General features: G+C 68.8%; 61 protein-coding genes and 2 pseudogenes (1 of these 63 running past the window's edge). 32 read left to right on the top strand and 31 right to left on the bottom strand.

All coding sequences use genetic code 11. The annotated features are described in order from the left end of the window. From argH to ASE95_RS06445, 5 genes are all read left to right on the top strand, one after another. Positions 1-168, top strand: the 3' portion of a protein-coding gene (gene argH / locus ASE95_RS06465) for an argininosuccinate lyase (RefSeq protein WP_056635765.1). The gene continues 1191 nt to the left of window position 1, outside the view; 168 of the gene's 1359 nt are visible here — the last part of the coding sequence; its start codon lies off the left edge, out of view; the stop codon is at positions 166-168. After that, positions 165-398, top strand: a complete 234-nt coding sequence (locus ASE95_RS06460) for a hypothetical protein (protein ID WP_056633518.1) — start codon at positions 165-167, stop codon at positions 396-398. The genes argH and ASE95_RS06460 overlap by 4 nt, the downstream gene beginning before the upstream one ends. A gap of 22 nt (positions 399-420) precedes the next feature. Further along, the gene (gene lysA / locus ASE95_RS06455) at positions 421-1677 is read left to right on the top strand and encodes a diaminopimelate decarboxylase (RefSeq protein ID WP_056635762.1); all 1257 of its coding nucleotides are present in this window, start codon (positions 421-423) and stop codon (positions 1675-1677) included. A gap of 83 nt (positions 1678-1760) precedes the next feature. Continuing rightward, positions 1761-2516 (top strand): precorrin-2 dehydrogenase/sirohydrochlorin ferrochelatase family protein, encoded by a 756-nt coding sequence (locus tag ASE95_RS06450; protein ID WP_056633515.1) that lies wholly within the window; start codon positions 1761-1763, stop codon positions 2514-2516. Next, positions 2513-3469, top strand: coding sequence for a zinc transporter ZntB (locus tag ASE95_RS06445; protein WP_056633512.1), 957 nt, complete (start codon positions 2513-2515; stop codon positions 3467-3469). Before ASE95_RS06450 ends, ASE95_RS06445 begins: the two co-directional genes overlap by 4 nt. An 85-nt stretch (positions 3470-3554) precedes the next feature. On the opposite strand, the gene ASE95_RS06440 is transcribed toward ASE95_RS06445, so the two are convergent. The 18 genes from ASE95_RS06440 to ASE95_RS06355 form a co-directional block, all read right to left on the bottom strand. Further along, positions 3555-3953, bottom strand: coding sequence for a flagellar export chaperone FliS (locus ASE95_RS06440; RefSeq protein WP_056633510.1), 399 nt, complete (start codon positions 3951-3953; stop codon positions 3555-3557). A 19-nt stretch (positions 3954-3972) separates the two neighbouring features. Beyond that, on the bottom strand, positions 3973-5493 hold the full coding sequence (gene fliD / locus ASE95_RS06435; protein ID WP_056633506.1) for a flagellar filament capping protein FliD: 1521 nt from the start codon (positions 5491-5493) through the stop codon (positions 3973-3975). A 34-nt stretch (positions 5494-5527) separates the two neighbouring features. Beyond that, positions 5528-6652: an EscU/YscU/HrcU family type III secretion system export apparatus switch protein gene (locus ASE95_RS06430; protein WP_056633504.1), complete on the bottom strand. Its 1125-nt coding sequence runs from the start codon at positions 6650-6652 to the stop codon at positions 5528-5530. Next, positions 6652-7425, bottom strand: a complete 774-nt coding sequence (gene fliR / locus ASE95_RS06425) for a flagellar biosynthetic protein FliR (RefSeq protein ID WP_056633500.1) — start codon at positions 7423-7425, stop codon at positions 6652-6654. Before fliR ends, ASE95_RS06430 begins: the two co-directional genes overlap by 1 nt. Positions 7426-7507: 82 nt before the next feature. Next, positions 7508-7789 (bottom strand): flagellar biosynthesis protein FliQ, encoded by a 282-nt coding sequence (gene fliQ / locus ASE95_RS06420; protein WP_056633497.1) that lies wholly within the window; start codon positions 7787-7789, stop codon positions 7508-7510. A gap of 91 nt (positions 7790-7880) precedes the next feature. Further along, positions 7881-8777, bottom strand: coding sequence for a flagellar type III secretion system pore protein FliP (fliP, locus tag ASE95_RS06415; RefSeq protein WP_056633495.1), 897 nt, complete (start codon positions 8775-8777; stop codon positions 7881-7883). Further along, the gene (locus tag ASE95_RS06410; RefSeq protein WP_056633492.1) at positions 8774-9052 is read right to left on the bottom strand and encodes a flagellar biosynthetic protein FliO; all 279 of its coding nucleotides are present in this window, start codon (positions 9050-9052) and stop codon (positions 8774-8776) included. The genes fliP and ASE95_RS06410 overlap by 4 nt, the downstream gene beginning before the upstream one ends. 14 nt (positions 9053-9066) lie before the next feature. Further along, the gene (gene fliN, locus ASE95_RS06405; protein WP_056633490.1) at positions 9067-9357 is read right to left on the bottom strand and encodes a flagellar motor switch protein FliN; all 291 of its coding nucleotides are present in this window, start codon (positions 9355-9357) and stop codon (positions 9067-9069) included. Next, on the bottom strand, positions 9354-10292 hold the full coding sequence (locus ASE95_RS06400) for a flagellar motor switch protein FliM (RefSeq protein WP_056633488.1): 939 nt from the start codon (positions 10290-10292) through the stop codon (positions 9354-9356). The genes fliN and ASE95_RS06400 overlap by 4 nt, the downstream gene beginning before the upstream one ends. A 6-nt stretch (positions 10293-10298) precedes the next feature. After that, positions 10299-10979, bottom strand: coding sequence for a flagellar basal body-associated FliL family protein (locus ASE95_RS06395; RefSeq protein ID WP_056633485.1), 681 nt, complete (start codon positions 10977-10979; stop codon positions 10299-10301). 16 nt (positions 10980-10995) lie between these two features. Then, a complete protein-coding gene (locus tag ASE95_RS06390) occupies positions 10996-13437 on the bottom strand; it encodes a flagellar hook-length control protein FliK (RefSeq protein WP_156347920.1) in 2442 nt (813 codons plus the stop codon). Positions 13438-13495: 58 nt separating this feature from the next. Beyond that, on the bottom strand, positions 13496-13903 hold the full coding sequence (locus tag ASE95_RS06385; protein WP_056633479.1) for a hypothetical protein: 408 nt from the start codon (positions 13901-13903) through the stop codon (positions 13496-13498). Further along, positions 13896-15227: a FliI/YscN family ATPase gene (locus ASE95_RS06380; protein ID WP_056633476.1), complete on the bottom strand. Its 1332-nt coding sequence runs from the start codon at positions 15225-15227 to the stop codon at positions 13896-13898. Before ASE95_RS06380 ends, ASE95_RS06385 begins: the two co-directional genes overlap by 8 nt. Further along, entirely contained in the window at positions 15221-15985 is a 765-nt protein-coding gene (locus ASE95_RS06375; RefSeq protein ID WP_056633473.1) for a FliH/SctL family protein, read from the bottom strand. The genes ASE95_RS06380 and ASE95_RS06375 overlap by 7 nt, the downstream gene beginning before the upstream one ends. After that, positions 15978-17009 carry a flagellar motor switch protein FliG gene (gene fliG, locus ASE95_RS06370; protein ID WP_082449986.1) on the bottom strand — a complete coding sequence of 344 codons (1032 nt, stop codon included), beginning with the start codon at positions 17007-17009 and terminating at the stop codon, positions 15978-15980. Before fliG ends, ASE95_RS06375 begins: the two co-directional genes overlap by 8 nt. After that, complete coding sequence (fliF, locus tag ASE95_RS06365) at positions 17006-18751, bottom strand: flagellar basal-body MS-ring/collar protein FliF (RefSeq protein WP_056633470.1); 1746 nt, start codon at positions 18749-18751, stop codon at positions 17006-17008. Before fliF ends, fliG begins: the two co-directional genes overlap by 4 nt. Before the next feature lies 1 nt (position 18752). Beyond that, positions 18753-19115: a flagellar hook-basal body complex protein FliE gene (gene fliE / locus ASE95_RS06360; protein ID WP_056633468.1), complete on the bottom strand. Its 363-nt coding sequence runs from the start codon at positions 19113-19115 to the stop codon at positions 18753-18755. Next, on the bottom strand, positions 19112-20383 hold the full coding sequence (locus ASE95_RS06355) for a sigma-54 interaction domain-containing protein (protein WP_056633465.1): 1272 nt from the start codon (positions 20381-20383) through the stop codon (positions 19112-19114). The genes fliE and ASE95_RS06355 overlap by 4 nt, the downstream gene beginning before the upstream one ends. A gap of 269 nt (positions 20384-20652) precedes the next feature. On the opposite strand from ASE95_RS06355, the pseudogene ASE95_RS18560 reads away from it, so the two are divergent. Beyond that, positions 20653-21060 (top strand): annotated as a pseudogene (locus tag ASE95_RS18560) (flagellin N-terminal helical domain-containing protein); the annotation flags it as partial. 729 nt (positions 21061-21789) lie between these two features. Beyond that, positions 21790-22044 (top strand): annotated as a pseudogene (locus ASE95_RS18555) (flagellin); the annotation flags it as partial. 578 nt (positions 22045-22622) lie between these two features. Here ASE95_RS18555 and ASE95_RS18425 read toward each other — a convergent pair. The 9 genes from ASE95_RS18425 to ASE95_RS06305 all read right to left on the bottom strand — a co-directional run bounded on the left by ASE95_RS18425 (position 22623) and on the right by ASE95_RS06305 (position 29060). Then, positions 22623-22757 (bottom strand): hypothetical protein, encoded by a 135-nt coding sequence (locus tag ASE95_RS18425; protein WP_268795811.1) that lies wholly within the window; start codon positions 22755-22757, stop codon positions 22623-22625. 52 nt (positions 22758-22809) lie between these two features. Next, positions 22810-23583, bottom strand: a complete 774-nt coding sequence (locus tag ASE95_RS06340; protein ID WP_056633456.1) for a sigma-70 family RNA polymerase sigma factor — start codon at positions 23581-23583, stop codon at positions 22810-22812. After that, positions 23580-25643: a flagellar biosynthesis protein FlhA gene (gene flhA, locus ASE95_RS06335; RefSeq protein WP_056633453.1), complete on the bottom strand. Its 2064-nt coding sequence runs from the start codon at positions 25641-25643 to the stop codon at positions 23580-23582. Before flhA ends, ASE95_RS06340 begins: the two co-directional genes overlap by 4 nt. Before the next feature lie 4 nt (positions 25644-25647). Continuing rightward, a complete protein-coding gene (locus ASE95_RS06330; RefSeq protein WP_082450062.1) occupies positions 25648-26511 on the bottom strand; it encodes a transglycosylase SLT domain-containing protein in 864 nt (287 codons plus the stop codon). A 160-nt stretch (positions 26512-26671) separates the two neighbouring features. Then, complete coding sequence (locus tag ASE95_RS06325) at positions 26672-26983, bottom strand: flagellar protein FlgN (RefSeq protein ID WP_056633447.1); 312 nt, start codon at positions 26981-26983, stop codon at positions 26672-26674. Further along, complete coding sequence (gene flgM / locus ASE95_RS06320) at positions 26970-27260, bottom strand: flagellar biosynthesis anti-sigma factor FlgM (RefSeq protein WP_162234671.1); 291 nt, start codon at positions 27258-27260, stop codon at positions 26970-26972. Before flgM ends, ASE95_RS06325 begins: the two co-directional genes overlap by 14 nt. Before the next feature lie 77 nt (positions 27261-27337). Beyond that, positions 27338-27850 (bottom strand): flagella basal body P-ring formation protein FlgA, encoded by a 513-nt coding sequence (locus ASE95_RS06315; RefSeq protein ID WP_056633442.1) that lies wholly within the window; start codon positions 27848-27850, stop codon positions 27338-27340. Next, on the bottom strand, positions 27847-28377 hold the full coding sequence (locus ASE95_RS06310) for an OmpA family protein (RefSeq protein WP_235528221.1): 531 nt from the start codon (positions 28375-28377) through the stop codon (positions 27847-27849). The genes ASE95_RS06315 and ASE95_RS06310 overlap by 4 nt, the downstream gene beginning before the upstream one ends. Next, positions 28374-29060 (bottom strand): motility protein A, encoded by a 687-nt coding sequence (locus ASE95_RS06305; protein ID WP_056633439.1) that lies wholly within the window; start codon positions 29058-29060, stop codon positions 28374-28376. Before ASE95_RS06305 ends, ASE95_RS06310 begins: the two co-directional genes overlap by 4 nt. A gap of 215 nt (positions 29061-29275) precedes the next feature. On the opposite strand from ASE95_RS06305, the gene ASE95_RS06300 reads away from it, so the two are divergent. From ASE95_RS06300 to ASE95_RS06240, 13 genes are all read left to right on the top strand, one after another. Then, positions 29276-29617, top strand: coding sequence for a flagellar basal body rod protein FlgB (locus ASE95_RS06300; RefSeq protein WP_056633436.1), 342 nt, complete (start codon positions 29276-29278; stop codon positions 29615-29617). Between the two features lie 3 nt (positions 29618-29620). Beyond that, positions 29621-30031 (top strand): flagellar basal body rod protein FlgC, encoded by a 411-nt coding sequence (gene flgC / locus ASE95_RS06295; RefSeq protein ID WP_056633433.1) that lies wholly within the window; start codon positions 29621-29623, stop codon positions 30029-30031. A 2-nt stretch (positions 30032-30033) separates the two neighbouring features. Continuing rightward, complete coding sequence (locus ASE95_RS06290; protein ID WP_056633430.1) at positions 30034-30750, top strand: flagellar hook assembly protein FlgD; 717 nt, start codon at positions 30034-30036, stop codon at positions 30748-30750. A 24-nt stretch (positions 30751-30774) separates the two neighbouring features. Further along, entirely contained in the window at positions 30775-32064 is a 1290-nt protein-coding gene (locus tag ASE95_RS06285; RefSeq protein WP_056633427.1) for a flagellar hook protein FlgE, read from the top strand. Between the two features lie 32 nt (positions 32065-32096). Next, positions 32097-32849: a flagellar basal body rod protein FlgF gene (locus ASE95_RS06280; protein WP_056633424.1), complete on the top strand. Its 753-nt coding sequence runs from the start codon at positions 32097-32099 to the stop codon at positions 32847-32849. 14 nt (positions 32850-32863) lie between these two features. After that, the gene (gene flgG / locus ASE95_RS06275) at positions 32864-33655 is read left to right on the top strand and encodes a flagellar basal-body rod protein FlgG (RefSeq protein WP_056633421.1); all 792 of its coding nucleotides are present in this window, start codon (positions 32864-32866) and stop codon (positions 33653-33655) included. Positions 33656-33663: 8 nt separating this feature from the next. After that, positions 33664-34422: a flagellar basal body L-ring protein FlgH gene (locus ASE95_RS06270; protein WP_082449985.1), complete on the top strand. Its 759-nt coding sequence runs from the start codon at positions 33664-33666 to the stop codon at positions 34420-34422. Then, the gene (locus ASE95_RS06265) at positions 34422-35516 is read left to right on the top strand and encodes a flagellar basal body P-ring protein FlgI (protein WP_056633418.1); all 1095 of its coding nucleotides are present in this window, start codon (positions 34422-34424) and stop codon (positions 35514-35516) included. The genes ASE95_RS06270 and ASE95_RS06265 overlap by 1 nt, the downstream gene beginning before the upstream one ends. Continuing rightward, positions 35516-35893, top strand: a complete 378-nt coding sequence (locus ASE95_RS06260; RefSeq protein WP_082449984.1) for a rod-binding protein — start codon at positions 35516-35518, stop codon at positions 35891-35893. The genes ASE95_RS06265 and ASE95_RS06260 overlap by 1 nt, the downstream gene beginning before the upstream one ends. A gap of 338 nt (positions 35894-36231) precedes the next feature. Continuing rightward, entirely contained in the window at positions 36232-37572 is a 1341-nt protein-coding gene (gene flgK / locus ASE95_RS06255) for a flagellar hook-associated protein FlgK (RefSeq protein WP_056633415.1), read from the top strand. A 63-nt stretch (positions 37573-37635) separates the two neighbouring features. Beyond that, positions 37636-38475 carry a flagellin N-terminal helical domain-containing protein gene (locus ASE95_RS06250; RefSeq protein WP_162234670.1) on the top strand — a complete coding sequence of 280 codons (840 nt, stop codon included), beginning with the start codon at positions 37636-37638 and terminating at the stop codon, positions 38473-38475. 218 nt (positions 38476-38693) lie between these two features. Further along, positions 38694-39557, top strand: coding sequence for a flagellar motor stator protein MotA (gene motA, locus ASE95_RS06245; RefSeq protein WP_056633408.1), 864 nt, complete (start codon positions 38694-38696; stop codon positions 39555-39557). Between the two features lie 5 nt (positions 39558-39562). Continuing rightward, positions 39563-40465: a flagellar motor protein MotB gene (locus tag ASE95_RS06240; protein WP_056633405.1), complete on the top strand. Its 903-nt coding sequence runs from the start codon at positions 39563-39565 to the stop codon at positions 40463-40465. Between the two features lie 18 nt (positions 40466-40483). Here ASE95_RS06240 and ASE95_RS06235 read toward each other — a convergent pair whose 3' ends face one another. After that, the gene (locus ASE95_RS06235; protein WP_056633402.1) at positions 40484-41650 is read right to left on the bottom strand and encodes an acyltransferase family protein; all 1167 of its coding nucleotides are present in this window, start codon (positions 41648-41650) and stop codon (positions 40484-40486) included. Positions 41651-41739: 89 nt separating this feature from the next. Here ASE95_RS06235 and ispG point away from each other — a divergent pair, with 89 nt between their 5' ends. From ispG to ASE95_RS06205, 7 genes are all read left to right on the top strand, one after another. After that, positions 41740-42864: a flavodoxin-dependent (E)-4-hydroxy-3-methylbut-2-enyl-diphosphate synthase gene (ispG, locus tag ASE95_RS06230; RefSeq protein ID WP_056633399.1), complete on the top strand. Its 1125-nt coding sequence runs from the start codon at positions 41740-41742 to the stop codon at positions 42862-42864. A 20-nt stretch (positions 42865-42884) separates the two neighbouring features. Further along, positions 42885-43391, top strand: coding sequence for a hypothetical protein (locus ASE95_RS06225; protein ID WP_056633395.1), 507 nt, complete (start codon positions 42885-42887; stop codon positions 43389-43391). Beyond that, on the top strand, positions 43391-43558 hold the full coding sequence (locus ASE95_RS17575) for a hypothetical protein (protein ID WP_156347918.1): 168 nt from the start codon (positions 43391-43393) through the stop codon (positions 43556-43558). Before ASE95_RS06225 ends, ASE95_RS17575 begins: the two co-directional genes overlap by 1 nt. Positions 43559-43561: 3 nt before the next feature. Next, the gene (locus ASE95_RS06220; protein ID WP_056633392.1) at positions 43562-44464 is read left to right on the top strand and encodes a DMT family transporter; all 903 of its coding nucleotides are present in this window, start codon (positions 43562-43564) and stop codon (positions 44462-44464) included. A gap of 210 nt (positions 44465-44674) precedes the next feature. Then, positions 44675-45157 carry a GNAT family N-acetyltransferase gene (locus ASE95_RS06215; protein WP_056633389.1) on the top strand — a complete coding sequence of 161 codons (483 nt, stop codon included), beginning with the start codon at positions 44675-44677 and terminating at the stop codon, positions 45155-45157. Beyond that, a complete protein-coding gene (locus ASE95_RS06210; protein ID WP_056633386.1) occupies positions 45157-45480 on the top strand; it encodes a DMT family transporter in 324 nt (107 codons plus the stop codon). Before ASE95_RS06215 ends, ASE95_RS06210 begins: the two co-directional genes overlap by 1 nt. After that, positions 45477-45824 carry a TfoX/Sxy family protein gene (locus tag ASE95_RS06205; RefSeq protein WP_056633382.1) on the top strand — a complete coding sequence of 116 codons (348 nt, stop codon included), beginning with the start codon at positions 45477-45479 and terminating at the stop codon, positions 45822-45824. Before ASE95_RS06210 ends, ASE95_RS06205 begins: the two co-directional genes overlap by 4 nt. A gap of 72 nt (positions 45825-45896) precedes the next feature. Here ASE95_RS06205 and ppa read toward each other — a convergent pair whose 3' ends face one another. The 3 genes from ppa to ASE95_RS06190 all read right to left on the bottom strand — a co-directional run bounded on the left by ppa (position 45897) and on the right by ASE95_RS06190 (position 49201). Beyond that, the gene (ppa, locus tag ASE95_RS06200) at positions 45897-46475 is read right to left on the bottom strand and encodes an inorganic diphosphatase (protein ID WP_056633379.1); all 579 of its coding nucleotides are present in this window, start codon (positions 46473-46475) and stop codon (positions 45897-45899) included. 34 nt (positions 46476-46509) lie between these two features. Beyond that, entirely contained in the window at positions 46510-48432 is a 1923-nt protein-coding gene (locus ASE95_RS06195) for a M61 family metallopeptidase (protein WP_056633376.1), read from the bottom strand. Positions 48433-48520: 88 nt separating this feature from the next. After that, positions 48521-49201: a DUF1345 domain-containing protein gene (locus tag ASE95_RS06190; RefSeq protein WP_056633373.1), complete on the bottom strand. Its 681-nt coding sequence runs from the start codon at positions 49199-49201 to the stop codon at positions 48521-48523. Positions 49202-49253: 52 nt separating this feature from the next. Between ASE95_RS06190 and hisS the strand changes: the two genes are divergently transcribed. The 5 genes from hisS to ASE95_RS06165 all read left to right on the top strand — a co-directional run bounded on the left by hisS (position 49254) and on the right by ASE95_RS06165 (position 54704). After that, on the top strand, positions 49254-50477 hold the full coding sequence (hisS, locus tag ASE95_RS06185; RefSeq protein WP_056633369.1) for a histidine--tRNA ligase: 1224 nt from the start codon (positions 49254-49256) through the stop codon (positions 50475-50477). A 106-nt stretch (positions 50478-50583) separates the two neighbouring features. After that, on the top strand, positions 50584-51660 hold the full coding sequence (gene prfA / locus ASE95_RS06180; RefSeq protein ID WP_056633367.1) for a peptide chain release factor 1: 1077 nt from the start codon (positions 50584-50586) through the stop codon (positions 51658-51660). A 512-nt stretch (positions 51661-52172) separates the two neighbouring features. Next, positions 52173-52994: a peptide chain release factor N(5)-glutamine methyltransferase gene (gene prmC, locus ASE95_RS06175; RefSeq protein ID WP_056633364.1), complete on the top strand. Its 822-nt coding sequence runs from the start codon at positions 52173-52175 to the stop codon at positions 52992-52994. A gap of 91 nt (positions 52995-53085) precedes the next feature. Beyond that, positions 53086-54141: a DUF4167 domain-containing protein gene (locus tag ASE95_RS06170; RefSeq protein ID WP_327196702.1), complete on the top strand. Its 1056-nt coding sequence runs from the start codon at positions 53086-53088 to the stop codon at positions 54139-54141. A gap of 125 nt (positions 54142-54266) precedes the next feature. Beyond that, positions 54267-54704, top strand: coding sequence for a CBS domain-containing protein (locus ASE95_RS06165; protein WP_056633362.1), 438 nt, complete (start codon positions 54267-54269; stop codon positions 54702-54704). Positions 54705-55004: the final 300 nt, after the last annotated feature.

The following is a 55004-nucleotide window of genomic DNA, read 5'->3' as shown; positions in this document are numbered from 1 at the left end:
TGCACGCTCGACAAGGTGCCGCTCACCGATCTGCAGGCGATCGACCCGCGGATCACCAAGGGCGTTTACGACGTACTGTCGGTGGACGCGTCGGTGGCGAGCCGCAGGAGCTTCGGCGGGACCGCGCCCGACAACGTCCGCGCCGCGATCCGGGCGGCGCGCGCATGAGGGCGCTGTGGCTGCTCGCCGCGCTGCCGCTGGCGGCGTGCGGATCGACGCAGGCGTTGAAGCCCGCGCCGGGACAGGCATTGCCGGTGGCCCCGTACGGCGCGCCGCAACGGCCCGCCGTCTCCGGCCTGCTGACGCCATCGGTGCAGGCGCGCCCGCAGCGAACCGGCGAGGTGTTGCGCAATTCGCAGAAACGCGAGCCCGATCCGTTCGATCTGCCGCCGCGCTGACCCTTTTTTCCGACGAGTGACCATGGACCATTTTCATTACCGCGACGGCGCCTTGTGGTGCGAGGGCGTGCCGCTGACGCGCATCGCCGACGAGGTGGGCACGCCCGTCTACGTTTATTCCGCCGCCGCCTTCCGTGCGCAGGCGCGCGCGTTCCGCGACGCGCTGTCGGGGGTGCCCGACGTCCATCTCGCCTATGCGATCAAGGCCAATCCCAACCTTGCGGTGCTGCGCGTCGTCGCGGCCGAAGGCTATGGCGCGGACGTGGTGTCCGGGGGCGAGATGGCGCGCGCGCTGGCGGCGGGCATCCCGGCGAGCGGGATCGTCTTTTCCGGCGTCGGCAAGACCCGCGCCGAGTTGCTCCGCGGGCTGGAGGCCGGGATCGGCCAGTTCAACCTGGAGCTGGAGGAAGAGGGCGTCGTGCTAGCGCAGCTGGCGCACGAACGCGGGCTGACCGCGCGGGCGGTGCTGCGCGTCAACCCGGACGTGGATGCCGGCACGCACGCCAAGATCTCGACCGGGCGCAAGGAGAACAAGTTCGGCGTGCCGATCGATCGCGCGTCGGGGATGTACGCGCGGCTCGCCGCGTTGCCCGGCCTGTCGATGCAGGGCGTGGCGATCCATATCGGCAGCCAGTTGTTCGATCTCGCCCCGCTGGAGGCCGCCTATGTCCGCGTGAAGGCGCTGGTCGACGAGTTGCGCGCGGCGGGCCATGCGGTGGCGCGGGTCGACCTGGGCGGCGGGCTGGGGGTCCGCTACAAGGCGGGCGACGACCCGCGCACCCCGGCCGAATATGGCGCGATGGTGGAACGGGTGACGAAGGGCTGGGGCGTCCAGTTGATGTTCGAGCCCGGTCGCGTGATCTCGGGCAATGCCGGCGTGCTGCTGACGCGCGTGATCTGGGTGAAGCCGGGGGTGGTGCATCCCTATGTGATCGTCGACGCGGCGATGAACGACCTGGCGCGTCCGGCGCTGTACGATGCGTGGCACGATGTCGACGCCGTGGTGCCGACCGGCGAGCGGATGACCGCGAACGTCGCCGGGCCGGTGTGCGAGACCGGCGACACCTTCGCGATGGCGCGCGAGATGGACGCGGTGAAGGGCGGCGATCTGGCGGTGTTGCGGACCGCGGGCGCTTACGGTGCGACGATGGCATCGACCTACAACAGCCGCCCGCTGGTGCCCGAGGTGCTGGTCGACGGCGATCGCTATGCGGTGGTCGCGGACCGGATCGCGGCGGAGACGATCCTGGCGGCGGAGCGCGTGCCGGAGTGGTTGTAGAAAATAGATCCTTCTGCCGTCGGCCGGATGCCGCTTGTGGCGCGGCAGGACGCTTCCCCCTTGACGGTGCGGGGACGTAACACATGACCCTGCATAGCCTTCCGTTGTTCGTGCGGTTGAACGGGCGTCCGGTCATCCTCGTCGGTGAGGGCGAGGCGGCCGAGCCGAAGCGGCGCTTGCTGGAGCGCGCCGGTGCGGTGGTGGTGGGCGAGGGCGACCCGCGCGCGCGGCTGGCGATCGTCGCCGACGACGATGCTGCGGTGGCGCGGCTGAAGGCGCGGGGCGTGCTGGTCAATGCGGTCGACCGGCCCGAATTGTGCGATTTCACGCTGCCCGCGATCGTCGATCGTGCGCCGGTGCTGATCGCGATCGGCACGGGGGGCGTATCGGCCGGGCTGGCGGCGGCGGTGCGGCAGCGGCTGGAGGCGGTGCTGCCGGCGTCGCTGGGGCGGCTGGCGGAGGCCTTGCACGGTGCGCGCGCGGCGTTGCGCGCCGCGCTGCCCGATGGCGGCGCGCGACGGCGGGCGATCGGTGCGGCGCTGGCACCGGGTGCGGCGCTCGATCCGCTCGCCGGTTATGACGGACGCGATGCGGCGGCGGCGGTATTGGCGAGCGTGGCGGCCGGCGGCGTGGTGCATCTGGTGCTGGCATCCGGCGACCCCGACGAGCTGACGTTGCGGCAGGCGCGCTGGCTGGCGGCGGCGGACCGGGTCACGCACCGTGCCGACGTGCCGCCGGCGATCCTCGACCGCGCGCGCGCCGATGCCGCGCGGATGGTGTGCGACGCTGCGCCATCGGCGGGCGAAGGGTTGACGGTGGACGTGGCGATGGCGCGATGATCGGCTTCGCATGGCGGATCGGCGCGGACGGCGCGGCGGAGCGCGTCGCGGCGGAGGCGACGCCGAGCGGGGATGCCGCGTTCCTGTGGGTGCATCTGGCCACCAATGCCGATCGGGCGCAGGCGTGGCTGCGCGACGAGGCGAAGCTGGAGCCGTTCACGATCGACCAGCTGACCGCCGCCGAGACGCGCCCGCGTGCCGACAAGATCGGGCAGGGTGCGTTCGTCAACCTGCGCGGGCGCACCGACGAGGAACTCGATTCGTCGGACATGCTCGCCTCGATCCGTATCTGGGCGACGAAGGGGCGTGTCATCACGGTGTCGCGCAAGGAGCTGGTGGTGCTGACGACGGTCGCGGAGCAGGTGTCGCACGGCACGATCCGCGACCCCGGCGACCTGATCGCCGCCTTCGCGACCGCGATCACCGAGGATCTCGACCCGGTCGTCGCCGATCTGGGCGACGGGCTGGACGATTGCGAGCAGCGGCTGAGCGCGCATCGCGTGTTCGAGCTGCGCCGCGAAGTGACGCGCGTGCGATCGGAGGCGATCAACTATCGCCGCTTCCTCAGCCCGCAACGCGCGGCGCTGGAACGGTTGGCGACGCTGCCGGGCGACTGGCTGGCGGAGGACGATCGCGCGCATCTGTCCGCCGCGGCCGATCGCGCCGCACGGATGGCCGAGGAGGTGGAGGCGATCCGCGAGCGCGCCGCGCTGATGCACGAGGCGCTGACCGACCTGCGCGCCGAACAGCTCGACCAGCGCAGCCTGGTGATCGCGATGGTGGCGATGATCTTCCTGCCGCTGACGTTCCTGACCGGCCTGTACGGGATGAACGTGAAGGGGCTGCCCTATGCCGAGGAGCCATGGGCGTTCGATGCGATCGCCGGCATGTGCGCGGTGATCGCGGCGGGGATCGTCATCTGGTTCCTGCAGCGGCACTGGTTCCGGGGATAGGCTCCGGCGGTCGTCACCCCGGATCGGGTCCGGGATGGCGGGTCGGCAGCGCCGAAGGTCGGTCCTGCGTCGTTGCGGAAATGCCTTACGCCGCGCGCGCCTGCCGCCATGCGCCGGCGATTTCCTCCAGCTCCGCCGCCACCGCGCGGAACGGCGCACCGTCCGTGCCGACGCTGGCGTCGATCACCTGCCGGCGACATCCGGTGTAGAAACGCGCGAGGATCCGCGACACGTCGCCGCCCTTCTCGAAATCGAGATTGGCCTCCAGCGCGAACAGGATCGCGGTGGCGCGGGTCACCCGCTCGCTGCGGGTGGCGAATTGCTTGCGCTCCGCCGCCCAGGCAGCGACGCGCAGCGCCTGCATCAGTTCCTCGTACAGCAATTGCACCAGCGCCGGGCCATCCGCCGCCGCGGTGCGGCCGGCGAGGTCGATCTCGCGGTAGGTGCGCGCCGGATCGCGCAGCAGGGAAGAGGCATAGGCCATGATCTGTCGTCCCTCCCGATCAGTTCGACTTGTACCAGCCGTCGATCTGCTGCGTCATGAACGACTGCGTCGCCTTATAGGCCGAAACGCGCGAATTCATGCTGGCGTATTGCTGCGTCAGTCGTGCCGAGAAGCGCGTCGCCTGTTCGTCGATCTTGGCGGTCTGCTTCGTCAGATCCTTCTGCGCCTCGCGCAGCCGCGTGTCGGTGGCGGTCAGGCCGTATAGCGAGCTTCCCGAGGTCGACTTGAGCGACTGCATCGCGGCGTTGATTCCGGTCGCGCCGAAGTTGTTGGGCGTGAACATCGCCTGGATCGCGTCGGGCGTGTCCTTCATCGCCTTGGTCAGCGCGGCCTCGTCGATCTCCAGCGCACCGGTGGTCTTGTTCGTCTTCACGCCGATCCCGGCCAGCGTGGAGGGTGCGCCGGCGGCAGCGTCAGGCAACAGCGTCCTGCTCGCGAAGCCCTGCAGATTGCGCAGCAATTGCTTGGCCGCCGGATCGCTGCGCAGATCGCCGTCGATCGCGCTGGTCTGCTTCTTCACCTCGGTCAGCAGGTCGTTGAAGGTTTCGACGAAATCCTTCACCGCATTGCCAAGCGCCGCATCGGGGCGCGTACCGGTCAGCGTCATCGTGCCGGTGCCCGCCAGCGCCAGCTTCACGCCCGGCACCAGATCGCTGATCTCGTTGCTGGGCCGCTCGACGGTGACGCCGTCCACCGACAGCTTCGCATTGCCCGACTGGCCGACGACCGCCATCTTCGATGCGGCGCCCGCATCCTTGCCGACGCTCAGCGTGTCGAGCGTGCCGCCGGTGCCGGTCAGCGAGAACGCCTGCGCATCCCCGCTCTTGCCCTTCAGCGACAGGAACGCGCCGCCATCGGCATCGGTGATGACGGAGGCGGTGACGCCGGTGTTCTTCGCGTTGATCGCCGCTGCGACCGCCGCCGGGGTATCGTTGGGCGGCGCGATCTCGATGTCGAACGACAGGTCGCTGCCGTCGTCGGCCTTGCCCGGCGTCAGGTCGGTCATCTTGCCGCCCGCGTCATAGGTCGCGGTGCCGATCTTCAACGTCAGCGTGCCGGTGCCGAACTGGTCGGTCTTGCCCAGCTTCGTGCTGGTGACGGTCTGGACGGTGGCCAGCTTGTCGACCTTCACCGTGGCCGAGGCGCTGGCCGACATCGCCGCGCCGGAAATCGCGGTCGCGCCGGCGACCTTGGTATCGCTGCTGTTCGGCTGGGTCGCCAGCGTGCCGCCGGTCACCAGCGTGTTCACCGCCTTGGCGAAGTCGCTGACGAAGTTCTTGAGCGTCGCGGCACCCGAAATCTGTGCGGTCAGCTTGTCGGTCTTGGTGGTAATCTGCGCGCGCTTGGCGGCGAATTGGGCGTCGACCAGCTTGCCGACCAGCGTGTCGGTGTCGACCCCGGAGCCGGAGCCCAGCGAGGTGAGGATCGAATTGGCGGCCGATTTGGTCGTCGCCGCCGTGCTGGCCGGCTTGGACGTGGTGGGCGCTGGTGTCGCCGTGCTGCTGGTGATCGTCGCCATGATGCTCTCCTAAACGGCCGCACGCGGCAGATCTTTATGATGGTTGGACGCCATTTTCGTCGAAACGCGCGGTCGTCGGCACCTCGATCGGCGGCTGGGTGCCGCCTGCTTCCGCATTCAGGCCGAAGACGAAGGCCAGCACGGTGGCGATCGCCATGTACAGGTCGTCGCGCACCTCCTGCCCTTCGCGGCTGGTGTAATATACTGCACGCGCGAGGGCGGGATATTCCAGGATCGGCAGCGCGCGCGCACCGGCCGCCTCGCGGATCGCCAGCGCCATCGCGCCGCGCCCCTTGGCGACCACCACCGGCACCTCGTCGCGCCCGCGATCGTAGCGCAGCGCGACCGCGAAGTGCGTCGGGTTGGTCAGCACCACATGCGCCTGGTCGAGCGCCTTGGTCATGCCCCCGGACAGCAGCTCGCGCTGCTTCATGCGCATGTGGCCCTTCATCTCCGGGTTGCCGTCGCTTTCCTTGTGCTCGTCCTTCACTTCCTGCTTGGTCATGCGCAGCTTGCGCAGCAGCTGCATGATCTGCGTCGGCACATCGACCATCGCGATCGCCATCAGCCCCATCGCCATCACCATCAGCACATGGGTCAGCGTGGAGCCGAGCCCCGCCAGCGCGACGGGCAGGTTGGAGGAGGCGAGGCCGAAGCTGAAATGCGCGGTTTGCCACAACATCCACGCGCCGATCGTGCCCAGCAGCGTGACCTTCAGCAGCGACTTGCCCAGCTCGATCCAGCCCTGCATGCCGATGATCCGCTTCAGCCCCGAACCGGGATTGATCCGCGACGCCTTGGGCGCGAGCAGCCCGGCGTTGAAGCCGAGCGACCCCAGCCCGGCCTGGCTGGCGACCGCCGCGCCGATCGTGATCGCGAACAGCGTGGCGAGCGGGGGGGCGAGCTTCCATCCCGCCTGGATCAGCGGACGCCACGGCTGGAAATCCTCCACGTCGGCGCGCCCGAAGCTGAAACTGGCCGCCATCACTTCGCGGCAGGCGGCGAGCAGTTCGGGACCGAAGAACGTCATCCACGAAATGCCGGCCAGCACCACCAGGGCGGTGCCGAGGTCGCGGCTCTTGAGGACGTCGCCCTTCTCCCTGGCGTCGTCACGACGCTTCTGGGTCGGGGCTTCTGTCTTGTCGCCACCCTCCGACATCAGCCGAGCACCAGGCTTTGCGCCGCGGCGAGGCCTTCACGGACGATTACCTGCATGTAATCGCCCATCGCGGGCAGCGCGATGGCAAGGCTGATGACGCCGACCGCGAGGCTGGCGGGCAGACCGATCGAGAACAGGTTGAGCGCCGGTGCAGAGCGCGACAGCATCCCCATGACCAGGTTGAGGCACAGCAGCAGAAAGCCGACCGGCAGCGCGAGCAGCAGGCCGGCGAGGAACGCGTAGCCGCCGAACAGCGCGATGTCGCGCAACTGGCCGGTCGCCAGCCATGCCGCGCCGGGCGGCAGGGCGGTGTAGCTCTTCACCACCATATCGACGAGGACGAGGTGGCCATCGAGCGATAGGAACAGCAGCGTCAGCAGGATCGACAGGAACTGGCCGACCGCCGGGCTGGAGCGCCCCGAATTGGGATCGATCATGTTGGCGAAACCGATGCCCATCGACCCGCCGATGATCTCGCCCGCGACCAGCGGCGCGGCGAAGGCGATCTGGATGACGAAGCCGATCGCGAGGCCGACCAGCGCCTCCGCCGCCACTGCGACGAACGTGGCAAGTGCGAAGATCGTCGGCGGCGTCTGGATCGTCGTGCTGCCCAGCACCAGCACGCCGACCGCACCCGACAGCGTGATGCGCACCGGCAGCGGCACCGACATGTTGCCGAACACCGGCGCGGCGATGAACGCCGCGCCGACGCGCACCATCACGAACAGCAGTGCCCAGATCTGGGTCTCGATGGCGAGCCCGAACCCTAGCATCGCGCGATGCCCGCGCGGTCGCGGAGCGCCTGTCCGCCGCCGCCGTCATGCGCGGTGGTGACGGAAAGGACGGCGTTCACGATCAGCGCACCAGATCGGGGATGCGCGAGAAGATCTCGGCAGTGAAGTCGCTGAGCAGCCCCAGGATCATCGCGCCGAACACCATGATCGACACCGCCACGACGATCAGTTTCGGCACGAAGCTGAGCGTCTGTTCGTTGATCGATGTGGCGGCCTGCACCATGCCGAGGATCAGGCCCGACAGCAGCGCCGGGATCAGGATCGGTGCGCAGGCCAGCGCCAGCACCCACATGGTCTGGTTGGCGATGGTCAGGAAGTAATCGGCGTCGACGAGCGGTTGCATTGTCACCCTCTCATTCCGGTACACGCTCGTCATGGCGAGCGGGGCGCGGCGATTGCGGGGCGGCGCGTGGCAGTGCGCCGCCTATGACGGTCTAGGTGGCGAAGCTGTTGGCCAGACTGCCCATCGTCAGCGCCCAGCCGTCGACCAGCACGAACAGCAGCAGCTTGAACGGCAGCGAGATGATCGTCGGGCTGAGCATCGCCATGCCCAGCGCCATCAGCACGGTGGCGACCACCAGATCGATGACGATGAACGGCAGGAACAGCAGGAAGCCGATCTGGAACGCGGTCTTCAGCTCCGACGTCACGAACGCGGGCAGCAGCACCGAATAGGGGATGTCGTTGGGCGTGGCATACGGACCGGATTTCGCCATTTCGGCGAACATCGTGACGTCCTTGATGCGGGTCTGCTTGGCCATGAAGGCGTGCAGCGGCGCGCCGGCGGTCTGGATCAGCTCGGTGCCGCCGATGCGGCCCTGCGAATAGGGCTGGATCGCGGTGGCGTTGATCTGGTTGATCGCGGGCGCCATGATGAAGAAGCTGAGGAACATCGACAGCCCGACCAGCACCTGGTTCGGCGGGGTCTGTTGCAGGCCCATCGCCTGGCGCAGGATCGACAGCACGATGATGATACGGGTGAAACTGGTCATCATCAGCACGATGCCGGGCAGCACCGTGAGCAGGCCCATGATGATGAGGACCTGCAGCGACAGCGACAGCGATCCGGTGCCCGGCGTCGCGCCGGCATCGCCGCGCGACAGCTGGCCCAGCGCGCGGTCGACCGCGTCGCCGACGCCCGGTGCGGGGGCCGCCGGTGCGCCCTGCACCGCGGGCTGCGCGGGCGCGGGGAAGTTCTGCGCCAGCGCGGGCATCGCGACGCACAGGGCGACGAAGATCGCGAGCAGCGCGAGGATCAGGTGCGATCGCCGGCCGGCGGCGCGCGCGCGGGGACGGATCGGCGCTCCGGCGCGGATCACCGACACGCTCACTGGCCGAAGTCCGTCGGCACGCGCGCATCGGACTTGTCGACCAGGGTCACCCCCGCGCGGTTGACCGATACCAGCAGCCGGCGACCCTCGAAATCGACCACCGCCAGCTTGACGCCCGGCGAGATCATCATCGTCTCGCGCACCGCGATCGTGCGCGCGGTCGGCTTGCCCGGCATCCGCGATTCAAGGCGACGCCACAGGTACAGGCACCCGATCATCAACCCGCAAACCAGCGGCAGCATGATGACCAGTTTCAGGATGTAGGTCCACATCATCGGTCGCGTGCCCCTCAGCCGCGCTTTTCGGGCGAGACCAGTTCGGTCATCTTCACGCCGTAACGCTCGCCGACCGTCACGATCTCGCCGCGGCCGATCAGCGTGCCGTTGACCAGTACGTCCAGCAATTCGCCCGCCTGCCGGTCCAGCTCGATCACGCTCGATTCGCCCAGCGCCAGCAATTCGCGCAGCGACAGCGTGGTGGAGCCGATCTCGACGGTCAGCTTCACGTCCACCCCCTGCAACAGGCGCAGGTTGCTGGCGACGGCGGCGTCGATGCCGAAACCGCCCGACATGTCGTTCATTGCAAGGGTCCTTCGAACTTGGAGATGCGGATGGCCGCGCGGCCGTTGGACGTGCCGACGGTGCCCAGCCCCAGGGCCACGCCGCCGATCACGATCGGCACGTCGGCGCCGAAGCTGATCGGGATGACGTCGCCTTCCTTGAGGTCGAGCAGGCGCGAGAGCGGGATCGACGGCTCGGCCAGCACCGAGCGTACCGGGAGCCGCACCGCCATCGCCGCACGCGTCAGCTGCGTGCGCCATTCGGCATCGACCTCGGCGGGCTTGGCGACGACCTTGCCGGTCAGCGCCACGGTGTGCGGCTTCAGCGTCGCGACCGGATAGAGGATGTCGACGAACGACGGGCGGGCGGTGCCGCGCGCGATCGCGAAGCGGGTGGCGACGACCACCTCGTCGGCCTCGACGCCGGGGATCATGCTGGAGCCGAGTTCGAACGGTTCGGCGGTGAAGCGCGCACGGGCCAGCGGTTCCCACGCGATCTCCAGCGCGCGCGCCATTCCCGCCGCGATCCGTGCGACCAGCACGTCGGCGGCCGGGGTGAATTCCAGCGCGAGCGTCGGCGACACATCGCCGGTGCCGCCGAAGAACAGGTCGATCACCTCGACGACGAACTGGCTGTCCAGCACGCACAACGCGGTGCGTCCGTCCATCGACAGCGGCACCCAGGCGGTCAGCTTGTCGCCGCGCGCCGCGCGGTAATCGGCCAGCCGCAGCACTTCCAGCGGCTCCGCCCAGGCGCGTGTCTCGGCGCGCCAATAGCCTTCGAATGCCTGCCGCACGCCGCGCGCGGCACGCGCCGACAGGTGCTGCAGCGTGTGCAGATCGCCGAACGGATGCAGTTTCGCGGGCGCGCCCACCCCCCCGCCCAACGCGGCGGCGGCGCCGATCGGCGTGCCGGTATCGAATCCGGCATCGGAGGAAGTGAGCGTGTTAACCATCTGAGTTCACTGAACCACAAAATTGGTAAAGTAGACGTTACTGATGCCGCCAAAGCCCTCCTTTTCGCGCAGGATCTGGTTGATCGTCGCGACGAGCCGCTTCTGGAGCTGCACCTTGCCGGCGCTGGTGAACACCTGATCCTCGGGCGTATCGCCCAGCGCCAGCAGGATCGCGGAGCGAATCGCGATGTCGTTGGTCTTCAGGTTGGTGATGACCTTGTCGTCATAGGGCGTCGACACGGCCAGCCCGACCTGGACGAAGTGCACCGAATCCTGAAGGTTGGAGGTGAACTCCTTTTCCATCGCGAAATAGTTCGAGGCATAGGGATCACCGCCGTGACCGGCGGGCGTCGGCTCGCCATGCGCCTCGCCGCTGGCCTCCCCACCTTCGCCGCCGCCGTGCTCGCCACCCTCGGCGCTGGCCTCGCCGCCGCCATGCTCGCCACCTTCGGCGGCGTCGCCGGCATGCTTCTGCTCGCTCTTGGGCACCAGCTTGGGCTTGTTCGGATCCTCGTGCGCGGCGGCTTTTTCACCGCCGCCGCCGACCATGCCGGAACCGGCGGCGTACAGCCCCGCGCCGACCCCGCCGCCCAACAGGACGACGACGCCCACGACGCCGATCACGATCATCTTCATCTTGCCCTTCTTCTTGGGCGCGGCCGCTGCCGCCTCGGGTGCGTCACTCATCGTCGTGGTTCCTCAATCAAGCGAGTCGCTGTTCGTTGTCGTCGGTCTCGGTCGCGCCGCCACGGCGGGCCGGGGCGGGAGCGGCGGGAAGGGGGGTGCTGCGCTGCTGCTGCTGTTGCTGCGGCGGCTGACGGTCGCCTTGCGGGTTGGCTGTGCCGCCGGGGGTGTTGCCGTGCTGCAGCTTCAGGCCGCGCGCCTCGGCCATCTCGGTCAGCCGGGATTGTGCATCGGCGAGCAGCGCGCGGGTCTGCGGCTGTTCGGCGGTCAGCTGGACCTGCACGGTGTCGCCCTCGCGGTGCAGCGCGATGTCGATCGAGCCCAGCGCGTCGGGGACCACCCGGACGCGCATGTCGTTGGCATCGGCCATGTCGCGCAGCTTCTCGATATGCTGGATCATCACGCCCGGCCAATTCGGCTGACGCATGTCGAGCGTCTGCTGCTGCGCCTGCCCGGTCGACGTGACCGCGGCGGAGATCGCCGCGGTCGCCTGCGGCTGACCGGCGGGCTCGGCGGGGCGCGTGCGATCGTCGGCGGTGACCGCGCGGTGGATCGCCTCGGCAAAGGTGCGCGCCGCGCTGGCGATCACCGGCCCGGCCGGCGCGGCAGGCGGCTCGTTCGGGGCGGGCGGCACCGCGACGGCGGCGCGCGACGGCTCGCGGGCGACCGACGTCTCCGGCACGGCGGCGGGTGTTACCGGTGTGGAAAGCGTAACGGCGTCGGACCCGGGTGGCGCCACCGGCGGCGGGGCGGCGGATGGCGCGGGCGCGATCGCCGCCGGTACATCGACGCGCAGCGCCGCCGCTGCCGCGATGACCGGGGTGGTGGCGCTGGCCGCCGCCGGAGCGATGACGGGCGATGGCATGGGCACCAGCGTGGACGGTGAAGCCGCTACGCGCGCTGGCGTGACTGTTGCACCCGGCGGCGTGTCGACGCGGAGCGGAGCCGCCGGTGTCGCGAGGGAAGCGGCCTGTGGCGGCACGATCGTCGTCGGCACGGCGACGCGGAGCGCGGCCTCCGAGATGCCAATGGCGGTGGGCTGCGTCGGTGCGATCGTCGGATTGATGTCGACGCGGGCTCCGGCTGGCGTTGCGGTCGTCGTCGCCGCGGGCGCGAGAGTCGGGATGGGAGCCGCATTGGCCAAGGTGTCGTCAGCCGCGATCGGTGGGGTCACGTCTGCCGCCGGTCGCGGCGCGATCGTGCCGACGTCGGACCGCTCGATCGCGGCAACCGCCGATGGCGTCGTCGATGGCGTCGTCGATGGCGGGGCGGTGGGGCGCGCCGACGCAAGCGGTGCCGCCGACCGCGCGACCGCTGGAGCGGCGGCAACGCTCGCCGCGCGGGCAGCGAGCGGGGCCGCTGCCGGTGTGAGCGGCGCTGCCGGTTCGGCGGGCGGCGTGACCGGCGGCGTCTGTGCAGCAGGTGCCGCCTGATCAACCGCCCGTGCGGCGGCGGGTGCCGGGGCGGCGGATGTCGCGGCGGCGGGCGGCGCTGCGCCGGGCAGCGTCACGGCCGGATCTTTCGCGTCGACGGGCGCGGCGCGGGGCGGGGCAGCGGAGAGCATCGGCTCGCCAGCAGGCGCAGGTGCGTTTGCGACGAGCGCGGGCCGCACGGCGTCCGACTGCGGCGGGGCGGGCGCTGCTTCCGGCGCGGACGTGGGGCGTGCTTCGACCGGGGTGTCCGCTGCGCGCGGCGGTCCGTCGATCGTCGCGGGTGCGGTGAGGTCCGCTGTCGGTCGCGGCGGGGTGGCGGCGGCGGCGGCGGTGGTGGTGGCCGGTGGTGAGAGGGGCGATGGCGCGGCCATGCCCTCGGCGGAGGCCTCGCGCGTCGTCCCGCCCCGTGGCTTCGGCGCGCCTGTCGGCACGGGTGCGACGTTACGGGTCGTGATCGGCGGGGTCACCGTCCAAACGTCGGGGGTGGTCTCGTCTGGCAGCTCCGGCGCCGGGGGCAGCACGGCGACCGATAGCGACGGGGCGGGAACGGGCGGCGCACCGTCGACCGGGACGGCAGCGACCACGCCCGGTTCCCCATCCTTCTCGACCGTGACCGACACATCCGGGCCGGATGTGGCCGGTGCCGTGACCTCGGCGGTAACAGGCGCTTGCGGCGGCACGATCCGCAGTCGCGGCGCGGCCGCGGGCGCTGGTGCGGGCGCGTCGGGAACGATCGCCGGGGTCGGGGCGGGCGGGACGGTGACGCCGGTCGCGTCGGCCAGCCACGCCAGCGCGGCGTCGCCGCTCGACAGTTCGCCGTCGACCAGCGGCAGCCCGGTGCCGGATCCGGCAAGATCCTGCCGCGCCGGATCGCCGGTCGGACCGACGGCGATTCCGTCGCCGCAGCCGGGCAGCAGCAGCTTCAGGAAGTCGCCCGTCGGCGCGGCCACGCCGGGCGACACGATCCCGCCGCCCGGCAACATCGCGCCGGGCGCCGTCGTCAACAGAAGGCTAGCGATCGTGGTCAAGGGTGGACGCTTCCGTGCTCGAGTAGGTCTGCGAGCATCGATGCAAGGAGCGTGCCGTTTATTTCCTGGGGCGGGAGGGCACGTCTTCCAGTGCCTTCATTTCGGCTTGCAGGTCGGCGGTGCGCCGCCGTTCGAGCAGCTTTTCGACCGCGCTTTGATCGCGGCGTGCACCGCGCGTCGCCTCCGCGCTGCGTTCCACCTGCGCCTCGGCCATGCGGACGCGGTTCAGCGCCGCCTCGGCCGAGCGGTGGAGGCGGTCGCGGAAATGCGCGGCGGCGGCCATGTTGACCGCACCGGCGGTGGTGGCGGGGGCGGGGGCGACTGCGCTGGCGAGCTGCGCGATGCGCTCCGCCAGCTGCGTCTCGCTGGTCAGCTGGGCCTGCGTGCGCGATTCCTCGGCGCGCGCCAGCCCCAGCTGAAGCGTGCGGACACGGTGCAGGCGCTTCAGCCGTTTGGCGTCAGGCATCGCCGAACACGCCGGTCAGCTCCATCTCGGCATCGGCGAGCGACACCATCTGGTGCGTGTCCTGACGCACGAATTCCATGATCGCGGGCTGATAGGCGATGGCGGCGTCGATCGCCGGGTCGCTGCCGCTGCGATACGCGCCCATCAGCACGAGATCGCGGTTCTCCTCGTACGTCGCCAGGTGGCGGCGCAGGACACGCGCGGCCTGCTGGTGCTCGCGCGGCACGATGTCGTTCATCACGCGGCTGATCGATTTCGAGATGTCGATCGCCGGATAGACCGCGCGCTCGGCCATGGCGCGGCTGAGCACGATATGTCCGTCGAGGATCGAGCGCGCCGAATCGACCACCGGATCGTTACCGTCGTCGCCATCGGCGAGGACGGTGTAGATGCCCGTGATCGACCCGCCGGTGTTCACGTCCGATCCGGCGCGCTCCAGCAGGTTGGGCAGCATCGCGATCGCCGACGGCGGATAGCCGCGCGCCGACGCGGGCTCGCCCAGCGCCAGCCCGATCTCGCGCCCGGCGTGCGCGACACGCGTCAGCGAATCGATGATGAGCAGCACTTTCTTGCCCTCGGCGCGAAACGCCTCGGCGATGGCGGTGGCGCGCAGCGCACCACGGATGCGCAGCACCGGGGAGTGGTTGGCGGGGACCGCGACCACCACCGAGCGCAGGCGCGCCGCGCCCGCCACCTTGGTTTCCAGGAAGTCGGCGACCTCGCGGCTGCGCTCGCCGATCAATCCGATGACCACCACGTCGGCCTGCGCCGCGCGCACCATCATGCCGAGCAGGACCGACTTGCCGACGCCCGACCCGGCCATGATGCCGACGCGCTGTCCCTGCCCGACCGTCAGCAGGCCGTTGATCGCGCGCACGCCGACATCCATCGGCGCCAGCACGCGGCCACGGTCGAGCGGCGACTGGATGTGCCCGGCGAGCGGCCAGCGTCCCGCGCCACGGATCGGTCCCAGCCCGTCGATCGGGTGGCCCGCGCCGTCGACGACGCGCCCCAGCAACGCCGCGCCGACCTCCGCCTCGCCCGGCGCGCCCAGCGGGCGCACGGGGGCATTCGGCAGCAGCGCGGCGGGGCCGCCCAGGTTCATCATCAGCGTGCGGCCGTTGCGGAAACCGATCACCTCGGCCTCGACCTGCCCGCCGCCCTCCGCGCCGACCCGGCACACGGTGCCGACCGGCAGCGACAGCCCGATCGCCTCCATCAACAGCCCGTCATAGGACGACAGCCGGCCCGACACGCGGGCCTTCGGGCGCGCGCCCGACAATGCGATCGTGCCGAGGTAATCCTCGGCGAAGCTGTTCAGCACGCCGGCACCGCCGCGCGCTCGATCGCCGTCGTCAGTTGCTCCAGCCACATCGCCGGCCCGTCCTCGACGATCGTCGAGGCGGCCTCCAGCACGAAGCTGCCCCGCGCGACGCTTTCGTCGCCGACCGGGAAGACGGTCCCGGGCAGGCGACCCTCCAGCAGCGGCATGTCCTCGGGATGGACGCGGAGCATCGCCGATTCGCTGGCGTCGGCGAGCAGCTCGGTCGCGGCCTCGACGCGGGCGGCGAGCAACGGCGCGGAAACGCCGATCTCGCCGACCAGCTGCGTCACCAGCATCGTGACGGTGCGGCGCAATGCATCGGCAAGCGCCACGCGGTCGATCGCGCCGCCCGCCTTCATCGACTCCGCGACCGCCTCCAGCAATTCGCGTTCGCGCGCCACCACCGCGTCGGCGGCGTTCGCGGCATCGGCCAGCCCGTCCTGATAACCGGCGATGCGCGCCGCCTCGATCTGTTCGACGCACGCCGGGATCGGCGCATCGGCGTCGAGCATGTCCCAGCCGGCGGTCGGATCGGCATCCCGATCGGCAGGCGAGAAGTGCCGCGGCTGGTCGCCGGTCGGCTCCGCACCGGCCTGCGGCTCCGGCATGGGCGAGCGTGCGCCGAACGCCTGTTCGATCCGCGCGATCAGGTCTGCGGGCGTGAAGCCGGGTGCGACTTCCGATTGCGCGCGCGAGCGCGTGAGCGCCGCGGCATTGGCGCGCGAGGGCATGCCGATGACGAAATCCGCCTCAAACATAATCGTCGTCGCCCGCCCCTAGGTTGATCGTACCGTCCTTGGCCAGGTTGCGCGCGATCTGGATGATCGCCTTCTGCGCTTCCAGCACCTCGCTCAGCTTCATCGGCCCGCGCGCTTCCATGTCGTCGCGGATGCCCGCCGCCGCACGTGCCGACATGCAGCCAAGCATGCGGTTGCGCGCCGCCTCGTCCACGCCCTTCAGCGCACGCGCCAACGTGTCGCCGTCGATGTTGCGGATCAGCGTGCCCAGACCCTTGTCGTCCAGTTCCAGCAGGTTGTCGAAGACGAACATCGCCTCCTCGATCTGCCGCGCGATGTCGCGGTCCATCTTGAGCAGCTTGGGCATGACGCGCTGCTCGGTCGACTTGCGCGCGCCCTGCAGGATCTTCGCCGCCTCGCGCGCGCCGCCCAGTTGCAGCGAGGTCGACGACCCGCCGCCGCTGCTGCCGCTGCCGCCGCCGGTGCGGCTGGCGATCAGCGTGCGCAATGTGTCGACCGCGTCCGGCGTGATCGGACCCAGCCGTGCGATGCGATGCAGGATGTCGGGCTGCGTGATTTCGGGCAGCAGCTCCAGCACCTGGCTGCCGATCGCGGGATCGAGGTTGGCGATCATCACCGCGCAGATCTGCGGATGCTCCTTGTCGAGCATCGCCGCGATTTCGCTGGCGTCGAGCCAGTCGAGCAGGTCGATCTCGCACACCGCCTCCGGCGGCGTGATCTGCGCCAGCACGCTCTCGGCCTTTTCGCGGCCCAGCGCGCGCGTCATCACCGCCTCCACCTTGGGGCCGGGGTTGAAGGTGATGCCGGTCCGCTCGCGCGCGCAAGAGACGAAATTGTCGAGCACCAGCGCGACCTCGTCCTCGCTGACGTCGGCGACGGCGAACATCGCGCTGCCCAGCTTGCGGACCTCTTCCGGATCCAGCTTCTGCAGGATCGCGGCGGCTTCCTCCTCGCCGAACAGCATCATCAGCACGGCGGCGCGCTCCACGCCGGTGAAGGTGCGGGGGGCAGCGGCGACCGTCACGATTTGGCGTCCGCGACCAGCATGTCACGCACCGCCAGCGCGGCGCGCGCCGGATTGTCGCGCGTGAAGCCGCGCACCGCGTCGATCCGTTCCTCGTAGCTCTGGCTCGTCTCGATCTGGTCGAGGCTGACCGGTGCCTGCACCGCGATCCGCTCGCCGTCGGCACCATCTGCACCGCCCGCTCCGGTATTCGCGCCACCGGCGGATGCGGTGCCGTCCGGCGCGGTGCCATCGGCCAGCGCGGCGTTCTTGCCCGCCGGGGCGGCCGCGTCCTCGCGCTTCTTCATCAGCGCCTTGGCGATCGGACGTACGCCGAGCAGCAGCACCAGCAGCGCGATGACCACCGCGGTCAGGTTGCGCGCGATCATCGGCACCAGCGCATTGTCGTACCATTTCGGTCCGGCAGCGGCGTCGGTGGCGGTGTCGGCGAACTTGCGGCTGATGACGGTGACATTGTCGTTGCGCGCCTGATCGAAGCCGACCGCGCTCTTCACCAGATCGTTGATCTGCTGGATCTCCATCGCGGTGCGCTTGCCCTTTTCGGGATCGCGCAGCAGCACCGCGACCGACAGCCGTTTGATGTTGCCGGGTGCGGCGCGCGTGACGGAGACCTCCTTGTTGAGGTCGTAGGCGCGCTGGAACGCGTCGGTCTGCTTGGCCGCGTCGGGCGCGGGGCCGCCGGCGGTGGGCTGGGGCGTGCCGGGGTTGCCGGTCGCGGGCTGCGGCGTCGACAGCTGCGACGCCGGCGGCGGCGTGTTGCTGAGCGCGCCGGGAATGCCGGCCGGCGTCTGGCCGGTTGCCAAATTGCCGGTCCAGTTGCCGGTTTCGGCGCGCAGTCGGCCTTCCTTGTCGTAGCTTTCGCGCGTCGCGCTGGTTTCGTCCAGATTGACGTCGGCCTGCACCTCCGCGGTGAAATTGCCCGCGCCGACCAGCGGCGTCAGCAGCTGGAGCAATTGCTGGCGATATTTGTCCTCGACGCGGCGCTGGAACTCGATGCGCTTGTCGTTGGCGCTGTCCGCGCCGTCGCCGTGCTTGGTCAGCAACCCGCCCATCTGGTCGACGACGGTCACCGCATCGGGCTTCAGCCCGGGCACCGACGAGGCGACGAGGTTGACGATCGACTGCACCTGCGCGTCGGCCAGCGAGCGTCCGCCCTGCAATTTCAGCACCACCGACGCAGAGGGCGCGGCATTGTCGCGCACGAACACGCTCGCCTCGGGCGTGGCGAGATGGACGCGCGCTTCCGCGACGGCATCGATCTCCTGGATCGAACGCGCCAGTTCGGTTTCGCGTGCCTGGCGCAGGCGCTCACCCTCCACCGCGCGGCTGACCCCCATCGGCAATTCGTCGAGGATCGCATAGCCGCCCGGCGCAGCCTTCGGCAGTCCCTGCCCGGCGAGCAGCAGCCGCGCCTTGCTGAAATCCTCCTCGTTGACGGTCAGCGTGCCCGCCGAATCGTCGATGTGGCTGGGGATGTTGGCGGCCGACAGCGCGGTGGTGACTGCGGCCTTGTCCGAATCGGGCAGGCCGGAGAACAAGGTCTTCTGCGGCGGCGTGGACAGCGCCGACCAGGCGAGGCCCGCAGCGCCGATCAGGCCGACCATCAACGCCATCGGGCCGGCGCGGCGCACCGCGGGCTGCGCCATGACGCCCTGGATCTGGCGCAGCGGATTGGCGAACCGCTCCGGCACCAGCGTGACGGGAACGGGGTTCTGCGGCGTGGGGGCGAGAGCGTTGCTCATATCAGACCGGCATGCTCATGATGTCCTTGTAGGCGGACAGGATCTTGTTGCGGACCTGCAGCGTGGCCTCGAAGCCGACCGAGGCTTCCTGGCGCGCCAGCATCACCTTGGCGATGTCGACGGTTTCGCCACGCTCGTATTGCTCGGACAGCGCGGACGCCTTTTGCTGGCCGTCGTTCACCTTGGCGATCGCCGACTGCATCGTGTCGGCGAAGCTGGTGGCGGCCGACGCTCCCCCGGTCGGCGAAGCCGGCGCACCGGGTGCGGCATTGCCGACGCGGTTCAGCGCGGCGTTGCGCTCCAGGATCTGCGCACGCAGCGCCATCACGCGGTCGATGCCGCCGACGCCTCCGATCGCGCTCATGCCGACAGCATCCGGCTGGTGCCGGCGGCGAGGTCGTCACCGTTCTCGCGCGCCTTGGCGAGGCGATAGCGCAGCGTCCGCTCGGAAATGCCGAGGCGCCTCGCGGTTTCGATCCGGCTGCCGCCACACGCCGCCAGCGTCTCGCGGATCGCCGCGAATTCGGAAAATTGCACGACCTGGCCCAGCGTGGCGTCGTCGCCGCCGCCGGTAACGGGTGCAGGCTTCGGTGCGGCGGGACGATCGAAGACGATGTGGCCCGCCTCGATCGTGTCGCCGCCGGCGAACAGCAGCGCGCGCTGGATCACGTTTTCCAGTTCGCGGACGTTGCCGGGCCAGTCGTGCGCGACCAGCGTGGCGATCGCCTCGTCGCTGGGCCACGGCACGACGGCGCGGTTGCCGGCGTGGCGCAGGATCATCGTCGCGGCCAGCGCCGGAATGTCCTGCGGCCGGTCGGCAAGCGAACGTGTCGCCAGCGGGAATACCGACAGGCGATAGTAGAGATCGGCGCGGAACCGCCCCGCGGCCACTTCGGCCTGCAAGTCGCGGTTGGCGCAGGCGACGACGCGGACGTTTACCGGCTGCGGCATGGTCGCGCCGATCGGCACCACCTCGCGCTCCTGCAACACGCGCAGCAGCTTTGCCTGCAGGTTCAGCGGCATCTCCGCGACTTCGTCCAGCAACAGGGTGCCGCCGTCCGCCGCGCGGAAGAAGCCTTCGCCCCCGGACGATGCGCCGGTGAACGCGCCCTTCTGATGGCCGAACAGCATCGCCTCCAGCATCGTCTCGGGAAGCGCGGCGCAGTTGATCGCGATGAACGGCCCGTCGCGACGTTCCGAGTTCAGGTGGATCGTGCGCGCCAGCACTTCCTTGCCGGTGCCGGTCGGTCCGTTGATGAGGACGGTGATGTCGGCCTGCGCTACCCGCTCGGCCAGCGCCAGCAGCGCCAGCGATTCGGGATCGGCGGCGGTCGGCAGGGTCGGCCCGCCGACCAGCGCGCGGGCGAAAGCGTTGCCGATCGCGGCATCCTCGTGCCCGTAGGCGATGCGCGCCGGCTGACCGTCGCGATGCGGGATCACCTGCCGCCCGTTGTTGCCCAGGATCACGGTGCGGGCCGGGGCCGGCACCGGCTCGCCATCGGCGACCAGATAGGTGACGTTCGGCTGCGGGCGGGCGGCGGGCGCCTGCACGGCGAAGCCCTGCGCGCGCAACGAGGAGACGAGCGTCAGGTGCGCTTGCTCCACGGTGGCAGTCGGCATGATCGAACGCATGGCGAGAATTTCCCTCGAATCAGTGCGATCGTGATGCGGCCCAACTGGTTAACGCGCGGTATATTGCCGCCGTTGCCGGCAGGTTTTTTCCGGGCGCACGGGGGCACGCGCGCGCGTGTACGGATGGGAGGGGGTGGGGGGACGCGGTCGAAAAAATCACGTGCGAAAAGCGCTAAAGGTCCGGCGCGGGCAGCCGTTTGATGCGGTGACGGCACGGCCACCTGCTCATCGGGGGCGGCGGGACGGGCCGGGCAGATGGAGCTTTCCCCATGACCGTGATCAACACCAACACCGCAGCGATGCGCGCCACCAACGCTTCGACCAGCGCCAACAAGATGCTGTCGACCTCGATGGAGCGCCTGTCGACCGGCAAGCGCATCAACTCGGCCAAGGACGACGCCGCCGGCCTCGCGATCGCCAACCGCATGACCAGCCAGACCAAGAGCATGGCCGTCGCCGTGCGCAACGCCAACGACGGCATCAGCCTGGCGCAGACCGCCGAAGGCGCGCTCGGCGAAGTCACCAACATGCTGACCCGCATGAAGGAACTGGCCACGCAGTCGGCCAACGGCACGCTGAAGGACTCGGACCGCAGCGCGCTCCAGGCCGAGATGAGCCAGCTGACCGCCGAGATCGGCAACGTCTCCAAGACCACCTCGTTCAACGGCGTGAACCTGCTCGATGGCGGCCAGTCCTCGGTAAAGCTGCAGACCGGCATCAATGCCCAGCAGACCATCGACATGAAGCTGATCGACGCCCGCGCGTCGACGCTGGGCCTGTCGGCGCAGGTGAAGGGCGGCGCGGTCAACGACACCGCCATCGCGGCGAACTCGATCACGATCAACGGTGCGACCGTCCCGGCCGTCGTCGCCGGCGACAAGGACGCCAAGAAGGTTGCCGACGCGATCAACACGACGACGCTGAACTCGGGTGTGGTGGCAACGGCCAAGAACGCCGTGACGGCGACGGTCGACGCCACCAAGCTGACCGTGGGCAATTCGCTGGTGGTCGACGGCAAGACGGTGACGCTGACGGCAGCCGAAAAGGACGTGACCTCGCTGGCCGCCAAGATCAACAGCTCGCTGAACGGCACCGGCAGCCAGATCACCGCCAGTGCCGACAAGGACGGCAAGCTGGTGCTGACCAGCAAGGACGGCAGCAACATCGGGCTGACCAACACCAGCGCCATCCTGTCGGACGCGGCGACGGCCGAAGGCACGGCGGTCATCACCGCTGCGGCCGTCGGTGCTGCGGTGGCACGCGGCGCGGTGACGCTGGAGGACACTTCGGGCAGCGGCATCACGATCGCCGGCGCTGGCGTTGCCAACGCGGGTCTGACCGCGGCGAAGACCGACGGTACGATGTCGATCGCCACGCAGACGGGTGCATCGGCGGCGATGGCGGTGATCGATGGCGCGCTGGACAAGGTGTCTTCGGCTCGCGGCGATCTCGGTGCGGCGCAGAACCGCCTGGAATCGACGGTCAATAACCTGACCACCACCGTGACCAACCTGTCGGACGCCAAGAGCCGTATCGAGGACGCGGACTTCTCGACCGAGACGACCGCGCTCGCCAAGGCGCAGATCCTGAACCAGGCGTCGACCGCGATGCTGGCGCAGGCCAACCAGTCGCAGCAGGGCGTGATGAAGCTGCTCGGCTAAGTCCGGCAGCCGAACACCGGCCTCTTGCCCCCGACCAGAGCGGGGCCGGTGCCGGACACGGAAACCCCCGTCAGCGAAAGCTGGCGGGGGTTTCTCGCGTCCGGGGAGGCGCCGGGTGCGAGGGGATCGCGTCGGTGGCGGCGCACGAAGGTGAGGTAAGTTCCGGTCTTCGCCGGCTTCACGGCGACTTCGATAAGTCGAGATCCAGGCAGAAACGCGTTGTTCTCGTGCGGGACATGCGTGCCGGTCCGACCGTTCCCCAGTACAGTGCGCGGTGGCGCACCGGCAATCATCGCCTGTGCCGGTCCACATGCGCCACGATCCAGGCGGCGGGCCAGGCCAACGCGCTTCGGGGGCCAGTCGACATTCGGCCGCCACCGGCAAGCGCGTGGATGGCGAAAATCCGCCCGGCCGTGCGGATGCGGTTCATCCGAACAGATGGATTATCTTCGTTGGCGAACAGTCCGGCAGCGCGGAAGCACTGAAGGTCGATCCGGCCTGACATGGTGGCGGGCGCTGCCCCAGCGAAACGCCCAGCAAAAATCCCGGCAACCGCAACCGGTTGCCGGGACCATCGCTCATTCCTCGCCGGGTATCGTCAGGTCGTCGGGGTTGTCGTCCGGTGCGCCGGCCGGAAGTTCATCCGCGTCGGCGCCGACATCGGCATCGCGTTGCTCTTCGCTCAACGCGGGGTGGCTGCGTGGTTCGGTCATCGCTTCCTCCTCTAGCCCACATGCAACGCACGGGGCGGGAGAAAGGCGCACCTCAGCGCTGGGTCATCGCCTTCTTCATGCGGGCGTGCGCCGCGCTCTTGATCTGGCAGACCCGCGCCGCGCCGATGCCCAGCACCTGGCCGATCTCCTCCAGGTTCAGTTCCTCGACGTGGTACAGCTGGATCACCAGCTGCTCGCGCTCGGGCAGCGCCGAGATCGCTGCGATCAGGCGGTCCCGGGTCTGCGTCTCGGCCAATTGCTCGAACGCATCGGGCTCGGCCGAGGCGAACCACGGCTGGTCGTCGGCGTAGACCTCGTCGATCGATTCGTACTTCACCGCCTCGGCGGCGGCATATTCGGTGCGCACCTTCTCGGGCGTCACCTCCAGCCGCACCGCCAGTTCGCGCTCGGTCGGCGCGCGGCCGAACTCGCGGCTCAGCTGGTTGACCGCGCGCGCATATTCGCGCCGGCGGCGGATCGCGCCGCGCGTCATTGCGGCGTGGCGGCGCAGTTCGTCGATCATCGCACCGCGCAGACGGGTGACCAGATATTGCTTCAGCGTCGCCTGACCGCGATCCTCGAACGCGGCGACCGCCTCGACCAGCGCGACCAGCCCGACCTGTACGAGGTCCTCGACCTCGATCGCGGTCGAGACCGAGCCGTGGACGTGCCACGCAAGCCGCCGGACGAGCGGGAGGTGTTCGCGCACCAGCGCGTTTTCGTCGCGCGCGCGTACCTGCGGCTTGTAGGTGAGCGGCGCGTTGCCCGCCGACACGACCAGCGGCCGGGCCTCGGCGAAGGCGCTCTGCATCGGTTCGGCGCTCATGCGGCCAGCGCCTGTTGCGGGGCCTGGTTGCCGATGATCGCGACGACCTCGACGGCCTTGTCCTCGGGGACTTCGAAAAAGCTCATGACGGGCGTATCCGGAAGAACGGTGCGGACGAGTTTGCGGACGGCGACGCGGATCGCGGGCTGGACGACCAGCGCGAAGGGCTTCGCTTCCGCAATCAGCGGCTGGGCCGCGGCTTGCAGCGCGTCGACGATGCGACGGCCGAGTTCGGGTTCGATAACGTGGCGGCCGGGGTCGGTGCGCGCGGCCTGGCCCAGCAATTGCTCCAGCCCGCCCTCCAGCGTCATCACGCGCAGCGGTTCGCGCACGCCGGCCAGCTTGGCGATGATCAGCGAGCCGAGCTCGGGGCGGATCAGTTCGACGATCTCGGCCGGGTCGTGGCTGCGTTGCGCGGCGATCGAGATCGCGGCGGCGATGCGACGGAATTCGCGCAACTGGATTCCTTCTGAAAGCAGCCCCTTGAGCACGGTGGCCAGTACGGTCAGTGGCAGCGGGGCAAGGGCGGCGACCAGTTGCGGCGCACGCTCCTTCAGTTCGTCGAGCAGCGACTGCACTTCGTCCGCACCCAGCAGGTCGCCGGCGTTGACGCCCAGCGCATGGTTCAGGTGCGTTGCGATGACCGTGCCGGAATCGACGACCAGATAGCCCTGGCCCGTCGCGACATCGGCGTCGCCGATCGAGATCCAGGTGGCGTCCAGCCCGAAGGTCGGGTCCTTGGCTTTCTTGCCGATCAGTTCGCCGTAACCCTGCCCGGTGTCGAGCGCGAGCATCTCGTCCGGCGACACCTGATCCTCGCCGACGCAGACGCCGCCCACCATCACGCGGTAGGTGTATGGCGGCAGGTTGATGTCGTCGCGCACCCGCACCTGCGGCACCACGAAGCCGAGTTCCTTCGACAGCTGGCGACGGACCCCGGTGATGCGCCCCATCAGCGGCGCGCCGCGGCGCTCGTCGACCAGCGGGACCAGGCCGTAGCCGATGTCGAGATTGACCAGCATCGTCTCGGACACTTCGTCCCAGCCGATCTTGGAAGGGTCGGGTGCCTCGACGGGGGCGGGCGGTTCGACATGCGCCGGCCGCTTGGCGATCTGGTGAAGCTTCCACGCGGAGAAACCGGCGGCGGCGGCGAGCGGCAGGATGACGAAGTGCGGCATCCCCGGCAGCACGCCGAGCAGCGTCAGGATCACCGCGACCGGCGTCCAGGTGCGTGCCGAACCGAACTGGCTGCCGATCTGCCCGGCGAGATCCTTTTCGGACTTCACGCGGGTGACGATGGCAGCCGCGGCGATCGACAGCAGCAGCGCCGGCACCTGCGCGACCAGCGCGTCGCCGATCGCGAGCATGGTGTAGGTTTCGGCGGCCTTGGCGATCGTCAGCCCGTGGCTGACCGGGCCGAGGATCAGCCCGCCGACGATGTTGGCGGCCAGGATCAACAGGCCGGCGACCGCATCGCCCTTCACGAACTTGGACGAACCGTCCATCGAGCCGTAGAATTCGGCCTCGGTCGCGACGTCGACGCGGCGCTTCTTGGCCTCGTCGGGCGTGATCAGTCCGGCATTCAGGTCGGCGTCGATCGCCATCTGCTTGCCGGGCAAAGCGTCGAGCGTGAAGCGCGCCGACACTTCGGACACGCGGCCCGCGCCCTTGGTGACGACGATCAGGTTGATGATGACGATGATCGTGAACACGAACAGGCCGACGACGTAATCGCCGCCGATCACGAACGATCCGAATGCCTCGATGACATGTCCCGCCGCCGCCGATCCGGTGTGGCCATGGACCAGCACGATGCGCGTCGATGCGACGTTCAGGCCCAGCCGGAACAACGTCGCGAACAGCAGCACGGTCGGGAAGGACGAGAAGTCGAGCGGCTTCTCCGCGTTCAGCGCGACCATCAGCACCGCCAGGCTGATCGTGATGTTCATGATGAAGAACACGTCGAGCATGAACGCCGGGATCGGCACGATCATGAGCACGACCAGCAGCAGGATCGCGGTCGGCAGGGCGCCCTGGCGCGCGGCGGCGAGAATCTTCATCGCGTCAGCGTCCCATTCCGGCGAGCATCATATAGGCGAGCCGCGCATTGTCGGGCGACGGGCGCAGCAGCGTCCCCTGTGCGCCGCGGCCGGTGCCGAGCTGGCCCAGCGTCGACTTCGCCCAGTCGAGCGCGTCGGTGGCGCTCTGCCCGGTGCCGGTGACGACGGTGGCGTCGTCGCCCATCGCCAGCGCCTGCGCCGCGAACTGCCACTGGTTGTTGGCCTTCGCCGTGGCGATCGCGTCGTTGCCGCCGTTTCCGGCATCGCCCAGCTTGTCGGCGAAACGCTGGTACACCTGCGACAGCGATCGGGCGGAGCCGTCGCGCTCGAAGAAGACGCTGCGATTGGCACGCGCGGCGGCGGGGAAGACCGATGCGGCGCTGCGATCGGGATCGCCTTGCATTGCCGACAGGAAATTGCGGGCACCGCCCAGCCCCAGGAAGTGCGCCATGTACAAATCGGTGCCGGTCGCCGCGCGGCCCGTGACCGCCTCGATCCCGCCCTTGTTGTCGCTGGCGTGTTCGGCAGCCATCAACGCGGCGACCTCGGGGTTGTTGCGCAGCCCCAGGATCGCCTCGCGGTTGCCGCCGGAAACGGTGTAGCGCCCGCCCGATTTCTGGATGCTGTTCGCCGCCCAGCCCAGCCCGTGTTCCTGCCCGTGCTGCTTGACCACCGCCAGCCAGCTCTGGTCGAGGAACTGGAACAGCCCGGTCGCCGACGACGTGCCCGAACGGGCGTTGGCGTTCAGCCCGCTTTCCAGCCTGGCCTGTCCCATCAGATAGTCGAAGTCGACGCCGGTGCGCTGTGCGGCGCGCTGGATCGCGGACGTGACGCGCTGGCTGGCGGAAGTGATCGCGGAAACGGTCATGCCCTGCATATTAGCAAGAGGCGTGCCAAGGCGTCGCGTATGCGCCGACGCCTTTCCTGCGCGCGCCTGCACAGGTCGGGATGCCGCCGGCAAGCGCCCTGAATCACGACGCCCCGGTGGTGGGCCGGGGCGTGATCGTCTTCGGCAGGCGGTGCGCGTGTCAGGCGTAGGCGATGGTGCCGCGCGTGTACGCGTTGCCGGGCTGACCGGAAAGAAGTTGCAGGCGGCGGCGAACATTTGCCGCCATCAGGTTCACGTAGATGCGGCAGGTGTCGTTGAGGCGATCCGCCTCCTCGACCAACCCGCGCAACTCCGGGGTCGCCGGGCCGTCACCCAGCTGCTGCAACTCCTCGATCGCGCGCAGCTTGTTGCCGGTCGCGCGCTCCAGGGCGTTCATATCGTTGGTCTTTAGTGCGGCGATCTCGGCATGAAGCATGTCGATCACGCGCACCAGCGCCTCACGCCTGTTCATTCTGGGACATCCAATCGTAGCGCAGTGCGATGAACTGATCCGCGATCGTGGAGGGCGACAGCGGGAAGGTGCCGTTGGCGAGTGCGGTCTTGATCTCCTGCACGCGCTTGGAGTCCACCGGCGGCGTGGCCGCCATGGCGCTGGCCATCGCACCGGGCGCCTTCGTGGCGTCCGTACCGCCGGGCTTCGCCGTGGTGGCGACCGGGGCGGTCGCCCCGAGGCGCGGCACGTTCGTGACGGGCGAGATGCCCGCCCTGACCGTCGCTGATCCTATCATTTCCACCATGTCCACACCTGTCGCTATCCGCTGACATCCGCAGAAACGACCGGGAGAAGGGGGGCTTTAGCACTTTTTTATTCCGTCCAGCCGGGCAGCGTGGCCCGGCCGCTGTCGATCGCCACCGCCTGCACCGGGCGCGCGGCGTCGCCGACCCGGATCATCACGCGTCCGCCCGGCGGGGCGTCGGCCATCGCCACGCCCTCGCGGGTGATCGAGAAACCGTCCGATCCCGCCTCGATCGTGACGGGGTCGCCGCGGCGGATCACCGCCTCGGCACGCGGCGCGGGCGGGGCGAGCGCCCCTGCGCGGACCACCGCCGGCGTGGCGGCGGCGGCGCGCGGCGGTGCGTTCACCGGCACGAACACGCGCCACGCCGGCCCGGCGCAGGCGACCACCACCGCGTCATGCGCATCGCTGCGCCACGACAGCGAAACCATCGAGCAGGTGGCGAGCCGCAACCGCGCGTCGACCGGCGCGCGGGCGCCGCCCTCGCTGCCGATCGGGCGCGCGGTGAAGGCGGCAACCGCGCGATCGAGCGCGGCGGTATCCTGAAACGTCAGCGCGGCGGCGGCGAGCAGGGCGATCATCGAACGGTTCCTTGGGGCTTGGCCTCGCCGGCGAAGGACAGCGTGACGAGAACGGCGCGCGGGGTCCGCGCGGGATTGGTGGACAGCGACAGTCGCGCGTCGGGGACACCCGCCCTCGCCAGCGCCGCGGCGACGGCGCGCGCGCGGTCGGCGGCGAGCACGGTCGCGCTGCGCGTGGCGCGATCGACGTCCTGCGTCGTGCCGTCGGTGCCGCCGGTGACGGTCAGGCGCACGCGCGGATCGCGCAGTTCGTCACGCGCCCAGGCGACCAGCGTGTCGGGGCGCTGCGGCAGCACCGCCGATCCGGGCGCGAAGCCGGCGATGCCGTGGCTGGCGACCGGCATCGCGGCGGGCGGCGGCTCGGCGCCGAACCCCTCCGCGATGCCGCGCGCCAGATCGCGCGGCGTCAGCGTCTGGTTGGCCTGGAGCAGCACGAAGAACCCGACCAGCAGCAAGGCGAGGTCGGCCAGCGTGACCAGCCATACCGGACGCGCGGGCTGGACGTCGAGCAGATCGTCGTCGCTCACGCCGCTTCCTCCCGCACGGTCGCGATGTCGGCATCGTGCAGCCGGACGCGGGCATTGCCGCGCGGTGCCTCGCGCTCCGCCAGTTCGGCCAGCGGCGCGACCAGCCGCTCGCGCTCCAGCAATTCGGCGCGCGCGGCGGTGCGCAGCCGGGCGGCGATCGGCATCGCGACCAGATTGGCGAGCAGCGCGCCGTACAGGGTCGCCAGCAGCGCCACCGCCATCGCCGCGCCGATCGCCTGCGGGTCGCTCATCCGCGTGAACATCGCGACGAGGCCGATCAGCGTGCCGATCATGCCCATCGCCGGCGCGGTCTCCGCCATGCCGATCCAGCATTCGACGACGATGCGGTGGCGCTCGCCGCGGCTGCGGCGTGCGGCGTCGAGCGCGTCGGCGACCGTTTGGCCACGCGCACCGTCGACGATCATCGCGATCGCCGCGGCGACATCGGCATCGCGGATCACGCTGCGGTCGAGCGCGTGGACGCCGTTGCGTTGCGCGATCCGCGCCAACGCCGTCACCTGCTCCAGCCGCGTATCGGCGCGGAAGCGACGGCGCGGCAGGGTCCGCAGCGCCAGCAGCGCGTGCGCCAGATCGCGCACCGGCGTGCGCAGGATCGTCGCCAGCGTCGTGCCGCCCAGCACGATCGCCAGGGCGACGGGGTCGAAGAGGAGCGCGGGAGTCATGCCAGTGACTCTGCAAGGGTCGGGCCAAACGCCGCCGCGCCGTCCCTTGCCGTGAGGCCGGCAGCGTGGAAGCCGCGGCGGCAACCCGCTTTGCCGGCAACCGGCAAGCCTTTGCCGCTTCGTGGGCTGGACGCGAGTCGCGGCGTCGCCGCAGGCATTTGGCACGCCCCTTGCTGATGGTCCGGTGCACCTGTCGTGCAAAGGAGTTCGGGTCGATGGCCGAGGGATTGTTCGGAGTTCACGCTGCCGCGCTGGAGGTGCGTTCACAGCGCATGGGCGTGCTGGCGTCGAACATCGCCAATGCCTCCACGCCCAATTTCAAGGCGCGCGACATCGACTTCACCACCGCGCTGAGCGCGGTGGAGCATCAGCCCGGCGGCGGTGTCGGCGGCGCGCTGAAATACCGCGTGCCCACCAACCCGTCGATGGACGGCAACACCGTCGAGCTGTCGACCGAGCAGACCGCCTTTGCCGAGAATGCCGTCCAGTATCAGACGACGCTGTCGTTCCTGAACGGGCGCATCGGGCAGATCACCCGCGCGCTGAAGGGAGAATAAGGCATGTCGAACACGCCCATGTCGATCTTCCAGGTCGCCGGTCGCGCGATGTCGGCGCAGCTGACCCGCATGAACACGACCGCGTCGAACCTGGCCAATGCCGGCGGCGTCTCGGGCACGGAGGAGGGGGCGTACAAGACGATGAAGCCGGTGTTCCGCACCAGCTTCGACGACGCCAGCAGTCTCGCCACCGTCGACGTGCAGCAGATCGTCGCCGCGGGCGAGAAGCCCACCAAGCGGTACGACCCCAATCATCCGCTGGCCGACAAGGACGGCAACGTCTTTGACGCGGCGGTCGATGAATCGCGCGAACTGGTCGACATGATGGAGACCGCGCGCAGCTACCAGAACAACGTCGAGGTCATGCAGACCGCCAAGACGCTGATCCTCGACACCATCAAGATGGGCCGCTGACAATGACCAGCATATCCGCCAACACCGGCGCCACCGACAAGGCTGCGCAGGACGCGATCTTCTCCGCCGCGGGCGTGGCGCAGAAGCAGCCGGCCACCAACGCGACCGCCACCACCGGCAAATCGACGCTGGGACAGCGCGACTTCGTGCGCCTGATGACCGCGCAGCTGCAATATCAGGATCCGTTCAACCCGCAGGACAACACGCAGATGGTAGCCCAGATGGCCACCTTCTCGCAGGTCGCGGGCATCAGCGAGATGAGCAGCACGCTGGCCGGGATCGCCGGCCGGCTGGGCACCACCAGCGCCAGCGACGCGATGAGCTTCGTCGGCCGCACCGTCCTGACCGAGGGCAAGACCGCGTACGAGCGGACCACCGGCGGGATCATGGGCGGCGTCGAACTGGCCAATTCCGCGACCGACGTCGACGTCTCGATCGCCGACAAGAGCGGCAAGGTCGTCAAGACCATCCAGCTCGGCAAGCAGGAAGCCGGCACCGCCGAATATACGTGGGACGGCAAGGACGCCGCCGGCAACAAGATCGAGAACGGCCCCTACACCGTCACCGTCGAGGCCGCGAACGGCAGCACCATCGTCGGCACCAAGCCGCTGGTCTGGGCGCCGGTCGAAACCGTCAGCCTGGCCGCCGGCAGCGAACCCGTCCTCAACGTCACCGGCCTTGGCAAGGTCGATCCTTCCGCGGTCCGCAAGGTCGCCTAACCCCTTTTCCCAGGAGTACCCCCCATGTCCTTCTTCACCTCGCTTTCGGGCCTCCAGGCCATGCAGACCGACATGTCGGTCATCAGCCACAACCTCGCCAACGTCTCCACCAACGGTTTCAAGAAGAGCCGCACCGCGTTCGCCGACGTCATCTCGTCGAACGTGTCGACCGATCCGCGCAAGATGGTCGGCTCGGGCGTGTCGGTGAAGGGCACCGTGCAGCAATTCTCGGACGGTTCGTCGAACCAGACCAAGAGCGCGCTCGACATGCAGATCCTGGGCGAGGGCTTCTTCGTCGTGAAGTCGACCGGCCTGTCGGACCAGGTCAACTACACCCGCACCGGCGCCTTCACGGTCGACGACAGCCGCAACGTCGTCGACGCGCAGGGCAGCTACATGATGGTCTATCCGGTCGATAACGACGGCAACGTCACCGCGACCGGCGACAAGTCGCTGACCAACCTGCAGATCCAGCCGACCAGCGGCACGCCGAAGAAGACCGAGAACGTCGCCACCAAGGTGCAGATCCCGTCGACCGCCACCGTCAAGGATGCGACCGCGTTCAAGCGCACCGACACCTCGACCTACAACAACTCGGTCGCGACGCGGATCTACGACGCCAACGGCAATCCGATGACGATGACCAGCTACTACGTCCGCACCGCAGAGGGCGATCCGAACGCCACGCCGCAGCCGAATACGGGCACGTGGCAGGTCTTCACCTATGTCGGTGAGACGATGCTGACGCCCGATCGCCCCGGCATCACCGCCGCCGGACCGGTCGAGCAGAAGTACGATACGACCGGCGCGCTCGTCGCTCCGACCTCGATCCAGTTCAAGCCGTTCATCCCGGCCTCGGGCGCGGCGGCGCAAGCGGTCAAGCTCGACCTGACCGGTTCGACGCAGACCGCGGCGGCCTCGGCGGTCAGCGCGCGCACGCAGGACGGCGTCGCGGTCGGCCAGCTGGTCGGCATCACCGTCGACGACGCGGGGATCATCAAGGCGAGCTATTCCAACTCGGACATCGTGCCGCTCGGCAAGGTGGCGATCGCCAAGTTCTCCGCGCCGACCGGGCTGCGCCAGGCGGGCAGCAACTATTGGCAGGCCACCGGCATCTCGGGGAAGGCGACGCTCGGCTTCGCCGCCGCCGAGGGGTTCGGCAGCCTGAAGTCGGGCCAGCTCGAAGGGTCCAACGTCGACATCACCGAGGAGCTGGTCAATTTGATCGCGGCGCAGCGCAACTTCCAGGCGAACTCGAAGGCGCTCGATACCGCGACGCAGGTGTCGCAGTCGATCTTCAACATCCGCGCCTGATCGTCGCGTCGGGTCCGTCGGAGAGGATGTAAGTGGACAAGCTGGTCTATACCGCGGCGACGGGCCTGCGTGCGCACATGCAATCGCAGGCCGCGATCGCCAACAACATGGCGAACGCCTCCACCACCGGCTTTCGCGCCGACCGGGTGGTGTTCGACCGGATCATCCTGTCGGACGGAACGACGCAGATGTCGGCGCGCCAGCCGACCTCCGAAGAGGTGCGCGACGCCGATCGCGCGCCGGGCGTCGTCCAGCAGACCGGACGACCGCTCGACGTGGCGATGGGCGACGGCGACAAATGGCTGGCGGTGCAGGCTTCCGACGGTTCGGAGGCGTATACCCGGCGCGGCGACCTGTCGGTCTCCGCCTCGGGCACGCTCCAGACCGGCGACGGCTTCCTCGTCATGGGACAGGGCGGGCCGATCACGCTGCCGCCGTACGACTCGGTCAGCATCGGGTCCGACGGGTCGATCTCGATCGTGCCGCAGGGCGACAAGACCGGGCAGACGCAGATCGTCGACCGGCTGAAGGTGGTGTCGAGCAAGGGCACCGACGCGGTGAAGGGGCTCGACAACCTGATGCGCGTGCGCGGCGGCGGCACGATGCCCGCCGATCTCGACGCGGGGGTGACCAGCGGCGCGCTGGAGGGCTCGAACGTCAACATGACCCAGGCGCTGGTCGACATGATCGAGAACCAGCGCAGCTACGAAGTGCAGGCCAACATGTTGAAAGAGGCCCGCTCCATGGATGAATCGAGCGCATCCGTGATGCGCTTGCCCGGCTGAGGAAGGACGGAACGATGACCACCGCCGCCATGCACATCGCGCGTACCGGGCTGGATGCCCAGGACACGCGGATGCGCGTCATCTCGAACAATCTCGCCAACGTCAGCACGACCGGCTTCAAGCGCGATCGTGCCGCGTTCGAGACGCTGTCCTATCAGGTCGTGACCGCGCCGGGCGCGCAATCGACCGCGGAGAGCCAATATGCCACCGGGCTGAACCTCGGCACCGGCGTGCGCGTGCAGGGCACGTCGCGCACCGAGACGCAGGGGTCGATGAACCAGACCGGCAACAGCCTGGATCTGGCGCTGGACGGCGGCGGCTATTTCCAGGTGCAGATGCCCGGTGGGCAGCTGGGCTATACGCGCGCGGGCAATTTCTCGCGCTCGCCAGAGGGCTTGCTCATCACCAGCCAGGGGTATCAGGTGATGCCGGGCATCACCGTGCCGCAAAATGCGACGCAGATCACGATCGGCACCGACGGCACCGTCACCGCGACGGTCGCCGGTCAGGCGGAGGGCCAGAACCTCGGCCAGATCCAGGTGGCGAGCTTCCCCAATGCCGCCGGCCTCGAATCGAACGGCGACAATTTCCTGCTGGAAACCGCGTCCAGCGGCGCGGCCAACATGGGCGTGCCGGGCGAGGACGGGCGCGGACGCGTGCGGCAGGGGACGCTGGAGGCGAGCAACGTCAACGTCGTCGAGGAACTGGTCGACATGATCGAGACGCAGCGCGCGTACGAGGTCAATTCCAAGATGATCTCCGCCACCGATGACATGCTGAAATACGTTAACCAAAATCTGTCATGAGTCGGATCATGACGATCCCGACCGTTCTCACCCGCGATTCCGCCGCCACGTTCGCCCGCCGCCTGCGCACCGCGCTGGGCGGCGTGCTGGGCGCGGCGGCCGCCGTCGCGCTGGTCCCCGCTCCCGCGCACGCCAGCATCTTCGGCAAGGTTCTCAAGAAGAAGCCTGCCGAGGATTTCAGCGCCGCACGCGTCCAGCCGCTGGCGCCGGTCGCGACCGTGCCGGTGGCGAACGGCGCGATCTTCCAGGCCGCCGATGGCTATGCCGCGCTGTACGAGGGGTGGCGCGCGCGCCGTGTCGGCGATCCGCTGACGATCGTGCTGGTGGAGCGGACCGCCGCGTCCAAATCCTCCGCGTCGAAGATCGATTCCAAGGGGTCGTTCGGGCTGACCCCGCCGACCACCGGGCAGTTGAGCGGCATCCTGAACCCCAGCGACGTCGGCATGGAAGGTCGCCGCGGCTTCAACGGCACCGGCAGCGCCGATCAGGCCAATTCGCTGTCGGGCGAGGTCTCGGTGACGGTCGCCGAAGTGTATCCCAACGGCACGATGCTGGTACGCGGGCAGAAGCGCGTGACGCTGAACCGCGGCGATGAATTCGTGCAGATCAAGGGCATCGTCCGCACCGCCGACGTCGACCGCGACAATCGCGTGCCGTCGACGCGCGTCGCCGATGCGCAGATCGCCTACACCGGCAAGGGCGACGTCGCCCGCGCCAGCCGCCAGGGCTGGCTGTCCCGCTTCTTCCAGGTGGTGAGCCCGTTCTGATGTTCCGCACGCTCTTCATCGCGCTGCTCGCGCTGATCGTCTCGGTCCCGGCGCATGCCGACCGTATCAAGGATCTGGGCGGTTTTCAGGGCATCCGTTCGAACCAGCTGACCGGCTATGGCGTGGTCGTCGGGCTGCCGGGGACCGGCGACGACAACCTCGAATATACCGTGCAGTCGGTGAAGGCGGTCGCCTCGCGCTTCGGACTGCAACTGCCCGCCAGCGCCAATCCGGGGCTGAAGAACGCCGCGGTGGTGCTGATCACCGCCGATCTGCCGCCGTTCGCGAAGCCGGGGCAGCGGATCGACATCACCGTCGCCTCGATGGGCAAGGCCAAGTCGTTGCGCGGCGGCGCTTTGGTGCTCACCCCGCTGCTGGGTGCCGACGGGCAGGTCTATGCGATGGCGCAGGGCAATCTGGCGGTCGGTGGGCTGGGCGCGGAGGGCGCGGACGGGTCGAAGATCGTCGTCAACATCCCCTCCACCGGCCGCATTCCGGAGGGCGCGACCGTCGAGCGCGCGGTGGCGACCGGCTTCGCCGACACGCCGTTCCTCACCTACAATCTCGCCCGCGCCGATTTCACCACCGCGCAGAACGTCGCCGCCGCGATCAACCGCAAGCTGGGCTTCGGCACCGCGCAGGCGACCGACGGCGTGTCGGTCGCGGTGCGCGCGCCGGTCGGCGCGGACGTGCGCGCCACGTTGATGAGCGAGATCGAGAATCTGAGCGTCGATTCGGCGGAGCCGCCCGCCAGGGTGATCGTCAACGCGCGCACCGGCACGGTCGTCATCAATTCCGCGGTGCGGCTGGGGGCGGCGGCGGTGACGCACGGCAAGCTGACCGTGCGCATCGACGAGAGCCAGCGCGTCAGCCAGCCCGCGCCGCTCAGTCAGGGGCAGACCGCGCTGGAGAACCGCTCCAACGTGCAGGTGACCGAGGAGAAGAAGCCGATGTTCCTGTTGTCGCCCGGCCCGAAGCTGGCCGATGTGGTGAAGGCGGTGAACGCGATCGGCGCATCGCCCGCCGATCTGGTCGCCATCCTGGAGGCGCTGAAGGAAGCCGGCGCGCTCAAGGCCGAACTGGTGGTGCTGTAATGGCCGACGCGATCGGCGGCATCACCGGCCAGACCGGGCTGGACACCGGCCTCGCCCGCGCCGCCACCAAGCAGAACCTCGACAAGGCCGCGCAGCAGTTCGAATCGGTCTTCACCGGCATGATGCTGAAATCGATGCGCGCGGCCAAGCTGGCCGACCCGCTGATCGACAGCAAGGCGATGGAGACGTTCCGCGACATGAGCGACCAGAAGGTCGTGCAGAACATGGCCGAACACCATCCGCTGGGTATCGGGCAGGCGATGAGCAAATTCCTCGCCCAGTCCCAGTCGGACATGGCGACCCAGTCCGATACGGCATCCCGGCCCGGTGCGACGCCGGGGGCGGGGAACGTCACGCCGACCGGCACCGGCGACTAGGGCCGATCGACATCCAGCCGCCTTCCCGCAAGCGCCGTCGTGGCGAGCGTAGCGAAGTATCCAGGGAACGCGCGTAGTGCCGGGTTGCTTCGCTAGGCTCGCGATCGCGCGTGGAGCGAGCAAATCTGCCCGAACGTGCGAGCGTGGTTCGCCCGAACGGACGGTTGCTCTTCATCCGCAATCAGTCCGGCATCCGCGAAGCGTTGAATGTCGATCGCCCCGGGATACGATGGCGTCACCGCGATCCGGCGTTCCGTGTTCGCCACGACACCCCGCGCCGGGCCGCGCAAGTTCCGCTTTAAACCCGATCTTAACCCGAATCGTGCCACCATCCCGGCATGAGTGATCTGCTCTCCATTGGCGCTTCGGGCGTGCGCACGTATCAGACGGCGCTGGCGACGACGTCGGAGAACATCGCCAACGCCGGGAATGCGTCCTACGTGCGGCGCACCCCCACCATCCGCGAGATCGTGGGCGGCAATGGCTGGAACACCTCCTCGCCCAACGGCAAGGGCGCGTCCGCCGACAGCATCCTGCGTGCCGGCAATGCCTATGCCGACCAGTCGCTGCGCGCCGCCTCGGCTGACCTGTCGCGCACGCAGACCGGATCGGTGTGGCTGGAACGGATCGAGACGGCGTTGGGCAGCGGCGGCCTGTCATCGCGACTGACGTCGTTCTTCGCGGCGGGCACCGCGTTGCAGGCGGACCCGGGTTCCGCCGCGCTGCGCGCGGGAATGCTGAGCGCGGGATCGTCGGTGGCGGATGCGTTCGGCGTCACTTCACGCGCGCTAGATGCCGCGGCGGCGGAGCTCGACGGACAGGCCGGACAGGCCACCGCCGAGCTGACCCGGCTCAACCAGGCGATGCTGAAGATCAACCAGGGGCTGGTGCGCACCGCGCCCGGCACCTCGGCGATGGCCGGGCTGATGGACCAGCGCGACGACATCCTGCAGCAGATGAGCGCGCTGAGCGACATCAGCGTGACGATGGACGATGCCGGGCGGGCCACCGTGCGCGCGGGCGGCGCCAACGGCCCGGTGCTGGTCGATCCCCGCGATGCCAGCGAAGTCGCTTATGGTCGCACCGGTGGCAACGTCGGGCTGGCGGTGCGCCGCCCGGGCGAGCCGGTGGCGCTGTACGATCCGGATAGCGGTTCGCTGGCCGGGATGGTGGAGGGTGCGCAGCGCATCGCCTCCAGCCGGGACATGTTGCAGCGGGTGGCGGGCGATCTGACCGCCACGGTCAACGATCTTCAGGGGCAGGGCGAGGATCTGAAAGGCGTCAAGGGTACCGATTTCTTCGAGTCGAACCCTAAGGATGCCACTGATTTCAAGGTGAAGCTGACCGGTGGGGAGCAGATCGCCGCGGCGCGCGGCGGTGGATCGCGCGATTCGTCGAACCTGACGCAGCTGGCCGCGGCACGCAGCGCCAAGGGCTTCGAGGGCAGCGTGCAGGCGCTGGTGACCGACAATGCCGCCACGCTCAAGCAACGCCGGCTGGTCGGCGACGCGCAGTCGGCGATTCGCGATGGTGCGATCACCACTCGGTCCGAGCTGACCGGCGTCAACCTCGACAACGAGGCGGTGGACCTGCTGAGATTCCAGCAGGCGTATCAGGCGTCCAGCCGTATCATTCAGGTCGCCAAGGAAACCTTCCAGTCGATCCTCGAGATCAGGTAAGTCATCATGCAGATCGCCAGCAGCCTCATGTTCGATCGGTCCGCGGCGCGGATGGGGTCGCTGATGTCGACCGCGGTCAAGCTGCAGACGCAGATCGCGACCGGCAAGAAGTTCACCACGCCCTCCGAGAACGTCGCCGTAGGGCAACAGCTTGCCGAGTTCGACCGCAAGAACATCGACGCCGCTGCCTATAATTCGAACATGAACATGTCGGCATCGCTGTTGTCGCAGGCCGATACCACGCTCGATTCGATCGTCACCCAGATGCAGCGTGCCACCGAACTGACGGTGCGCGCCGGCAACGGCACGCTCAGCGTCGCGGATCGCAAGGTGATCGGCGACGAGCTGAAGGCGGTGGTCGACACGCTGGTGGGTCTCGGCAACGTTCCCGATTCGAACGGCCGCTCGCTGTTCGGCAGCGCGGCGGGTACCCCGGCGGTGACGAAGAACACCGACGGCACGTTCACCTACAATACCGCGCCGTCGCTGTCGGAGGTGCCGATCGCCGACAATATGTCGATCCAGCCGACCGAGACCGCGGCGCGCATCTTCCAGAGCCCGGCGGGCGACACGCTGGCGGTGCTGACGCAGCTGGCGGCGGCGCTGCAGGCCGGCGACCCGACCGGCGAATCGGCGCGCGGCGCACTGGACAAGGTGAACACCGCGACCGATCAGGTGTCGATCGTCCAATCCTCGATCGGCGCGCGCGCCGCCCGCGTCGACTTGCAGCAGACGTTGCAGGAAAATGTCTCGGCCGACCGCGAAGAACTGCGCTCCTCGCTGGAGGATACCGACCTCACGTCGGCGGCGGCCGAGTTCGCCAAGACGATGACGATCCTGAACGCCACCCAGTCCAGCTTCTCCAAGCTGTCGCAACTGTCGCTGTTCAGCTACCTGCGCTGACGCGCGCCGCGTCGCCGCTTTTCTATTCTTCATGACGAGGCGATCCGGGTGCCGCGTGGCTCCCCGGATCGCCCCGTCGCGCGTGCAGCGGCGCGGTCACGACGCCGTCACGGGGCGGCGAACGGCACATAACGCACGGCGCGGTAACCACTTCTCCACCGCTGGCGGGTTAACCACCTCCCAGAGAATCGTCCCGTACGTGAATTGGGGAAAAGCGCATGTTTCCGGCCATCGGCCTCGTTGTCCTGCTCGGCATGGTGTTCGGCGGATTCGCCATCACCGGTGGCGACCTCGGCCCCGTCTTCCACGCCATCCCGCACGAAATGCTCATCATCGGCGGCGCTGCCGCCGGTGCGCTCATCATCGGCAATTCCGGCAAGGAGCTGAAGGCGATGGGCGGCGGCCTGGGCAAGGTGTTCAAGGGGCCGAAGTACAAGAAGCAGGATTACCTCGACGTGATCTTCCTGGTCAGCAAGCTGATGAAGATGCTGCGCATGGAAGGCCCGATCGCGCTGGAGCCGCATGTGGAGGATCCGAAGTCGTCGGCGGTGTTCGCGGAATATCCGCGGCTGCTGAAGGATCACACGCTGGTCAACCTGATCGCCGACACGCTGCGGCTGGTCGTGGTATCCTCGGGCACGCTCGACGTCCATGCGGTCGAGGAGGTCATGGATAACGCGATCAAGACCCACCACCACGAGGTCGAGGGACCGGAGCACACGCTCCAGAGCCTTGCCGACGCACTGCCCGCGCTGGGCATCGTCGCGGCGGTGCTGGGCATCGTGAAGACGATGGGCTCGATCGACAAGCCGCCATCGGTGCTGGGCGGGATGATCGGCTCCGCGCTGGTCGGCACGTTCATGGGCGTGCTGCTCGCCTATGGCATCGTCAATCCGTTCGCGGGACGGCTGAAGCAGGTGATCGATGCCGATGCGGCGATCTACCACGTCGTGAAGCAGATCATCATCGCCTCGCTCCACGGCCATCCGCAGCCGCTGGTGATCGAGGCGGCGCGTTCGGGGATCGACCACAAGAACCAGCCCGGCTTCGCCGAGGTGTTCGACGGTCTGCGCGGTAAGTAAGCGCGATGGCGAAGGCACCGCACGGCAAGAACGAGCCGCCCAAGATCGTCATCGTCAAGAAGATCACCATGGTGGCCGGCGGTCATCACGGCGGCGCGTGGAAGGTCGCCTATGCCGATTTCGTGACCGCGATGATGGCGTTCTTCCTGCTGCTGTGGCTGCTGGGGGCGACGACCGAGAAACAGCGCAAGGGCATCGCCGATTATTTCGCGCCGACCCTTATCGACAAGAAGCGCGTCGGCATCGGCGGCAACGGCATGTTCGGCGGCGAGTCGCTGACCTCCAAGGAGAAGACCGGGCCGAAGGCGGGCACGTCGGACCTCCACGCGCTGGCGCTGGTCACGACCAATCCGGTCGGTGAGGCCAAGGGCTTCGGACAGAAGGGTTCGCTGCGCAGTTCGTCGCAGATCGCCAAGGAGGATGCCAAGAACTTCGCCAAGCTGCGCGAGCAGGTGATGCGCAAGATCGCCGAGAACAAGAACCTGGCGAAGCTGGCCAAGCACATCCGTTTCTCGATGACCTCGGACGGGATGCGCATCGATCTGGTCGACGACGCCGATTATTCGATGTTCGCGCTGGGCACCACGTCGCTCGCCACCGATGCTTCGGCGTTGATCGGGCTGGTGTCGAAGGGGATTCAGGAAACGCCGAACCCGATCATGATCCGCGGCTACACCGACAGCCTGCCGTTCGGCGATCCGCGCGCGATGAACAACTGGATGCTGTCGTCCGGCCGCGCCGAATCGACCCGCCGCCGGCTGGCGCTGGGCGGCATTCCCGAAACGCGCTTCAACCGGATCGAGGGCGTGGCCGACCGCGAACCGATGATCGCCGACAATCCGCAGGACCCCCGCAACCGCCGCGTCGCGATCACCCTGCTGTACCGTGCGGGCAGCTTCGGGCAGTAGCCGCCCGCCTCCGGGGGGTCAGGCGATCGCCGGACGCGGATCGACATGGGTGCGCCGCGACGCGTGGCGGCGCAGTCCGATCAGCGGGCGCAGCGGCCCGATCGCGCGTCCGCCGAAGTAGAAGGCGCAGCAGCCCGCCACCGTCGCCGCCACCAGCACGACGAAGTTCACCCAGCCGGCCAGCGCCAGCGGCGCCAGCCAGAACGCGACCAGCACGATGATCGACTGGTGGACGATGTAGAACGGGAACACCGCCTCCGTCAGCAGCTGGCGCCAGCGCCGGTCGCGGTTCCAATGCCCGTCGGCATAGCCGATCAACGCCGCGATCGCCGCCCACGCCTCCACCGCGCGCGCCGCCGAGAAGACGGTGCCCCACGGATGCGGCATCGTGCTGCCGGGCCAGCGGATCTCGATGCCGGCGACCAGCAGATAGGCCGCGACCGCGATCGTCGCCGATGCCTTCCACCGCGCGACCAGCGCCGCCAGCGTGTGCGGCGCGCAGGCGAGCGCGAAGCCGAACAGGAACGCCGGGAAGTAGCTGGCATGCGCGACGTGATCGTCGAGCAGCGCATGCGTCTCACGCGCGCCGGGGAACAGCGCGAAATTCACCAGCACCATCCACGCGATCGGCACGATCAGCAACGCCGGCCCGCGCATCATCCACACGAACCCGGTCTGCATCGCGCGCCGCACCGGCGTGGGCAGCAGCAGCGCCCCCGCCGCCAGCGCCAGCGTGTAGACCCACAGATAGGCGACGAACCACAGATGGTTCCACGCCGGCAGCATCAACGGCCCCAGTAGGCCGAACCGGAAATAATCGTGCAGCCAGAAATGCACGACCCCCTCGGCATAACCGTATTTCGCACGTAGCTCGATCCACGGCTGGACCGGTACGATCACGGCGATGCCGAACGCCAGCGGCACCAGCAGCCGCAGCGATCGCTGTCGCGCGAACCGCCACGGCGATCCATTGCGCAGCATCAGCGCGCGGCTGGCATAGCCAGAGACGAGGAACAGCAGCGACAGCCGCCACGGGTTGGACGCCATCATCGGCACCGCCACCCACCACGCGCCGGGCAGCTTGGCGTGGAAATCCCACGGCACGAACACCATGCCGACATGGTAGAGGATCAGGATCGCGAACGCCCCGATGCGAAGCCAGTCCAGACCATAATGACGCTGCATCCCCAGCAGCCTAGCAAAGCTTGGCCGCTGCCGCGACGTCGAACTGTCCCGTGTTTGATAGTGTCATGCGGGGCGCGTATAGGGGCGGCATGTCGATCCGTCCGTGGCGCGATATCGCGCGTCGTCCCAGCCGCCAGATCATGGTCGGCAATGTCCCCGTCGGCGGGGATGCCCCCGTCACCGTGCAGACGATGACCAACACCCCGACCGAGGATGTCGCCGCGACGATCGACCAGATCCGCCGCTGCGAGGATGCGGGCGCCGATATCGTGCGCGTCAGCTGCCCCGATGTCGCCTCCACCGCCGCGTTGGGCCAGATCGTCCGCGCATCGAAGGTGCCGATCGTCGCCGACATCCACTTCCACTACAAGCGCGCGCTGGAGGCGGCGGATGCGGGCGCGGCCTGCTTGCGCATCAACCCCGGCAACATCGGTTCGTCGGACCGGGTGGCGGAGGTGGTGCGCGCCGCCAAGGCCAATGGTTGCGCGATCCGCATCGGCGTGAACGCGGGCAGCCTCGAAAAGGACCTGCTAGAAAAATACGGCGAGCCGTGTCCGGAGGCGCTGGTCGAATCCGCGCTCGACCATATCAAGCTACTGCAGGATCACGACTTTCACGAATATAAGGTCGCGGTGAAGGCGTCGGACGTCTTCCTGGCGGTGGCGGCGTATCAGCAGCTGGCCGAGGCCGTGGATTGCCCGCTCCACCTCGGCATCACCGAGGCAGGCGGGCTGATCGGCGGCACGGTGAAATCGTCGATCGGCATGGGATCGCTGCTGTGGTTCGGGATCGGCGATACGATCCGCGTCTCGCTGTCGGCCGAGCCGGAAGAGGAAGTGCGGGTCGGGTTCGAGATCCTGAAGGCGCTCGGCATCCGCAACCGCGGCGTGCGCGTGGTCAGCTGCCCCAGCTGCGCGCGGCAGGGCTTCGACGTGATCCGTACCGTGCAGGCGCTGGAGGAACGGCTCCAGCATATCCGCACCCCGATGAGCCTGTCGGTGCTGGGCTGCGTGGTCAACGGACCGGGCGAAGCGCGCGAGACCGACATCGGCATCACCGGCGGCGGCAATGGCAAGCACATGGTCTATCTGTCGGGAGTCACCGACCACCATGTGCAGGACGCCGACATGATCGAACATATCGTCAGGCTGGTCGAGGCGAAGGCCGCCGAGCTGGACGCAGCCGACGCCGCCGCGAAGCTGGCGGCGGAGTAGCGAAGGGCCGGGGGGCAGGCATGGGTTACCAGATCAGCTGGCTGGCGGCGAAAACCCCGAAGGCGACATTGCTGGATGCGTTGCGACTGACCGACACCGGCGTGCCGGACGACGCGAACGAGGCGCCGTTCTGCGTGGCCGAACTGCCGGCCGGCTGGTCGATCGTCTGGTCCAACGACATGGAGTGGGCGACCTGCTCGCTCGTGGGGAACCTTGCCGCCACCACGCCGGTCGTCGCGTTCCTGGTGGGTGAGGGGATCGAGGTATCCGCCGTCACCTATGCCGGTCCGGACGGCAATTGGCATGTCGGCCATGGCATGGAGGACGACGGTAAGTTGACCGGCGAGTGGCCGGCCGCCCTCGCGAAGGTCGCTCTTGCCGCGAAAAGTCCCTTCGACATTCCCATCGACCTCGCTTTCGCACTGACCGGCTATGAGTACAGCCGGTTCGGCTATGAATGGGGTGAGGTTCGCTTCACCGCGGCGACGGCAGCCGATCGTACCGGCCCGACCGCCGGGAACCGGTGATGGAGCAGACCTGTGTGTCGATCGAAAGTGACGGCGGTTTTCGGGTGCCCGCGCCATTGCTGGCCGAGCTTGGCCGGCTCGTGAACGACGACGTGCGGCTGGAGCGGCGCGGTAACGCCATCGTGATCGTGCGTGACGACGCCGACATCGCGCCCGCTGCGGGATAGCCGATGACCGCGCAGCGTCACTTGTCCCCCGCGCTCGCTCTCGCGGTGGCGGCGGGCGGGATCGGGCTTTTCTCGGTCATGGACGCATTCATGAAGTCGCTGGTGCTGGCGATCGGCGTCTACAACGCCTTGCTGTGGCGCACGATGCTGTCCGCCGCGATCGGCGGGGTCGCATGGAGAGCCGGCGGGGGGCGACGGATCGGCCGCCGCGCGCTGCGCCTGCACCTCGTGCGCGGTACGCTGACCACCGCGATGGCGCTGTTGTTCTTCTGGGGGCTGGCGCGGCTGCCGATGACTCAGGCCATCGCGCTTACCTATATCGCGCCGCTGATCGCGCTGCTGCTCGGCGCGTGGTTGCTGGACGAAAAGGTCGGTGCGCGGGTGGTCGGCGCGTCGCTGGCCGCGCTGGTCGGGGTGGCGGTGATCGTGGCGGGGCAGGCGCGCATGGCGCTGGGGCCGGACGCGCTGACCGGCGCGGGCGCGATCCTGCTGTCGGCGATCCTGTACGCCGCCAATTTGATCGTCGCGCGATTGCAGAGCCAGGCGGCTGCCCCGCGGGAGATCGCGTTCGTGCAATCGGCGATCACCGCGTCGTTGCTGCTGTGCGCAGCGCCGTGGCTGGCGGTGCTGCCGCCAGCGGACGAGTGGTGGAAGATCGCCTTGGCCGCGCTGCTCGCCACGGGGTCGCTGTTCCTGCTCGGCTGGGCCTATGCGCATGGCGAGGCGGGGTTTCTGGCGACCACCGAATATACGTCGTTCGTCTATGCCGCGCTGCTGGGCTGGGCGGTGTTCGGCGAACCCGTCGCGCCGACGACGCTGGCCGGGGCGGCGATCATCGTCGCCGCCTGCCTGTTCGCCGCGCGTCGGCGGCCGGTGCCGCAAGGCGCGCTGGAGGCTGCCGCGTGACGCTTCCGTGATGGCTGCCGTTGCACCAGGGCGGTACGATCCCGGCGTCATCCCGCACCTGATCCGGAGTCCTTCCATCCGCCGGCCACGGCTGGAGCGGGTTTCTGGCGCAACCCTCATGACGGCGGTGTGATCGCCTCGACCCGCCATGGCGCGGCGCGCTGCTCTGGATCGTTTCGCCGCGCGCGCGATGCCGTATAGGGTTCGGGGATGCCGCCGATCATTCGCCCCGCCACCCCCGCCGACGTCCCGACGATGCTCGGCTTCGTCCGCGATCTCGCCACGTTCGAACAGGCACCCGATGCGGTGCAGGCGACCGAGCCGATGCTCCACGACGCCTTGTTCGGGGCGCATCCCGCCGCCGAGGCGCTGATCGCGGAGATCGACGGACACGCGATCGGCTTCGCGATCTTCTATCTCACCTTTTCGACGTGGACCGGACGGCGCGGTATCTGGCTCGACGATCTGTATATCGCGCCGGACGCGCGCGGGCAGGGCGCGGGGGCGGCGCTGCTGCGCGCCTTGGCCGGCATTGCGGTCGATCGCGGCTACGCACGCTTCGAATGGTGGGTGCTCGACTGGAACACGCCCGCGATCGAGTTCTACCGCGCGAAGGGCGCGGTCGCACAGGACGAATGGACCGTCCAGCGCGTCGATGGCGACGCCTTGCCGGCGCTGGCGGGGCGCGGTTGATGGCGTGGCTGTGGCTGATCGTGGGGGGATTGTTCGAGGTCGGCTTCACCACCTGCCTGCGCAACGCCGACGGTTTCCGGCATGTCGGCTGGACGATCGGCTTCCTCGTTTCGGTATCGCTGTCGATGCTGCTGCTGGAGGTCGCGTCGCGCAGCATCCCGATGGGTACCGCCTATGCGGTGTGGACCGGGATCGGCGCGCTGGGCACCGTGCTGATCGGCATCTTCTTTTATGCGGAGGCGGCGACCCCGCTGCGCCTGCTGCTGATTCTCGGCGCGGTGGCGTGCATCGCCGGGCTGAAGCTGACCGGGGGAACGGCGTGACGCTCGACCGCGGGCTGATCGACTGGATGGCGGAGGCGCTGCTGGCGGACGGCGCGGTGACGCACCGGCGGATGATGGGCGGTGCGACCCTGTACCTCGACGGCATCGTCTTCGCGATCGTCGGCGGTGACGGCGACCTGTGGTTCAAGGCGGATGCGGACAGCGACCCCGCCTGGGACGCGGCGGGCTGCGCGCGCTTCACGTACGAACGGAGCGATGGGCGGGTAGCGACGATGAACTACCGGCGCGCGCCGCAGGATTGCCACGACGATGCGGAGGCGCTGCGCACATGGGCGCTGCTCGGCGTCGCGGCGGGGCGGCGCGCCCCGCGCAAGAAGCGCTAACGACGCACGCCGCTGCGCCTGCGGTGCGTCCCGGCGTCGCGAGGGGCATACCTCCCCCGCGACGCCGCGAGATCAGTCGCGCCCCGGCACGTCGTGGTCGTGTGGTTCCTCGCCCATCGCCTTGGCGGCGTCGTAGCGCTCGATCGCTTCCAGCGTGATGCGGCGCGCTTCGTCACGGTCGCCCCATACGCCGACGCGAACCCACTTCTTCTTCTCCAGGTCCTTGTAGTGCGTGAAGAAGTGCTCGATCTGCTCGAACACGATCTCCGGCACGTCGGCGCGGCCGTCGACGTTCGAATAATATGGGAAGACCGCGTCGACCGGCACGCAGACCAGCTTCTCGTCGCCGCCGGCCTCGTCCTCAAGGTTCAGCACCGCGATCGGGCGGGCGCGCACGACGCAGCCCGGGATGAACGGCGAGCGGGCGATCACCAGTGCGTCGAGCGGATCGCCGTCGGGCGACAGCGTGTGCGGCACGAAACCGTAATTCGCCGGATAGCGCATCGGCGTGTGCAGGATGCGATCGACGAACAGTGCGCCAGACGCCTTGTCGAACTCATATTTCACCGGCTCGCCGCCCGTCGGCACCTCGATCACCACGTTCAGGTCGTCCGGCGGGTTCTTGCCCACCGGGATCAGGTCGATACGCATGGTCTATCCCTTTCAAAACCGCGGGCCACGCGCCTCAGCGCGCGGCCAGTAGCCGGTCCAGCCCGGTGTCCCCGGTGCCGACCTTCCGAAGTCGCGGGTAACGCAAGCCATTATGATAGTCGAGTGCTGCACTGCGGAAGCGATCGCCCTGTTTGACGGTCAGCGCGATCGGCGTCTTGCCGTCCTTCGCCGCGGTGATCGCCGCCTTTAGCCGGTCGGCGCTATACGCCTCGCCGTCGACCGCGACGATCTGGTCGCCGATCGCAAAGCCGGCCTTGAACGCGGCGCTTTCCCACGTGACCCCGGTCAGCTCGCCCGATGCGTCCAGCACCATGCCGCCCGAATAGGTGAGGTTGGTCGATTTGGACGCGGTCTCCGCGGCCTTGAACGATGCGGTCGGCGTGTCGGTATAGGTCAGTTGATAGCCGTTGCGCGCGAAGCCCTCGATCGGTGCGCCGCTGGCATGTTCGCTCAGCCGGCGCTGCAGATACCCCGCCCAGTCCCACGGAACGATGCCGTTCAGCGTCGTGGCGACGTCGTCGAACGTATAGGTCACCTCGCCCCAGTCGCCGTCGCGGATGCCGAAGAACGCCCTGGCGAAATCGTCGATCGACTTCGTGCCGCCCGATTTCTCGCGCAGCATCGAATCGACATCCATCCAGACGAGCAGCCCCTCGTTGTAATAATCCTCGCTGCGCTGCCAGCTGGTCCAGCCCTTGGGCCGGCGTGCGGAGATCACCGGATCGTTGGTGGTGTCCACCAGCGCGCGCCACCGTCGGCCGGGCTGGCTGTCGTACAGCGCCATGATCGCGGCATATTGATCCAGCGTGTCCTGTTTCGAGACGAGCCCCGAACGCGCCTGGAGCACATAGCCCCAGAACTGGGTCTGTCCCTCGTACACCCACAGCAGCGAATTGCGCATCGGGGTGCGAAAATCGGGGGTCCACAGGTCCGCGCCGCGGCGGAACTTGCCATCCCAGCTGTGGGTGAATTCGTGCGGCAGCAGGTTCCGGCGGCCGGGGCCGTCGTTCCACTTGGTGAAATACCCCGGCGTCACGCCATTCTCGCTGGAACGATGATGCTCCAGCCCGATGCCGCCCAGCTTGTCGGTGATCGACAACAGGAATTCGTATTTGTCGTAATGCTGTGCGCCGAACGTCTTGACCGCCTGATCCACCAGCCGCGCGTGCGCGGCCACCTGTTCCGGGGTGGCGGCCAGTTCGGCGGGATCGTCGGCGAAGACGTTCAGGTTCACGCGCGGCGACAGCGGCCAGACCTTGCCGTACTTGCCCGCCAGCACCGGCGAATCGACCAGCACCTCGTAATTGGCGGTGTCGTAGGTGTAGGTCGCGCCGGCCTTCTTCGCCGGGATCGCGCCCGCCGCGGTCCAGCCGGCGGGATAGGTCACCGTCATCTGGATCGGGATCTGCCGCGTGTAATAGCCGGCCGGGTACAGGCTGACCGAATTGGGCTGCAGCGAGATCATCGTCGGGGTCATCGCGATGCGCCCCTGATTGCCTTGCGTGGCGGAGATGAACTGGAACCGTGCCTCCACCGTCTTCGCGCCCGCCGGCACGTCGATGTGGAACGCGAACACGTCCACCGGGTCGCGCGTCCATTCCACCCGCTTGCCGCCTGCGGTGATGACCAGGCCGGCCAGCTTCTCGATCTCGCCGCGCGGGGAGTGTGCGCCGGGCAGCCACTTCGGGAACAGCAGCACCATGTGCCCCGCCTGCGGCACCGGGATCGTCTCGACCACGCGGAAGATGCCCTGTTCGGTCTGGCTGGCATCCACGTTCAGCCGGATCGTGCCGGGAAAGCGCACGTCGCGCGCGGCGGGGATCGTGTCGGTGAACGGCACCGGCTGCGGCGCGCTGTTGCCGGCGGGGACTTGCGCGGCGAGCGGCGAGAAAACGGCGGAGGCGAGAAGGGCGGCAAACGCGAGGCGACGGATCATCGGGGCTCCCATGGAACATGCTGTCATAGGTCAGGCTGTCTGACCTGACTAAGCGGCGCGCGCCCCTCGCGTCCAGCCCCCTTCTGGCTCAGTTCGCACCCAGCACGTTGATGCTGAAGGCGATCACCCCGATATTGAACACGAACCCGGCCAGGCACTGCCCCAGCACCGCCCGCCGCACCGCCGTCGACCGGATGGTCACGTCGGAGGTCTGGAACGTCATTCCCAGCGTGTAGCTGAAATACAGGAAGTCCCAGTAATCGGGCGTGTCCGTACCGGGAAAGTCGATCCCGGCGGCGTCGCGGCCCTGCGGGTCGGGCATATAGAACAGATGCGCGTAATGCAGCGTATAGACCATGTTCGAGAACAGCCACGCCAGCGCCAGCGTCGCGATCACCAACGACCGCGACGTGCCGTTCGCCCGCCCGACCAGCTCCTCGCGCACCGCGGTAAGGATCACCAGCATCACCGCCGCGGTGATCGCCAGCAACAAGGTGCGGTTGGCGTCGTTGGCCTGTGCGGCGGCGCGCAGCCGAGCGGGCGTGGCGCCGCGGAACAGCCCGGAAACGCCCAGCAGGAACACGATCGCCGCCAGATCGAACCCGGCCATCATCGCCCGCCCGTGCCCCAGTTCGGGCAGCAGCGCCGCGACCGATGCGACCAGCATCAGCGCGAACAGCACGAACCGCGGCGGCGCGATCCGCCGTCCCAGTCTCCATTGGCCCAGCCCCAACCAGCCCGGTCCCCGCCAGCGCGGTCGATCATGCATGCGAACAGCCGCTAGCGCTTGGGCCACGCCCCGACTAGAGCGCACCTTACTTATGGCCCGTATTCCCACCCCCCAGCGCGTGCGCGGCACGCAGGACATCTTCCGCGACGAACAGCGCCGCTTCGCGCACGTCCTCGACGCCTTCGATCGCGTGCGCCGCCTCTACTGCTTCGAACGCGTCGAGGTGCCGGTGTTCGAGGATACGCAGGTCTTCGCGCGCTCGATCGGCGAGACCACCGACGTCGTCTCGAAGGAAATGTACACCTTCCCCGACAAGGGCGACGACCTGCTGACCCTGCGCCCGGAATTCACCGCCGGGATCGCGCGCGCCTATATCACCAACGGCTGGCAGCAGTTCGCGCCGCTCAAGCTGGTCACCAGCGGCGCGGTGTTCCGCTACGAACGCCCGCAGAAGGGCCGTTACCGCCAGTTCCACCAGATCGATGCCGAGATCCTCGGCGCACCCGAGCCGGCGGCGGATGTCGAATTGCTGACGCTCGCCGATCAATTGCTCCACGAACTCGGCGTCGCCGACGGCGTGACGTTGCAGCTCAACACGCTGGGCGATGCCGCCACCCGCGACGCATGGCGCGACGCGCTGGTCGCGCACTTCGAGGCGCATCGCGGCGAACTGAGCGAGGACAGCGTCGCGCGGCTCGACAAGAACCCGCTGCGCATCCTCGACAGCAAGGACCCGCGCGATCGCCCGATCGCCGATGCTGCGCCGGGGATCGACGCGTACATGAGCGCCGAGGCAGGGGCGTTCTTCGATAGCGTGCAAAAGGGTTTGCAGGCCGCCGGCGTCGCGTTCCAGCGCAACGAGCGGCTGGTGCGCGGGCTGGATTATTACCGCCACACCGCGTTCGAGTTCGTCACCGACCGGCTGGGTGCGCAGGGCACGGTGCTGGCCGGCGGGCGCTACGACGGGCTGGTCGAGTCGCTGGGCGGCCCGGCGACCGCGGGTGTCGGCTGGGCGGCGGGCGTCGAGCGGCTGGCGATGCTGCTGGAGGAGCCTACGGCGGCGCGGCCCGTGGTCGTGCTGGTGGTCGAGGACGATCGCGCGCGCACCGAGGCGGTAGCGACACTCGCGCGGTTGCGACGCGCGGGTGTCGCCGCCGAGCTGATCGCCACCGGCTCGCCGAAGAAGCGCTACGACAAGGCGCTCAAGCTTGAGCCCGACGAGACGCTGGTGTTCGCGATGGACGGCGATACCGTGGCGACCCGCCCGCGCGTGCTGCGCGGCGACGTGTCGCGCGTGGCCGAGGTGCTCGCATGATCGCCTGCGTCGCTACCCCGGCGAAAGCTGGGGTCCTCCGGTTACCGGGGGCGCATCTTCTGCATCATACCCAAGCTTGCGCCGGGGTGACGATCGGCGGTCGGGCATGACCTCCATCTCGATCGACCGCATCCGCCAGATCGAGGCGCGCCGCGACGAACTCGCCGCGCAGATGGCGACCGGCAATCTCGACGGCGACCGCTTCGTCGCGGTGTCGAAGGAATATGCCGAGCTGGAACCGGTCGCGCAGGCGGCGGGCGAGGTGCGCCGCTTGCGCCAGGAGGCCGAAAGCCTCGCCTATATGGCGGGCGATGCCGACGCCGAACTGCGCGCGATGGCCGAGGAGGAATTGCGCGAGAACCGCACCGCGCTCGACGGCGCCGATCGCCGGCTGGCGCTGGCGCTGTTGCCGCGTGATGCCGCCGACCAGCGCTCGGCGATGCTCGAGGTTCGCGCCGGCACCGGCGGCGACGAGGCGGCGCTGTTCGCGGGCGACCTGTTCCGCATGTACCAGCGTTATGCCGAGACGCAGGGCTGGCGCGTCGAGCTGATCTCAGCGTCCGACAGCGATGCCGGCGGTTACAAGGAAGTCGTCGCCAGCGTCACCGGGACGGGGGTGTTCGCGCGACTGAAGTTCGAATCGGGCGTCCACCGCGTCCAGCGCGTACCCGCGACCGAAAGCGGCGGACGGATCCACACCTCCGCGGCGACGGTTGCGGTGCTGCCGGAGGCCGAGGACGTCGACGTGCAGATCGACGAGGCCAAGGACCTGCGCATCGACGTCTACCGCTCGTCCGGTCCGGGCGGCCAGTCGGTCAACACCACCGACAGCGCGGTGCGCATCACCCACCTGCCGACCGGGCTGGTGGTGATCCAGCAGGACGAAAAGTCGCAGCACAAGAACAAGGCCAAGGCGTTGAAGGTGCTTCGCACGCGGCTCTATGAGGCGGAACGCGAGCGACTGGCGGCCGAACGCTCCGGCACGCGCCGCGCGATGGTCGGCTCCGGCGACCGCTCGGAGCGGATCCGCACCTACAATTTCCCGCAAGGGCGTGTGACCGACCACCGCATCAACCTGACGCTGCATCGCCTGCCGGAAATTTTGCAGGGCGAGATGAACGAGTTGATCGGCGCGCTGATCGCGGAGGATGAAGCGGAGCGACTGGCGACCCTCGACGCGTGATGCGGGGGGGGGGGCTGCCCGCGGAACCTCCCGAAATCACTGTCAGCCCGCCCGGTCCGTATCGGCCGGTGATCGAAGATTCCGCTTCTTATCGTGTCAGGCCCGACTTGACCGGGGCGGCCGCTCGTCCGGAAATCTGTCCGTCTCGCGCGGCGGGATCGGGTGCGGCGCAACGTCGCGAAGGCCGGACCGCGGAACCCAGCCTCGTTCCGGCTTGCCCGTCCTGTATTCATGCGTCGCCGCGAGTCTGTCCTACGCCTCGGCGATCCGTTATCCTCGCCCGCCATGCAGAACCGCCACCATCACAAGGAGCGAGTGATCCTCGCTTCCGCGTCATCCCTGGCGCAGCGAAGCGAGCCAGCCTTTCGTCCTGCTCCGGACGATGTCGCTGCGCTCGCCACGCCCTCAACATTCGCAACATTCGCGCGCGCCTTGCCGCTGTCCGTGCCCCTGCGGCGAATGTTGAGACACCCCGCCACCGTCTCAACATTCGCAACATTCGCGGCGCGCGCATGACCCCGGTCCGCGCCGCCCTGCGCGACGCCGCCGCCCGCTTCGCCTTCTCCGCGACGGCACGGCTCGATGCCGAGCTGCTCCTCGCCCATGCGCTCGGCATCCCCCGCGATCGCCTGTTGCTCGCCCTCGACGACCATAGCGTTCCACCAGCGTTCGCCGATCTGGTCGAGCGTCGCGCCCGCCACGAACCGGTCGCCTACCTCACCGGTACGCGCGCATTCTGGACGATCGACGTTCGGGTCGGCCCCGGCGCACTGGTGCCGCGCGCCGATAGCGAGACGTTGCTGGAGGCAGCGGTGGCGCATTTCGCGGGCGCGGTGGGGCCGGCGCGCATCCTCGATCTCGGCACCGGGCCCGGGACGCTGCTGCTTGCCGCGCTCGATCAATGGCCGGCGGCGACGGGGCTGGGCGTCGATGCGTCAGCGGCCGCGCTCCGCTGGGCACGATGCAATGCCGAGGCGCTGGGGATGAGGGAGCGGGTGCGGTTCGAGGAAGGGGATTGGGCCAGCGACGTCGCGGGGCCGTTCGACCTCGTCCTCGCCAACCCGCCCTATATCGCACGCGACGAGGTGCTGCCCGACGAGGTGGCCCGCTACGAACCGGCCGGCGCGCTGTTCGCCGGGGAGGACGGACTCGACGATTATCGCCGGATCGCCGGCCAGCTTCCCCGTCTGCTCGACAAAGGCGCGGTGGCGTGCGTGGAGATCGGCGCACGGCAGGGGTCGTCCGTCGCAGCATTGTTCCGGGCGCAGCGGCTTTCGGTCACCGTCCGGCGCGATCTCGGCGACCGCGACCGCTGTCTGGTGGTCACGGCTTGAATTCGCTTGCGCGGCCTCCAATATTTTACTTTGAGAACTTCGCTCGCGCGTCTAGAGACGGCGTAGGGGCACGCGAACTCACCGACATGCGTTGGATGGCACGCCTGCTCTCCCTTCGTCATTAGCCGCTGCGGTCCGGCGGCCATGGCAGGCCCGCGACACGAATGTGCTCGCGGCGCCGGGGAACGATTGCAACCCGTGCTTCGGGAGCGAATGCCGGTTTTGGTTCCAGGACGAGGACAGTGATTTGATTAACAACCGTCAGAACGGTCGCCGTCGCGGCCGTGGTGGTGGCCAGCAGCGTCAGGGTGGCGGTGGCGGTGGCCAGGGGCAGCGTGACAGCGGCAATCGGATCGACAGCCGCGCGCGGGGTAATGCCGCCCAGCTGCTTGAAAAATACAAGAACATGGCCCGTGACGCCCAGATGGTCGGCGACCGTGTGAACACGGAATATTATCTGCAGTTCGCGGACCATTATTTTCGTGTCCTCGCCGATCAGCGCGGTCGTTCCGACGATCAGCAGCCGATGCGTCGCCAGCGTGACGACTTCGACCAGTTCGACGACATGGACGACTTCGGTGACGAGGGCGATCTGATCCGCGCCGATGAACAGCCGCGCTCAAGTGAGGCGGAATCCGCATCGCGCGGCGACCGTTACCGCGATCAACGCCCGCAGCGCGAGGAGCGTTCGCAGCGTGACGACCGCCCACAGCGTGACGATCGCCCGCAGCGTGACGATCGCCCGCAGCGCGAGGAGCGCCCGCCGCGCGACGACCGTCAGCAGCGTGACGAACGGCCGAGGGCTGAGCGGAGCCGCGATGACCGGCTCCGCGAAGAGCGCGTGTACGATGACCGGCCGCAGCAGGGTGACGATCGTCGTCAGATCCCGGTCGCGGCGGCGGTCGCCGAGGCCACGCCGGCCGTGGCCGACATGGCTGCCGATGACGAGGCCGCACCGCGCCGTCGTCGGGCACGCAAGCCGCGTGAGGAAGTGGTTACGACCGAGCCTTCGCCGTCGCTCGACGTCGACCGGTTGCCGCCTGCTCTCGGCACTGGCACCGAGCCGGCTCCCGATGGAGGCGAAGCGCCCAAGCCGCGCCGTCGTCGGGTCCGCGCTGCTTCGGCGGAAACCGCATCCGCAGAGTAAAAGCGCGATAGCGCTCGGCAAGGGACGGCCGGCGTTTCCTTCGGGAGACGCCGGCCGTTGTCGTTCGGGCCGGAACGTGTGATGCTCCACCCGCGACAACGATCGCACGCACTTAGGAGAAGATCATGACGATCGCCGCCATTCTCGGTCACAAGGGGGCGGAGGTGGTTTCCGTCACGTCCGGTCAGTCGCTGGCTGAGGTCGTCGCAGTGCTGGCGGAGCGTCGTATCGGCGCGGTCCCGGTCGTCGATGACGGCGTGGTGCGTGGGATTTTCTCGGAACGTGACGTCATTCGCCTGCTTGCCGGATCAGCCAGCGGTGCCGCCGGGGTGCTCGACATGCCGGTCGGGCGGGTCATGACCGCCGAACCGCTGCTCGCCACACCGCAGGACTCGGCGCTCGCGGCGCTGTCGCTGATGACCAGGCGGCGTATCCGCCACTTGCCGGTCGTTGCGGGTGGCGTGCTGCTCGGCATCGTGTCGATCGGTGATCTGGTGAAGTATCGTATCGACCGCATCGAGGCGGACGCCGCAGCGATGCGCGATTACATCCAGCAGGCATGACGGCGGCGCGGCGGATGGGGTGAGCGCCGAAACCGACATAAAAATGCAAAAAGTGTTTGACGGCCCGAACGAGTGGCCTTAGAGGGCTTTTCACCGACGGGGCGCACTGATGAGGCGCGGTTCTGGCGGTCGCCACATCGACGGACAGGGGTCTTTCGCTAGGGATAGCGGGATTGACCGATTGTCCGGTTTGCTGTCGGCGCGCTCTTTGACATTGTAGAAACAGATGAAGGGACATGTGGGCGGCGGCGTCTGCGGGTTTCGGGCATTCAAGGTGTTCGGGGTTCGTCAGAAGTATAG

This window comes from Sphingomonas sp. Leaf231, from assembly GCF_001421995.1.
Taxonomy (GTDB): domain Bacteria; phylum Pseudomonadota; class Alphaproteobacteria; order Sphingomonadales; family Sphingomonadaceae; genus Sphingomonas.
Note: the sequence above shows the minus strand (reverse complement) of the source record. Positions and strands in the feature narration are given on the sequence as shown.

Excerpts from the sequence above, each read along its gene's own strand:
- ASE95_RS06225 (WP_056633395.1), top strand. The coding sequence starts at position 42,885 with ATGGGTTACCAGATCAGCTGGCTGGCGGCGAAAACCCCGAAGGCGACA.
- ASE95_RS06235 (WP_056633402.1), bottom strand. The coding sequence starts at position 41,650 with ATGCAGCGTCATTATGGTCTGGACTGGCTTCGCATCGGGGCGTTCGCG.
- prfA (WP_056633367.1), top strand. The coding sequence starts at position 50,584 with ATGACCTCCATCTCGATCGACCGCATCCGCCAGATCGAGGCGCGCCGC.
- ASE95_RS06395 (WP_056633485.1), bottom strand. The coding sequence starts at position 10,979 with ATGAGTGACGCACCCGAGGCGGCAGCGGCCGCGCCCAAGAAGAAGGGC.
- flgM (WP_162234671.1), bottom strand. The coding sequence starts at position 27,260 with ATGATAGGATCAGCGACGGTCAGGGCGGGCATCTCGCCCGTCACGAAC.
- ASE95_RS06270 (WP_082449985.1), top strand. The coding sequence starts at position 33,664 with ATGACGATCCCGACCGTTCTCACCCGCGATTCCGCCGCCACGTTCGCC.
- ASE95_RS06375 (WP_056633473.1), bottom strand. The coding sequence starts at position 15,985 with ATGTTTGAGGCGGATTTCGTCATCGGCATGCCCTCGCGCGCCAATGCC.
- ASE95_RS06250 (WP_162234670.1), top strand. The coding sequence starts at position 37,636 with ATGTCGACCGCGGTCAAGCTGCAGACGCAGATCGCGACCGGCAAGAAG.
- flhA (WP_056633453.1), bottom strand. The coding sequence starts at position 25,643 with ATGAAGATTCTCGCCGCCGCGCGCCAGGGCGCCCTGCCGACCGCGATC.
- ASE95_RS06340 (WP_056633456.1), bottom strand. The coding sequence starts at position 23,583 with ATGAGCGCCGAACCGATGCAGAGCGCCTTCGCCGAGGCCCGGCCGCTG.
- ASE95_RS06215 (WP_056633389.1), top strand. The coding sequence starts at position 44,675 with ATGCCGCCGATCATTCGCCCCGCCACCCCCGCCGACGTCCCGACGATG.
- fliD (WP_056633506.1), bottom strand. The coding sequence starts at position 5,493 with ATGGCGACGATCACCAGCAGCACGGCGACACCAGCGCCCACCACGTCC.
- ASE95_RS06290 (WP_056633430.1), top strand. The coding sequence starts at position 30,034 with ATGACCAGCATATCCGCCAACACCGGCGCCACCGACAAGGCTGCGCAG.
- ASE95_RS06315 (WP_056633442.1), bottom strand. The coding sequence starts at position 27,850 with ATGATCGCCCTGCTCGCCGCCGCCGCGCTGACGTTTCAGGATACCGCC.
- ASE95_RS06190 (WP_056633373.1), bottom strand. The coding sequence starts at position 49,201 with ATGCATGATCGACCGCGCTGGCGGGGACCGGGCTGGTTGGGGCTGGGC.
- ASE95_RS06220 (WP_056633392.1), top strand. The coding sequence starts at position 43,562 with ATGACCGCGCAGCGTCACTTGTCCCCCGCGCTCGCTCTCGCGGTGGCG.
- fliF (WP_056633470.1), bottom strand. The coding sequence starts at position 18,751 with ATGAGCAACGCTCTCGCCCCCACGCCGCAGAACCCCGTTCCCGTCACG.
- fliN (WP_056633490.1), bottom strand. The coding sequence starts at position 9,357 with ATGAACGACATGTCGGGCGGTTTCGGCATCGACGCCGCCGTCGCCAGC.
- prmC (WP_056633364.1), top strand. The coding sequence starts at position 52,173 with ATGACCCCGGTCCGCGCCGCCCTGCGCGACGCCGCCGCCCGCTTCGCC.
- ASE95_RS17575 (WP_156347918.1), top strand. The coding sequence starts at position 43,391 with ATGGAGCAGACCTGTGTGTCGATCGAAAGTGACGGCGGTTTTCGGGTG.
- ASE95_RS06195 (WP_056633376.1), bottom strand. The coding sequence starts at position 48,432 with ATGATCCGTCGCCTCGCGTTTGCCGCCCTTCTCGCCTCCGCCGTTTTC.
- ispG (WP_056633399.1), top strand. The coding sequence starts at position 41,740 with ATGTCGATCCGTCCGTGGCGCGATATCGCGCGTCGTCCCAGCCGCCAG.
- ASE95_RS06445 (WP_056633512.1), top strand. The coding sequence starts at position 2,513 with ATGATCGGCTTCGCATGGCGGATCGGCGCGGACGGCGCGGCGGAGCGC.
- ASE95_RS06385 (WP_056633479.1), bottom strand. The coding sequence starts at position 13,903 with ATGCCTGACGCCAAACGGCTGAAGCGCCTGCACCGTGTCCGCACGCTT.
- ASE95_RS06240 (WP_056633405.1), top strand. The coding sequence starts at position 39,563 with ATGGCGAAGGCACCGCACGGCAAGAACGAGCCGCCCAAGATCGTCATC.
- ASE95_RS06355 (WP_056633465.1), bottom strand. The coding sequence starts at position 20,383 with ATGCGTTCGATCATGCCGACTGCCACCGTGGAGCAAGCGCACCTGACG.
- ASE95_RS06260 (WP_082449984.1), top strand. The coding sequence starts at position 35,516 with ATGGCCGACGCGATCGGCGGCATCACCGGCCAGACCGGGCTGGACACC.
- ASE95_RS06300 (WP_056633436.1), top strand. The coding sequence starts at position 29,276 with ATGGCCGAGGGATTGTTCGGAGTTCACGCTGCCGCGCTGGAGGTGCGT.
- ASE95_RS06305 (WP_056633439.1), bottom strand. The coding sequence starts at position 29,060 with ATGACTCCCGCGCTCCTCTTCGACCCCGTCGCCCTGGCGATCGTGCTG.
- ASE95_RS06265 (WP_056633418.1), top strand. The coding sequence starts at position 34,422 with ATGTTCCGCACGCTCTTCATCGCGCTGCTCGCGCTGATCGTCTCGGTC.
- ppa (WP_056633379.1), bottom strand. The coding sequence starts at position 46,475 with ATGCGTATCGACCTGATCCCGGTGGGCAAGAACCCGCCGGACGACCTG.
- ASE95_RS18425 (WP_268795811.1), bottom strand. The coding sequence starts at position 22,757 with ATGACCGAACCACGCAGCCACCCCGCGTTGAGCGAAGAGCAACGCGAT.
- ASE95_RS06450 (WP_056633515.1), top strand. The coding sequence starts at position 1,761 with ATGACCCTGCATAGCCTTCCGTTGTTCGTGCGGTTGAACGGGCGTCCG.
- flgC (WP_056633433.1), top strand. The coding sequence starts at position 29,621 with ATGTCGAACACGCCCATGTCGATCTTCCAGGTCGCCGGTCGCGCGATG.
- ASE95_RS06410 (WP_056633492.1), bottom strand. The coding sequence starts at position 9,052 with ATGATGTGGACCTACATCCTGAAACTGGTCATCATGCTGCCGCTGGTT.
- hisS (WP_056633369.1), top strand. The coding sequence starts at position 49,254 with ATGGCCCGTATTCCCACCCCCCAGCGCGTGCGCGGCACGCAGGACATC.
- fliR (WP_056633500.1), bottom strand. The coding sequence starts at position 7,425 with ATGCTAGGGTTCGGGCTCGCCATCGAGACCCAGATCTGGGCACTGCTG.
- ASE95_RS06440 (WP_056633510.1), bottom strand. The coding sequence starts at position 3,953 with ATGGCCTATGCCTCTTCCCTGCTGCGCGATCCGGCGCGCACCTACCGC.
- ASE95_RS06430 (WP_056633504.1), bottom strand. The coding sequence starts at position 6,652 with ATGTCGGAGGGTGGCGACAAGACAGAAGCCCCGACCCAGAAGCGTCGT.
- flgK (WP_056633415.1), top strand. The coding sequence starts at position 36,232 with ATGAGTGATCTGCTCTCCATTGGCGCTTCGGGCGTGCGCACGTATCAG.
- ASE95_RS06400 (WP_056633488.1), bottom strand. The coding sequence starts at position 10,292 with ATGGTTAACACGCTCACTTCCTCCGATGCCGGATTCGATACCGGCACG.
- fliE (WP_056633468.1), bottom strand. The coding sequence starts at position 19,115 with ATGAGCGCGATCGGAGGCGTCGGCGGCATCGACCGCGTGATGGCGCTG.
- lysA (WP_056635762.1), top strand. The coding sequence starts at position 421 with ATGGACCATTTTCATTACCGCGACGGCGCCTTGTGGTGCGAGGGCGTG.
- ASE95_RS06285 (WP_056633427.1), top strand. The coding sequence starts at position 30,775 with ATGTCCTTCTTCACCTCGCTTTCGGGCCTCCAGGCCATGCAGACCGAC.
- ASE95_RS06210 (WP_056633386.1), top strand. The coding sequence starts at position 45,157 with ATGGCGTGGCTGTGGCTGATCGTGGGGGGATTGTTCGAGGTCGGCTTC.
- flgG (WP_056633421.1), top strand. The coding sequence starts at position 32,864 with ATGACCACCGCCGCCATGCACATCGCGCGTACCGGGCTGGATGCCCAG.
- ASE95_RS06165 (WP_056633362.1), top strand. The coding sequence starts at position 54,267 with ATGACGATCGCCGCCATTCTCGGTCACAAGGGGGCGGAGGTGGTTTCC.
- ASE95_RS06460 (WP_056633518.1), top strand. The coding sequence starts at position 165 with ATGAGGGCGCTGTGGCTGCTCGCCGCGCTGCCGCTGGCGGCGTGCGGA.
- motA (WP_056633408.1), top strand. The coding sequence starts at position 38,694 with ATGTTTCCGGCCATCGGCCTCGTTGTCCTGCTCGGCATGGTGTTCGGC.
- ASE95_RS06330 (WP_082450062.1), bottom strand. The coding sequence starts at position 26,511 with ATGACCGTTTCCGCGATCACTTCCGCCAGCCAGCGCGTCACGTCCGCG.
- ASE95_RS06325 (WP_056633447.1), bottom strand. The coding sequence starts at position 26,983 with ATGAACAGGCGTGAGGCGCTGGTGCGCGTGATCGACATGCTTCATGCC.
- fliQ (WP_056633497.1), bottom strand. The coding sequence starts at position 7,789 with ATGCAACCGCTCGTCGACGCCGATTACTTCCTGACCATCGCCAACCAG.